This is a genomic window from Streptomyces sp. NPDC107522 (assembly GCF_055657525.1).
The window spans coordinates 1-57,671 of sequence record NZ_JBVKAU010000005.1; the positions used below are offsets into that span (position 1 = coordinate 1).

Genomic DNA, 57,671 nt, shown 5'->3' on the forward strand with positions numbered 1-57,671 from the left:
AAGAAGCTCACCGGCAAGAGCTCCAACTACCCGCTGCTCAACCGTGCGATCCAGGGCCAGTCAGCGCCCGGCTCCATCTTCAAGGTCGTCCCCACGGCCGCCGCGGTCAACGCCGGCTACTCCTTCGACGGCCCCTACGAATGCTCCAGCTCCTACTCGATCGGCGGCCAGGTCTTCAAGAACTTCGAGTCCAAGGGGTACGGCCCGATCAGCCTGGGGCGTGCGCTTGAGGTCTCCTGCGACACCGTCTTCTACCGCCTCTCCCACGAGGAGTGGAAGCGCGACGGCGGCACCAAGCCGAAGAAGAACGCGCACGACTGGTTCTACAAGACGGCCCACCAGTTCGGCCTCGGTGCGGAGACCGGCATCGACCTGCCCAACGAGGTCACCGGCCGCATTCCGGACCGCCAGTGGAAGCAGGCCTACTGGAAGGCCAACAAGGACGCCTGGTGCAAGTACGGCAAGAAGGACGGCAGTTACGCCGAGAAGATCGCCTACGAGAACTGTCTCGAAGGCAACCGGCTGCGTGCCGGTGACTCGGTGAACTACTCCATCGGACAGGGTGACACCCTGGTCACCCCCATCCAGATGGCGACCATCTACGCGGCGATCTCCAACGGCGGCACGCTGTACGACCCGACCGTCGGCAAGGCCGTCGTCAGCGCCGACGGCAAGAACGTCCAGGAGATCAAGCCCAAGTCGCACGGCAGGCTGCCCATAAGCAAGCAGACGCTGGCCGCGATGGACGACGCCCTCGCCGGCGTCGCCACCCGGGGTACCGCCGCCTGGCGGTTCGCGGATGTCGGCTGGCCCCAGGACAAGATCCCGATGCACGCCAAGACCGGTACCGCGGAGGTCTACGGCAAGCAGACGACCTCGTGGTTCGCCACGTACACCAAGGACTACGCGGTCGTCATGACGATCTCCCAGGGTGGTACGGGTTCCGGCGCCTCGGGTCCGGCCGTGCGCAACATCTACGACGCGCTGTACGGCGTCTCCGACGACGGCACGATCAACAAGAAGAACGCGCTGCTGCCGAAGCCGCAGAAGAGCCTGCCGAAGGTCCGCACGGACGGCACCATCGCCTCGCCGAAGGTCGGAAAGGACCCGGCGAAGGAGCAGCGGGCCACGCAGGAGGGCGAGAAGGCGCCGGACGAGCAGCAGCTCGCCGGGACGGTCTCGACGCCCACGCCGGAGAACCGGGACACCCGGCGCAGGCGACGCAGGAACCGCAGTCGGGGAAGCCGGAGGATGCTCACATGACCGGCGCCAACAGCTTCCAGGTCTCCGGGTACGGGCCCGAACGGGCGGGCTGGACCCGCCTGTTCGCCCGCGACTCGCTCGCCCGCAGGCTCGACTGGCCGATACTGCTGGCGGCGTTGGCCCTGTCGCTGCTCGGCACGCTCCTCGTCTACTCGGCGACCCGCAACCGCACCGAGCTCAACCAGGACGACCCGTACTACTTCCTGATCCGGCATCTGCTCAATACCGGCATCGGCTTCGCCCTGATGATCGGCACGGTCTGGCTCGGCCACCGCGCGCTGCGCACGGCCGTGCCGATCCTGTACGGCGTCTCGGTCTTCCTGATCCTGCTGGTGCTCACCCCGCTCGGCTCCACCATCAACGGCGCCCACTCCTGGATCAAGCTCCCCGGCGGCTTCTCACTGCAGCCCTCCGAGTTCGTGAAGGTCACGATCATCCTGGGCATGGCGATGCTGCTGGCGACGAGAGTGGACGCGGGGGACAAGCAGTACCCCGACCATCGCACGGTCGTGCAGGCCCTGGGCCTGGCCGCCGTGCCGATGCTGATCGTGATGCTCATGCCCGACCTCGGCTCGGTCATGGTGATGGTGGTGATCGTGCTGGGCGTGCTGCTCGCGTCCGGTGCCTCCAACCGGTGGGTCTTCGGGCTGATCGGCACGGGGACGATCGGCGCGATCGCGGTCTGGCAGCTCGGCGTCCTGGACGACTACCAGATCGCCCGCTTCGCCGCCTTCGCCAACCCCGAACTCGACCCGGCGGGCGTCGGCTACAACACCAACCAGGCGCGGATCGCGATCGGTTCGGGCGGGCTGACGGGCGCGGGGCTGTTCCACGGCTCGCAGACGACCGGCCAGTTCGTGCCGGAGCAGCAGACCGACTTCGTCTTCACGGTGGCGGGCGAGGAACTGGGCTTCATCGGCGGCGGGCTGATCATCCTGCTCCTCGGCGTGATCCTGTGGCGGGCCTGCCGGATCGCGCGGGAGACGACCGAGCTGTACGGGACGATCGTCGCGGCGGGGATCGTGGCGTGGTTCGCCTTCCAGTCGTTCGAGAACATCGGGATGACGCTGGGCATCATGCCGGTGACCGGTCTGCCGCTGCCGTTCGTGTCGTACGGAGGGTCGTCGATGTTCGCGGTGTGGGTGGCGGTCGGGTTGCTGCAGTCGATCAGGGTGCAGCGTCCCATGTCCGCATAGGAGTTGCCCTGTCGTCGTTGTCCGTCTTCCCGGTGTTCATGAGGGGGCGAGCCCTGTCGTCCCGTCGTGACTCGCACTAGATTCGGTTCATGGCGGACACGAAGCGCGAAATCGAGCGGAAGTACGAATCCGACGACAGCGGCCTGCCCGACCTGACCGGCGTCGCCGGGGTAGCGGCCGTCATCGACAAGGGTGTCGCGCAGCTGGACGCCACCTACTACGACACCGTGGACGAGCGACTCGCCGCGTCGTCGGTCACCCTGCGGCGCAGGACCGGAGGCTCCGACGCGGGCTGGCATCTGAAGTTCCCCGTCGCCCCGGGCGTACGGGACGAGATCCAGGCACCGCTGTCCGACACCCTGCCCCGCACACTCGCCGGCCTCGTCCGCTCCCGGGTGCGGGGCGCCGAGCTGGTACCGGTGGTCCGGCTGCGCTCCGACCGTGACGTACGCGACCTCGTCGACGCCGACGGCCGGCTGCTGGCCGAGGTCAGCGTGGACGCCGTACGGGCCGAACGCCTCAGCGGCACCGGCGGCAGCGCACAGTGGACCGAGATCGAGGTGGAGCTGGCCGACGGAACCGACCCGGCGTTCCTCGACAAGGTCGAGAAGCGGCTGAAGAAGGCGGGCGTACGGCCCTCGTCGTCGGCCTCGAAGCTGCAGCGGGCCCTGGCGGAGACGGCGCCGAAGAAGAAACGGGGCAAGAAGGCGCGGGCGGACCGGGCGCCGGTCACCGTCACCGCCGGCGATCATGTGCTCGCCTACCTCCGGGCCCAGCGGGACGCCGTCGTCGAGCTCGACCCGGCCGTGCGGCGGGACGTGTACGACTCCGTGCACAGCATGCGCGTCGCCACCCGCCGGATGCGCAGCGCCTTCCGGTCCTACGGCAGGGTCCTGGACCGGGCCGTGACCGACCCGATTGGCGAGGAGCTGAAGTGGCTGGCCGGGGAGCTGGGCGTCGACCGGGACCAGGAGGTGCTGACCGAGCGGCTGACGGCCGCCCTCGACGAGCTGCCGCGGACCTTGCTGTCCGGGCCCGTCCGCACCCGGCTGCGCACCTGGTCGCACGCCCGCAGCGGAGGATCGCGACGGCGGCTGATCGGCGTGCTGGACGGCAAAAGGTATCTGCAGCTGCTGGAGAGCCTCGACGCGCTGCTCACCGACCCGCCTCTGCTCCAGGCGGCGGGCGGGAAGCCGGAGAAGGTGATCGGGAAGGCCGTACGGAAGGACTTCTCGGCCGTGTCCGGGCTGGTCGAGCAGGCGCTGGTACTGGGGCCCGGGCCCGAACGGGACCTCGCGCTGCACGAGGCCCGGAAGAAGGCCAAGCGGACACGGTACTCGGCGGAGTCGGCGGTTCCAGCTCTGGGCGACCCGGCCGCCGGGCTGGTGAAGTCGATGAAGAGCCTGCAGAACCTGCTCGGCGACCACCAGGACAGCGTGATGACCCGGGAGGCGCTGCGGGAGCTGGCACGGCAGGCGCACGGGGCGGGGGAGCCCTCGTTCACCTACGGGCTGCTGTACGGGCGTGAGGAGTGGCGCGCGGCCGAGGACGAGGCCGGTCTTCCGGGGCTCTGGCGGCAGATCAAGGACGGGGCGGGCCTCTGGGCGTACGGAGGACCCTCGCGGCCGCGTTAGGCTGGATGGTCACCCCTGTCATTTCAGTCAGCTCACGAAGGTTCGCGACATGCCTGCCGAAGCCGCTGCGGCCGCTGAGTCTGTGTTTCCGCAGCTCGAAGCTCTGCTCCCGCATGTGCAGAAGCCGATCCAGTACGTCGGCGGAGAGCTCAACTCCACGGTCAAGCCGTGGGAGTCCTGCGACGTCCGCTGGGCGCTCATGTACCCCGACGCGTACGAGGTCGGACTGCCCAACCAGGGCGTCATGATCCTTTACGAGGTCCTGAACGAGCAGGAGGGCGTCCTCGCCGAGCGCACGTACAGCGTGTGGCCGGACCTGGAGGCGCTGATGCGGGAGCACGACGTCCCGCAGTTCACGGTGGACAGCCACCGCCCGGTGAAGGCGTTCGACGTGCTCGGGCTGTCCTTCTCCACCGAGCTCGGCTACACGAACATGCTCACCGCCCTGGACCTGGCCGGCATCCCGCTGGAGTCCAAGGACCGGACCCTCGACGACCCGATCGTCCTGGCCGGCGGCCACGCGGCCTTCAATCCCGAGCCGATCGCCGACTTCATCGACGCGGCGATCATCGGCGACGGCGAGCAGGCCGTGCTGGACATGACGGAGATCATCCGCAAGTGGAAGGCGGAGGGGCAGCCGGGCGGCCGCGAGGAGGTCCTGTTCCGCCTCGCGAAGACGGGCTCGGTGTACATCCCGGCGTTCTACGACGTCGAGTACCTCCCCGACGGCCGTATCGCCCGTGTCGTACCGAACAAGTCGGGCGTCCCGTGGCGTGTGTCCAAGCACACGGTCATGGACCTCGACGAGTGGCCGTACCCCAAGCAGCCGCTGGTCCCCCTCGCGGAGACGGTCCACGAGCGCATGTCCGTCGAGATCTTCCGCGGCTGCACGCGCGGCTGCCGCTTCTGCCAGGCCGGCATGATCACCCGCCCGGTCCGGGAGCGCTCGATCACCGGCATCGGCGACATGGTCGACAAGGGCCTGAAGGCGACCGGCTTCGAAGAGGTCGGCCTTCTCTCCCTTTCCTCGGCGGACCACTCGGAGATCGGTGACATCGCCAAGGGCCTGGCCGACCGCTACGAGGAGGACAAGATCGGCCTGTCCCTCCCCTCCACCCGCGTCGACGCCTTCAACATCGACCTGGCGAACGAGCTGACCCGCAACGGCCGCCGCTCCGGCCTGACCTTCGCCCCCGAGGGCGGCTCGGAGCGCATCCGCAAGGTCATCAACAAGATGGTCTCCGAGGACGACCTGATCCGCACGGTCGCCACCGCCTACGGCAACGGCTGGCGCCAGGTGAAGCTGTACTTCATGTGCGGCCTGCCGACCGAGACCGACGACGACGTCCTGCAGATCGCCGACATGGCGACCAAGGTCATCGCCAAGGGCCGCGAGGTCTCCCGCTCCAACGACATCCGCTGCACGGTCTCGATCGGCGGCTTCGTCCCCAAGCCCCACACCCCCTTCCAGTGGGCCCCGCAGCTGAGCGCGGAGGAGACGGACGCCCGCCTGGAGAAGCTCCGCGACAAGATCCGCGGCGACAAGAAGTACGGCCGCTCCATCGGCTTCCGCTACCACGACGGCAAGCCCGGCATCGTCGAGGGACTGCTCTCCCGCGGCGACCGCCGCATCGGCGCCGTCATCCGCGCGGTCTACGACGACGGCGGCCGCTTCGACGGCTGGCGCGAGCACTTCTCGTACGACCGCTGGATGAGCTGCGCCGACAAGGCGCTGGCCCCGTTCGGCGTGGACGTCGACTGGTACACGACCCGCGAGCGCACCTACGAGGAGGTCCTCCCCTGGGACCACCTCGACTCCGGCCTCGACAAGGACTGGCTCTGGGAGGACTGGCAGGACGCCCTCGACGAGACCGAGGTCGAGGACTGCCGGTGGACGCCGTGCTTCGACTGCGGGGTGTGCCCGCAGATGGACACCCACATCCAGATCGGCCCGACCGGCAAGAAGCTGCTGCCTCTGACGGTCAAGAACGCGGCGCCGGCGCCCAGCGGGCACTCGCACTGAGGTGGGCGGGCGCTCGATCGGGTGGTTGAGGCGCTGGCGGGAGCGAGTGAGGACGAGGTGGCGGCTGCGCTTGCAGCAGCCGGTGCTTCGATAGCTCGCAGAAGAGGCGTCTCCCGCGCCCGTACCGAAGGCTGCTCTCCCGACGGCGAGGGCCGAGAAGCCGCGTGTGCCGGACGGCATGCGGCGGCTACGGTGGGCGAATGTCTGTTCAACACAGCAGTGAGGTCGAGCGGGTCGCGGCTGCCTGGCGGAAGGTGACCGGCTGGCTCGCCAAGCATGCGCCCGTCTCCCACGCTTCTCTCCTTGCGCCTGCGACGGAGGAGGAGATCGCCGCGGCCGACTCCCGCCTGAGGCATGCCGTCGGGTTCGGGCTGCCCACGGAATTGGCGGCGCTGTGGCGGCTGTGCGGCGGTGTGGAGCACCAGTACATCGAGGCCAATGAGGAAGCGGGTGAGGTCGGTTCGGGGGCGTTCCTGCCGGGCGGGGTTCTGCTCGGTCCGGAGGATGCGCTCCGGCCGCGGCTGCCGGAGGTCGGGCGCGGCGATATGTGGGGCTCCGCGGTGGTGCCTTGGCTGACCGGCGACGAGGCAGGACCCGAGTCGGGGCTCTACGTGGGCGAGGACGGCGTCGGCTCCTGGTCGCTGCCGGACAATCTCGCGTGCGACAAGCCCGCGTATCCGTCGATCGCCGCCTATCTCGAGGCCGTTCACCGCACGCTCACCGAGGGGCCGGCCGACGCCATGGGCCCCGATGTGCCCGGTCTGGTGTGGGGCTGTCTGATCTGGGACGACCCCGAGGCTCCTCTGCTGGACGATGCGTCGGAGCACTGGCACCCCGTCCACTGAGCGCGCCGCTGCCCGGGACCCGCCTGGCTGACGGGCCCCGGGCAGGCGCGCGGTGGCTACGGCTTCTTCATCTCGCAGACGAGCGTCGCCGCACCGGTGTTGCAGCCCTTGAACCACGAAACGCCCGGGTCGATGGCGAACGCGTCGCCGTCGATGACCCGCATCTGCGCCAGGAACTCATTGCCGTACTTGTTCATCGCACCCTGGTTGACGTACCCCGACATCGAGGAACGGCCGCACTTCTCGCTGAACGTCGGCGCGTCGTAGCGCGTGTCGTCCAGGAGGTGCTCACTGCCGTCGTCGGCCTTCGCCGCCACGGTCTGGATGCACTCGCCGCCGCCGGCGGTGCCGGCCGGGTTCAAGCCGCCGGCGGTAGCGGGCAGGCCGACGGTCTCGTACGTCGAGGCGAACGGAACCTCGTCGCAGTTCACCTTGTCCGGATTGGGCAGAGGGACCTGGGGGCGGAACTCCGGATGCAGGAACGTCTTCGGATGCGGCACGAACCCCTTGGTCGGAACGTACCCGTCGGTCCTGGTGCCGCCGTAGTAGCCGCAGACGCGGTTTCGGATCTTCTTCTTCGTCCAGGTGGAGTTCACCCGGCCGTTGTCCGCGTCAGGTCGGTAGTGCAGCGGCTTGCCGACGGTCCCCAGGCCCTTGACCGCGGACTTGTTCTGCACCATCCACAGGTGAGCCGCGGCGGCCGGGTAACGGGCGGCGTCCATCTGGTACTTGGGGACGTACTGCGTCAGCACACATCCCGGCGCGCCGTAGGAATCGACCTTGTCGCACCGCACATCGATGCCGGGTGAGCGCGCACTGCCGCCGTCGATCTCGTCGTCCTTGCCCTCGACCGGGACGTATTCGCTCTCCGGGTTGAAGATGAACCAGACCGGCAGCTTCCTGGACAGGCCGGCGTCGGAGGGGCCCACGCCGTTGGTGGAGCCGTCCCACTTGTGCGAGGCGGTACCGGTGGCCATGTGGGAGTCGACCGGTGTGCTGTTGCCGCCGCCCTTCCAGCTGAGGTCGCCGTAGAAGTCGAAGTTCCGCACGTCCCGGCTGTCGGTGGCACCTTCGCAGGCGCCGCTGAAGCACATCGAGTCCATGTGGGCGATGGGGTTGCCGTCGCCGAACAGTACCGACCTGTCGTGCCCGGGGAAGTCGTTGAAGACCGGGTTCAGCTGGATCCAGGTCTTGATCGTCCCGTCGTGCCGGTCGGTCTTGACCTGGAAGGCGATCTCGAAGCGTGCGTGGCGCTCTTCGGTCTTGACGCCGTTGAGGTAGTACTCCTTCGTGTAGTTCAGGTCGTAGAAGACACAGGCCTCGTTGCGGGTGATCAGCGACTTCTGGGCCTCCCCGAACAGCGACGGCTGGCACCAGGAGCCGGTGACGATCGGATCGGGGTAGGACGGGGCCCGCAGCTTGCGCTGCTGGGCCAGTTCCTTCGCGGCCTTGCGGGTTCCCGCCAGCGACCGCTGGTCCTTGGCCTTGATGGTGACCGTCTCGTGGCCCTTGCGCAGGGTGCGCGAGGCGCTGCCCTGCTTCCAGTCGGCAATGCGCTGCGGCTCGTTGAGGTATGCCGCGACGTCGGAGGTCAGATCCGGCTGCGGCAGCTTGATGTCTATCTTCTGGGCGCGGTTGTAGTTCCGGTTCCCGGCGGTGAACCCGTAGTCCTTGATCGGGCCCACATTGCCCGCCCGGTCCACGGTGCGCGTCTGCGTCACGTGGTTGCCGTCGGCGGCCGGGGTCGCGGTGTAGGAGGCTTCGGGTGCTGGGGCCCTGGTCGCCGTCGTGGTGGTACGGACCGATGCCCAGCCGTAGTTGTCGGCGTCGTCCTCGTACGGGTCGAAGCGGTACTGCACCTCGTAGGGGGACGCGTCGCCGGTCGTGACGTCGAAGCGGCCCTGGATTCCGGCTCCGCCGCCGCCCCAGTTCTCCGGGTAGGTCGCGGAGACGATCTGCTTCGGCTCCAGGGGGGCCGTGGTGTCGACCACGAACTGGGTCCAGGGAGACCAGTTCAGGTTGTAGTGGGTGCCGTCGTAGGAGTTGGTGCGGAACTTGTAGGTCTTGCCGTCCTGGAGCTGTCCGGCCGGCACGGTGACACTGGCCGGCTTCCCGGAGGGGACGAAGTCCGAGACCAGCAGGCCCTCACCGGTTGGCGTGGTGATCGGGGTGTTGGTGGCGGCGTCGTAGACCTGGAAGGTGCCGTTGACGGTGTCGCCGTCGGCGTCGGTGAAGGTGTCCCGCAGCGTGGGCGTGGTGGTGTTGACCGCCCACACGCCCGCGTACGACCTGAACGGCGCGCCGGCCTGACGGTCGGCGCCGTCGGAGGGCCGGTAGTTGTAGGTCACGGTCAGCTTCGGCTGATTGGCCGTGTTGTTGCCGGAGTTGACGCGCTTCCAGCCGCGGGTGTCGTCGTTGGCGGCCCGCAGACCCATGTAGCCGCGGGTGGCCTTGGCCGAGGCCCAGGTCTGCACGAGGGCGTCGACGTCGGCGTTGATCCAGCCGTCGGGCTGGGTGCCGGTGCAGTCGGGGTTGCCGCGGGTCTGGGTGGAGGAGTGGTACTGCTGGTTCCAGGTGGGCTGGCTGGTCCAGCGCGAGGACGTACCGGCCGCGGTGGTGTCCCAGACGGTCCACGACTGGTTGGCGCAGTCGGTGTTGCCGGAGTGGAAGTTCCACAGCGCCAGGTTCGTGTCGACGATCAACGCGTCCTGGATCGGTGTGGTGTTCCAGTGGATGAAGGACCGGGCGGTGCGGGGCGTACCGTCGGCGTTCTTGGTGCCGGGGTTGCCGAAGTCCAGCTCCGTGTCGGTGGACAGGTCCGTGGTCTCGCCCTGCTGCACGTAGGTGTCGAACGTGGCGGCCAGAGCCGAGGTCGAGGGGTCGACGGTGACCGGGTACCGCGTCCTCGGGTCGCTGAGGAACTTCGCGCTGGGGGTGACGACCAGGTCGATACGGCCGCTGCCCTTGTCGACGACCTTCATGGCGACGCGGGACTTGCGGGTGTGCTCGCCGGACGTCTCGTCGACGGTCGCGTCCCACATGACCGGTGCGGGCATCGTGGCCCGCACCGCGCCCGTCCTGGCGTCGGCGAAGGCGACGGACCCGTCGTCGTTGGCCTTGGCCTTCAGGCCCTTGGCCTTGACCGGGAGTGTGTAGGAGTAGGCGCCGTCCGGTCGCCGGCCGATCTCGACGAACTGCTCGAACCCGGTGCGGGTGGCCTCGACGATCAGGTCCGCGCCGGGCACCGCCTCCGGGTAGCGGGCGGTGGTGCCGTCGAGTTCGGGTTCCGGCAGGCCGCCCTTCCATTGCAGCGTCACCCTCTGGTCACCGGAGCCGAGCGTTACCAGATCCCGTGCCGCGGCCTTCTTGGCGGTGGCGAGCGAACCGGGGATGGTGCCGCCCTTTCCGGCCAGGCGCAGGCCATGGGGGTGTGCCTTCGCCTGCACCGAGCCGTCGGCGGACTTCGTCAGGGTGGCGTCGACGGTACGCCACTTGCCACCCCGCCAGACCCGCTCGGGGCCGGGCGTCATCGTGGCGGTGAGCGTTCCGTCGGGGTTGGCGACGGTGATCGAGTCGGGGGTGGTCTCGTCGGTGACGACCACCTTCTTGCCGGTCTTCCGCGCCTCCAGGATCGCCCATGCCTTCGATCCCTTGGCGTGGGCGGCGGCCCATGCCATATCGCCCTTGAGCAGCTCGGCCTCGGACGGCTGTATGGCCTCGGTGGAGGCAGGCGGGTCCGCGGGGGCGGGGGCGGGGGCCGCCGCAGCCTGGCCGGTGAGAGCGATGCCGGCTTCGGTGGTCAGTAACAGCACGGTGGCTACGGCGAGTTGCGAGAGGCGTCTGCGTCTGCCTCTGCGTCCTGATGTGGGCGGTTGTGCCTGGGTCTGCACGGTGTGAGTCCGGTCCTTCCCGTGTATGAAATGAACTCCTGTTCGAAAGCGCACGGTGTAGGACCCTAGGAAGGGGGATGCCCGTCCTGTACGGGGATTTCGAGCCAGTCTTGATCGTGGCGAGGCGGTGGCGGTCGGAATCGCTGAAAGCACTGCGCATCCCGAACGCAAACGTAAGTTGAATCACACGGATGTACTGACGGTGAACCAGCAGACCTCTCTGCGTGTCTGGCTCTCCCGGATGACCTTGGTCTGCCTCGAGCTGAAGGCTGCGGTCCGGTCTGGTGACGGTGGGCGTCGGATCGGTTCGGCGGCTGACTTCGGTGGCTGGGTCGTGGAGCAATCGGTGGCGGAGTCAGCCGAACCGTTCACCTTCGTGATCGGTATGGACGGTGTGCTTCGGCCGGCGCCGCGGCGAAGCGAGCCGGTGGCCTGTGCTGGCGGAGGCATGGTCCTGAGCGCCGGCGGAATCAGCTTCATGCGCGAGGCGGACCGGTGGACCGTCAGCGAGGTCAGCAACCGGTCCACCGGGTACTGCCCAGACGTCACCTCCTGGGCGGCGGTCGCGCGCGCAAACATCGTCTGCGTCTTCTGCGGCAGCGATCTGCCGGAGACGTGCAACGTGGATCCCACCGCATGACGGCCAAAGGTCACAGCCACTCGCTGATGGCAGCGACCAGCACGGTCGCCTCGTAGCGGACGGCGAGCTTGTCGTGGCGCGTGGCGACAGCCCGGTGCCTTCTGAGGCGGTTGATCCCGCACCCGACCGCATGGCGCTCGCGGTAGTCGACTGGGTCGAAATGCGGCGGCCGGCCGCCGCGACAGCCGAGCTTCCGACGGTTGCAGGTCTGTTCGGCCTGGTCCGGGATGATGCAGCGGATCCCGCGGCGGCGCAGGTAGGCGCGGTCCTTGCGGGAGGCGTACGCCTTGTCAGCCCGCACCCGGTCGGGACCGACGCGTGGCCGGCCCGACGCGAACCCTCTGCAGCACCGGTTCGAACTGCGGCGAGTCTCCACGCTGCCCCGCCGTCACCACGATCGACATGGGCTTCTGATCCTGCTCGACGGCCAGATGCAGCTTGCTGGTGAACCCGCCGCGCGACCGTCCCAGCCCGTGATCACGAGGCTCGGTGAACACGCCCCCCGGCGGCTCCTTCTGCAGATCGCCCTGCTTACGAGCCCCAGCCGCAGGCTGATGGGCGCGACAGACCGTGGAGGCGAGGCTCAGGTCCCATACGACCGCACCCTCCGCATCGGCCAAGGACGGGAGCCGGGTCAGGATCCGGTGCCAGGCATCGTTCCGCTGCCACCGGCGGAACAGGTCGTAGACCTGCCCCACGGCCCGTACTCGACGGGCACGTCCTGCCACGGAACACCGTCCGGACCCGAAACCGTATGCCGTCGAGACCAGACGGGCGGCGCCCCGTGTGCGGTGGTCACACCTGCCTGCGTCGGGGGACGTGCCAACCACGACCGGCAGGAAGCTGCTGCCTCTGACGGTCAAGAACGCGCGCCGGCGCCCAGCGGGCACTCGCACGAGCCCCCATTCCTGACCGGGAAGGGGGCTCGTCGGCGTTCGATCGTGCGTGAGTCCATGACTCCGCAGGGCGAATAGGGCCGGTGCCTCAAGGGTCAACCGTGTCCTCGGGGGGTACCCGAATCACGTCGATGTCCGTGATTCCCCGTGGTGGGAGGCAGCGATGAGGGGCCAGGACGGCCCGCAGGAAGCCGTTGTCAGGGCTCTTGAGACTCTCGGAATGGGTGCTTGCCTGGCGGACGAGCAGGGTTTGATCATCGCCGTCAACACGCGGGGCGAGCAACTCCTGGCCCGTCCCGCTGCCGATCTGGTCGGCCGAGACGCCCACGAGCTGCTGCACCGCACCAGCTGCGGGGAACTGATGCCGAGGGCGCAGTGCCGCATACGGGACAGCATCCTCGGCGGTGGCACGCAGCAGGGAGAGGAGGAGTGGGTTGAGCGCGGCGACGGCACCCTGTTGCCGGTGGGATGGCTCGCCACTCCTTGTGACATCGGTGTCCGCTCGTCGGCCACGCTCATCCTCTTCCACTCCGCCGGGCGCCGAAAAAGGCCCGTTCAGCAATCACCGGCCGACCGACGGCTCTCCGAACTGGAACGGCTTGCTCTGCTCGCCGAGACGACCACGCTGCTCACGTCGACCCTGGACATCCACGCGGGGCTACGCCACCTGATCGGTCTCGTGGTGCCGCGCATCGCCGACTGGGCGGTCATCGACCTGATCGGCGAGCGGGATGAAGTAGGGCGCTTCGCGGTCGCCCATGCCGAGGGCGGCACCGTGGTGTTCCGGGAGGACCTCCAGGGGCCCATGCCGCCGGTGCTGCAGGAGTCTCTGCTGCCCTTGTCCCGCGCCCTGCGTGGCGTCGCGTCCTCTTTCGCCGGCCCCGAGACCTATCAGGGCCCACCCGACTCCGGGATTGCCGTGGAGCAGCGGCGCTTGTTCGAGGCGACCGGCATGCACTCGGCCGTCGTGGTGCCCCTGCGCAGCCCGCACGAGGTGATGGGTGCCCTCACTCTGGGCCGTTCCGACCAGCCCGAACGGTTTACCGCGATGGACATCGCCCTGCTGGAGGACATCGCCCGACGCGCCGGTCTGGCCCTGGAGAACGCCCGCCTCTACCAGCGTCAGCGCGAGGTCGCCGAGACCATGCAGCGCTATCTGTTGCCGAAGCTCCCGCGCTCACCCGGCCGCAGCATGGCCGTCCGCTACCTGCCCGCGCCGGACGCCTCCCACGTGGGCGGCGACTGGTACGACGCGTTCACCTTGCCGGACGGCGCCACCGCGCTCGCCGTGGGGGACGTCGTCGGTCACGACCTGGAGGCTGCGGCCGGCATGGCGCAGCTGCGCAACATGCTCAGGGCGTACGCCGTGTCCCAGCAGGAGCCGCCGAGCAAGATCGTGGAGTGGCTCGACCAGGCGACGCTGGGCATAGCCGAGGTCTCCATGGCCACGCTGGTCTTCGCCCGCATGACGGAGAACGCCGGCCGCTGCGAGCTGTCCTGGACGAATGCCGGTCACCCTCCTCCCCTGCTGGTCACCCACGAGGGCGTGGCCCGCTATCTGACCGAGGGTCAGGGAACCCTCCTGGGCGTCACGCCCGAGCAGGTCCGCCCCGATGCGACGGTGGAACTGCCGCCCGGGGCTACCCTGATCCTCTACACCGACGGCCTGATCGAGTCCCGGGCCCGCAGCCTGGACGAGGGCATGGACCGACTGAGTCGGCATGCCGCAGTCCTGGCCCACAACCCCTTGGAGACCTTCACCGACGAGTTGTTGGCACGTGCGCGCCCACCGGACAACGACGACGACGTGGCCCTGCTGGCCGTGCGGCACCTGCCGGGCTGGTCTTCTTGACGCAGACGCTCCCGCAAGAGGGACGATGCAGCGGTTGCTCCACTGCGCTCCCTCAGAGCGGTGTCAGTGGTTCCGCGCGATTGCGGGCAGCTCCATTGCCACAGATGGACACGGCCCTACAAATCGGGCCGACCGGGAAGAAGCTCTGAAGTGAGCGAGGCGCTCGATCGGGTGGTTGAGGCTCTGTTCCGGCGGTGTCCGAGATGGAGTGGGTCCGAGGTGGTCCGGCATCTGTGTGCGGACCGAGACCGTGTGCAAGTCAAAGGCACTCGTCGGGGCCCTCGGGCGGCACGGCCTCCTCGAACCACGTGCTGTACGGGGCGGCACCGTGCGGGGTGCGGTCCTCATGGCCGACGAACTGCCACCCAGGCGCGAGCCGTTCGCCCTTGGCGGGGCAGGGTTGGGCCACGAGGATCAGCCGTACGGATCGCACGGTCACGTGGCGGGTCTTCCATCCGGGCATTTCCGAGAGGACTCTGGGGCCGGCGATCTGAGCGCCATTTCGTGTCAGCGCCGTGAAGGCACTCGTCACCGGCAGTTCGCCGACGCGTCGGGGCAGCCCCACGTGGCCGGAGCCGACCACCCTGCCGTGGCCGTCGACGGAGAGTGTGGTGGTCCAGCCGAAGGTGGGCAGCCCGTCGATCACCGGGTCGGCGGTGACCCTCTGTCTCCCATCCGCGGTCGGGGCTGTGGTGAGGGTGGCGTCGCTCTGCCCCAACGCCTGCAGGACGGGGAGTGCGGCGGCTTTCGCCTGGCTTTCGTCGATCAGCCGCGTGCTCTTGCTCGTGCCGTTACCGCCGGCCCAGGCGCCCCACTGGTCCTTCTGTACGGTGAGCCGGCCCCGTGGGGGGTTGGACCAGAAGTCCCCCTGATCTTGCATCCCCGTCACGCCGAGGGCGCGGGCGAGGCGGGCCACCTGCGCCTCGGTGACCTTGCGGTCGGCGCGGTACACGGGGGCGGTCTGCGGGCCTTGCGGCAACGGCTTCTTCACGTGGTAGACGACCCGGACGGGCCGCGGCGAGGATGTACCCGGCCCCGGCTCCCCGGCGCCCGCCTTGCGCGTGTCCCGCGTGGCCGACGCGCTGCCTCCGGACCCACCGGCCGTGCTGGTGCCGCCGCCGTCGGACGTCCGGACCAGCCCGTAGGCCGCGCCGGACAGGAGCAGCAGTTTCGCCACGGCGGCAGAGACGACCACTCGTGGGGAGCGCCGCCCGACTCGCTCGTCCAGCGCGCCGGGTCCCACTTGTGGGACCTGGTTCGCCGGAACCGACTCGTCGTCCGCGCTCATCGTGTCGCTCCCGTCCCTGAGACACGCCCCTTGAGTGCGGCATCCCACGGGTTCCGTGGAGCGGGCGTCAAGTCGACGGACAAAGCACTCGTCGTGCGTGACCGAACCGACGGGCCGTGCCGCTACTGCGGCTGCGACGACTTCACCGCGGCGCCGGGCTCTTTCCCCTCTGGGATCTCCTTGTCGTCCGAGCCCATGACCTTGCGGTGGCCGGGAGTGACGCCTGCCGTCGGCGGCGCTCAGTGGGTCACCGGCCAGTTGAGTTCGGTGCGCAGGTCACGCGGGTCCATGTCCGGGGAGGGCTGGGTGACGTACGTCCCCGGTAGTGCGTCGTCTGTGCCACGCGTGACCCGTGGTAGAGGCCGAAGGCAGGGCTCACAACGGCGACTCGCTGCGCATCCAGGGTGGCACTGGCCTCGCTGTCGGATCCACGAGTGTTCATGGCGTTCCCATCCAGGTGAACTCATCGCCTGCCTGGCGACCGGCAGATCAGCCCTGATGCCAGGTGGGCTGGACGGATGAAAGCGGTCTGCTCCATCAGGGGTGCCGCGAGCGGCTGTTGAACACGGGGAGGAGCCGCTCCTCGATCATCTTCGCGTCGGCGCCCGGCCGGCTTGGAGACGAGGAGTGGCCCGATGTCGGATCGGAAGGTTTCCCGGAGACGATCGAACCGGCGGCGCACCAGGTGGGCCGCGGTCTGCGGGGGCCTCGCCCTGTCGCTGACCGTGGGCCTCCAGGACGCGGCGGCCGCATCCGACCGACCCGTACCTCCGCGACCGCCGGGGAGGCTCCTCGCCGCCCCGGCGGCGTTCCTCGGGGGGCTCGTTCACCCGGAGGCGTCGCCGTCCGGTGCCAACGACTGGAGCTGCCGGCCCGCGCGTGAGCATCCGCGCCCGGTCGTACTGGTGCACGCGACCTGGACGAACGCCTCTTCGAACTGGAGCATGCTCGCTCCGTGGCTGAAGCGGCAGGGCTACTGCGTCTTCGCTCCGAACTACGGCGGGACGCCGGGCAGCCCGTTCAAGGCCAACGGCCCTGTCCCGGACTCCGCGCGGCAGGTCGCCCGTTACGTCGACCGCGTACTGAAGGCCACCGGTGCCCGCCAGGTCGACCTCGTCGGGCATTCCCAGGGCGGCGGTCCGACGCCCCGCTGGTATCTGCGGTTCGAGGGCGGCACGGATCCCGCGCATCCCAAACGGAACAAGGTGCACAGCCTCATCGGCCTGGCGCCGTCCAACCACGGTGTCACCGCCTCCGGCCTCGGCACGCTGACCACCGAACTGGGTCTCAACCCGACCCTGTCCGCCCTTGTCGGCCAGGCGTACGCGGATCAGATGGTCGGCTCCGAGGTGAACCGGAAGCTGGACCGCGGCGGGGACACGCAGCCGGGGGTCGACTACACCGTCATCGCCACCCGGTTCGACGAGGTCGCCACCCCGTACCAGAACCAGTTCCTGACCGCGGGACCGGGCGCGACCGTCCGGAACATCCTGATCCAGGAGGTCTGCCCGACTGACTTCTCCGAACACGTGTCACTCTCGTACGACACCAACGCCGCCCAACTCGTGAGCAACGCCCTCGATCCCGCTCACGCACGGCCCGTCCGCTGCGGCGTTTCCCTGCCGGCGCTCGGCGGCTGAGACCGCTCGCAGGAGAACTGCATCCGACCAGGCCGTTGCGGCGTCTACGACGGTATGGATCTCGAAAAAGCGCCGCCGCGGCGCCAGGAACCCGATGGGTGCCTGGTCGTTGCGATCCGCATTCCGGTGCGGATCGTCGTACTCCTGCTGGTCGTGCCGGTGCGGATGGCGTGGGACGCGCTCGTGGTCGCCGGGCGGTTTCTGAACGACACGGTGTTGCGGCCGGTCGGACGGGCGTTGCTGTGGCTCGGGCGGGCGGTGTTCGTGTGGCCGTTCGTGGCGCTGTGGCGGTACGTCGTCGTGCCGGTCGCGAAGGCGCTCGCCTGGCTGGGGAACGTCCTCGTCGTCCTACCCGCGGTATGGATGTACCGATATGTGCTCACTCCGGTGGGGCACGCGTGCGCGTGGGCGGCGCGAGGGATCGGGGCCGGACTGGTGTGGCTCTACGCGCGCGTGCTCACGCCGGTCGGCCATGCGGTGATGTGGGTGCTCAGGGGGCTGGGTGCCGTACTCGCCGCGATCGGGGTCGGCGTGTTCGGCGTCGTGGCGTGGCTGGCGCGATATCTCCTCGTCGTTCCCGCCCTGTGGGCGTACGAGTGGATCCTCGCGCCGGTCGGCCGGGCGATCGCCTGGTGCGCCAGGGGCCTCGTGTGGGTCGTGAGCACGGTCGTCACCGGGATCGGGATCGCCCTGTACTGGACCGCCCGTGTGCTGTTCGTGCTGCCCGCGCTGGGCCTGTACCGGTGGGTCCTCGCGCCCGTCGGCCGTGTGCTCGCCGTCATCGGCAGGGAGATCCGGGACGCGCTCGGGCACGCGTGGCGGGTCGCCGGGCGGATCTCGCTCGCCGTCGGCCGGTTCCTCGTGAACCTCTTCCGATGGATCTTCGTCGAGCCGGTGCGCTGGGTGTACCGGACGGTCCTCACGCCGGTCGGGCACGTCGTCCGCGACGCGGTCCTGCGGCCCGTCGCCGAGGCCGCCCGCAGCGTGGGGAGGGCCACCCGGCAGGCGCTCACCGCGGCCCGGGAGTCCGTACGGCAGGCGCGCGCCGACTTCCGGCGGATGCTGTTCGGGGAGCCGAGGCAGCGGGAAGCAGTGGACCGGCGGGAACCTCGCGGCCGTGAGACACGTACTCTTGGTAGCAGTACGACCGCTCTCACGAAGGACTGAACGACACTGGGCAAGCGACAGCCCGAAGGCCCGCCGCCCGCACCCGCGGTGCAGCGCATCCGACTGCGCTACACCAAGCGCGGCCGCCTCCGGTTCACCAGCCACCGTGACTTCCAGCGCGCCTTCGAGCGTGCGCTGCGCCGTGCCGAGGTGCCGATGGCGTACTCGGCGGGGTTCACGCCGCATCCGAAGGTGTCGTACGCCAATGCCGCACCCACCGGCACGGGCAGTGAGGCGGAGTATCTGGAGATCGCGCTCACCGAAGCGCGTGATCCGGAGCAGCTGAGAGTGCTCCTCGACGAGTCGCTGCCCGCCGGGCTCGACGTCATCGAGGCGGTCGAGGCCCGGACCTCCGGGCTCGCCGACCGGCTCACGGCGTCCGTCTGGGAGCTGCGGCTCGACGGCGTGGACCCGGCCGACGCCGAGCGCGCGGTGGCCGCTTTCAACGCCGCCGAAGTCGTCGAGGTCCAGCGCATGACCAAGAACGGCCTGCGCACCTTCGACGCCCGCCCCGCGGTCGTCGACCTGCAGAGCACCAACGGAACAGAAACGCACAGTTCGGCGGCTGATAGGCCGACCGACCAGCCCTGTGCGATACTGCGGCTGGTTGTTCGGCACGTGACGCCTGCCGTACGACCCGACGACGTCCTGTCCGGTCTCCGCGCCGTGGCCGACCTGGCGCCGCCGGTCCCCGCAGCGGTGACCAGGCTGGCGCAGGGGCTGTTCGATGAAGAGACCGGCACGGTGACCGACCCGCTCGCGCCCGACCGCGAGGCAGCGACGGCCCCAACCGAGGCCGAGACCGCTGCCGCCGCGGCGGCGCCGGCGTAAGGAAGGTTCCGCGTAGGGACGGACGTCGAAGCGCCGCCCTCGTACTCGGGAGCCACCTGGGTCGGGCAGCGCACCGACCAGAAGACTTTCGCCAGGCCGTACGCATTCGGCGTACGGAACCGGCGAGACAGGACACAGAGAGCTCCCGTGCGGCGCCCGCGCCCCGGACGGCGGCAGTCGCGCATCGCGCGTGCCGCGGACGTCACCGGCACATCGCCGGACCAGGCGCGGCGCCCGGGAGCCTGACGGGAGAAACGCCCGCATGCTCGAGCCGACCGAACCCACTCAGGGTTCCGAAGAACTCAACACACCCAGCGACACCCTGCCGCCGCGCCGGCGGCGCCGTGCCGCGTCCCGCCCCGCGGGCCCGCCGGTGGCTACCGCCGAGGCGCAGCCCACCGAGGTGGTCGAGCCGGCCATACCGGCTGCCGAGCCCGCCGATGTCGCGGCGCTGAGCGATGACGCCGCGAAGGCCGAGGAGAGCGTCGAGGCCGACGTGACTCTTGAGGCTGCGGAGGCGGAGGAGAGCGAAGAGACCCAAGAGGCGGCGGAGGCTGCTGAGGAGGCTGCATCCGCCGGTCGTCCGCGTCGCCGTGTGGTCCGCCGGGCAGCCGCGCCTACCGGGTCGCCTGCGGCTGCCGAGGCCGCCGAGACAGTGGTGCCCGCCGCTGCCGCCACGCCCGTCGCGGAGGAGAAGACCGCGGCCGCTGCCGAAGCGCCCGCCGCTGTGAGCGCGGAGGTCACCGAGGAGGCTGCGCCCGCGCGCCCGCGTCGGCGTGCCGTGCGCCGGGCCTCGGCACCTGCCGGTGCTCCGGCGCCGGCGGAGGCCGCCGAGAGCGTCGTCTCCGGTGCTGCCGCCGAGGAAGCCGCCGCCGAGGTGACCGCCGCGCCTGCCGAGGCCGCCACCGACGAGGTAGCCGCTCCCGCTGAGGAGGCCGCTCCGCGTCGTACTCGTCGTCGCGCCACGCGGCGTGTGTCCGCGCCCACCGGTGCTCCGGCCGATGCCGAGGCCGCCGAGGCGCCCGTGAGTGCCGAGGTCTCTGCTGAGGCGGAGGAGCCGCAGGAGGCCGCCGCGTCCGCCGTGTCCGACGAGGCTGCCGCTCCCGCTGAGGAGGAGGCCGCTCCGCGTCGTACGCGTCGTCGTGCCACACGGCGTGTGGCCGCGCCCGCCGCCCCCGACGAGGCGCCCGCGGCCGCTGCCGAGGCTCCCGCCGAGGTGCCGCTGACCGCGGAGACCCCCGTGACCCCCGGCATCGACACGGAGACCGCCGCCGTCACCGGTGTCGGCGCGCCCGCCGAGGCACCCGCCGACGAGGCCCGCACCCCGGTCGCCCCCGCCGCCGAGACCGGCGAGGAAGCGGCCCCCCGCCGTCGCCGCCGTGTGGTGCGACGCGCCGCCACCGGGTTCGCCGAGCCCGCCCGGACCTCCGCCGCCGAGGCGCCCGACGCTCCGCGGCCGGCGCGGCCCGCCGTGGCCGTGTTCCAGGCGCCCGTGTTCACCGAGCCGCAGTTCCAGACGCCCCAGCGGGCCGCCGCCGAGGCGGCCGCGGAGGCGGAGACCGAGGACGTCGAGGAGTTCCCGGAGGAGCAGCCCGGCACGTCGCGGCGCCGTCGCCGGCGCCGGGGCGGTGCCTTCGGCGAGGAGGCCGAGGCCCAGGGCGTCGAGGCCGCCGCCGAGGACGAGACCGAGGAAGCCGAAGAGGCCGCCGAGGACATCGCCGAGGGCGAGGAGGCCGACGAGGCCGAGGAGACCGGATCGCGTCGCCGTCGTCGGCGCGGTGGCCGCCGCCGTCGTCGTGGCGAGGCCCCCGACAGCGAGACCGAGAGCGGCGACGCCGAGGAGCTCGCCGCCGCGCAGGCCGCACAGGACGCCGAGGACACCGCCGAGCAGGAGGAAGAGGACGCCGAGGACGCCCGCGACGAGGGCGGCGTCTCCACCTCCAGCAGCCGTCGCCGCCGTCGCCGCCGCCGTCGCGCCGGTGACACCGGCGTCGACACCGAGCCCGGCGAGGGCGACCCCGAGCGCACCGTCGTCAAGGTTCGCGAGCCCCGTCCGAAGGCCGAGCCGTCCGACGAGGTGCAGTCCATCAAGGGCTCCACGCGCCTGGAGGCCAAGAAGCAGCGCCGCCGGGAAGGCCGTGAGCAGGGCCGCCGTCGCGTCCCGATCATCACCGAGGCCGAGTTCCTGGCCCGGCGCGAGGCCGTCGAGCGCGTCATGGTCGTCCGTCAGCACGGCGACCGCACCCAGATCGGCGTGCTCGAGGACAACGTGCTCGTCGAGCACTACGTCAACAAGGAGCAGTCGACCTCGTACGTCGGCAACGTCTACCTGGGCAAGGTCCAGAACGTGCTGCCGTCGATGGAGGCCGCCTTCATCGACATCGGCAAGGGCCGCAACGCCGTGCTCTACGCCGGTGAGGTCAACTTCGAGGCGCTGGGCATGGCCAACGGGCCGCGCCGCATCGAGTCCGCCCTCAAGTCCGGCCAGTCCGTCCTCGTGCAGGTCACCAAGGACCCGATCGGACACAAGGGCGCGCGTCTGACCAGCCAGGTCTCCCTCCCGGGCCGCTACCTCGTGTACGTCCCCGAGGGCTCCATGACCGGCATCAGCCGCAAGCTGCCCGACACCGAGCGGGCCCGGCTGAAGACCATCCTCAAGAAGATCGTCCCCGAGGACGCGGGCGTCATCGTGCGTACCGCCGCCGAGGGCGCGAGCGAGGACGAGCTGCGCCGGGACGTCGAGCGGCTGCAGGCGCAGTGGGAGGAGATCCAGAAGAAGTCCAAGAACGGCAACGCGCCGACGCTGCTGTACGGCGAGCCGGACATGACCGTCCGGGTCGTCCGGGACATCTTCAACGAGGACTTCTCCAAGGTCATCGTCAGCGGTGACGAGGCCTGGGAGACCGTCCACGGGTACGTCTCCCATGTCGCGCCCGACCTGGCCGAGCGGCTGCAGAAGTGGACCAGTGAGGTCGACGTCTTCGCCACGTACCGGATCGACGAGCAGCTCGCCAAGGCCCTCGACCGCAAGGTCTGGCTGCCCAGCGGCGGTTCGCTGGTGATCGACCGGACCGAGGCGATGGTCGTCATCGACGTCAACACCGGCAAGTTCACCGGTCAGGGCGGCAACCTCGAGGAGACCGTCACCAGGAACAACCTGGAGGCGGCCGAGGAGATCGTCCGCCAGCTGCGGCTGCGCGACCTCGGCGGCATCATCGTCATCGACTTCATCGACATGGTCCTGGAGTCCAACCGGGACCTGGTGCTGCGGCGCCTGCTGGAGTGCCTGGGCCGCGACCGTACGAAGCACCAGGTGGCGGAGGTGACCTCGCTCGGCCTGGTCCAGATGACCCGCAAGCGGGTCGGCCAGGGCCTGCTGGAGTCCTTCTCCGAGACCTGCGTCCACTGCAACGGGCGCGGTGTCATCGTGCACATGGAGCAGCCGACGGCCGTCGGTGGCGGCGGCAAGCGCAAGAAGCGCGCGCGTGCCGGTGCCGGTCCCGAGCAGGTGCACGAGGCCACGGTCGCCGCCGAGGCGGTCGAGACGGCCGAGGAGGAGGCGGAGACCGAGGCCGAGGTCGCCGCCGAGGCCGCCGTGCCCGCCGCGCTCCCCGAGCCCGCCTTCGCGCCGGACGAGGAGCTGTACAGCAGCGTCGCCGAGGCTGAGGCCGCGGTCGCACGGGGCGGTCGTTCGCGGCGCCGTGGTGGCCGGCGGGTGTCGGCTCCGGCGGGTGCGCCGAAGCCCGACGGTGTGAAGCCCGAGGTCGCCCCGACGGTCCCCACGGCTCAGGACGTCACCGTCGCCGAGGAGGTCGCGCGTCCGGTGCAGCCGGAGCCGGCCGCCGAGGCGAAGGCCGAGCCGGCCGCCGTGGAGGACGCGGTCGTCGAGGCGCCGGTCGCCGACCGGGCCCCGGCAGCCGAGGAGGCCGCGCCGAAGGGACGTACGCGTCGTCGTGCGACCCGTAAGGTGACCGCTCCGGCCGGGTCGCCGACGGGGGCCGAGGCCGCCGTGGTGACGGTCGCCGAGACCGCCGCGAAGGCGCCCGAGCAGGAGGCCGCGGCAGCACAGGTCCCGGCCGCGGCCGAGCGGGCCGAGGGCGCCGAGGCTGTCACCGAGCCGGTCGCGGAGAGCGCCCCTCCGGCCCGTCCGCGGCGCCGGGCCGTGCGCAAGGCCACCGCGCCGACCGCGTCCGAGGAGGCGGCCGTCGTGGTCGTCCCGGCGGCGGAGGCGCAGGCGGAACCCACCGCCGAGGCCCCGGCCGCGGAGGCTCCGGTCGCCGAGGAGGGCGCCGAGGAGGCGGCTCCGGCCAAGAAGACGGCCCGTAAGACGGCCAAGAAGGCCACGGCGAAGAAGGCCGCCACCAAGAAGACCGCGGCCAAGAAGACGGCCGCCAAGAAGGCGACGGCCAAGAAGGCGGCGAAGACCGCCAAGACGGCCGCGGCCAAGGCGACGGCGAAGAAGACCACGGTCTCCGCCGCCACCGACGAGAGCTGACCGGCGAGAGCCGAGCAGTGAGGGGTGCGGCCGGTCCACGTGACCGGCCGCACACCCGTGGGACCCGGCCCGGTTTGACCCCCTCGGCCACGGCCCCGTAACCTTGACCGTCGGCGTGTCCGTGGATATAGGCACGCCACATCCCCGTAAACCTCTTCCTCCGGAGCACACGGTGTTCCTGGAGAGGCTGCCCGCGTGCCGGACGGCTGGACTGCGGGGGTGCCGTTCCCGAGCGAGAGAGTGAGATCCGCGTGTACGCCATCGTGCGCAGCGGTGGTCGCCAGCACAAGGTTGCTGTCGGCGACATCGTTGAGGTTGACAAGATTTCCACCGCCAAGGTTGGCGACACGGTCGAGCTCTCGACCCTGCTCGTTGTCGACGGCGACGCTGTGACCAGTGACCCGTGGGTGCTGGCCGGCATCAAGGTCCAGGCCGAGGTCGTGGACCACCACAAGGGCCAGAAGATCGACATTCTGCGCTACAAGAACAAGACCGGCTACCGCCGTCGTCAGGGCCACCGCCAGCAGTACACGGCGATCAAGGTCACTGAGATCCCCGCGGCTGCGAAGTAAGGGACTGAGGAGAGATGGCACACAAGAAGGGCGCATCGTCCACCCGTAACGGTCGTGACTCCAACGCTCAGCGCCTCGGCGTGAAGCGCTTCGGCGGTCAGGTCGTCAACGCGGGCGAGATCCTGGTCCGTCAGCGCGGCACCCACTTCCACCCGGGCGCCGGCGTCGGCCGCGGCGGCGACGACACGCTGTTCGCGCTGCAGGCCGGTGCGGTGGAGTTCGGCACCAGCCGTGGCCGCAAGGTCGTGAACATCGTTCCGGTCGCCTGAGTCAGCTGACTTAACGGCTTCGACCGAACATTTCGCGAGGCGGACCTCACTTCCCCGAGGGGAAGGCGGGTCCGCCTTTCGCGTGTTATGTAGTAGACAATCCCGTACTTCTGGAGGCACCCACCATGACCACCTTCGTGGACCGCGTCGAGCTGCACGTCGCCGCGGGTAACGGAGGCCACGGCTGTGCCTCCGTCCACCGTGAGAAGTTCAAGCCGCTCGGCGGGCCCGACGGCGGCAACGGCGGGCGCGGCGGGGACGTGATCCTCACCGTCGACCAGTCGATCACGACCCTGCTCGACTACCACCACTCCCCGCACCGCAAGGCCACCAACGGCAAGCCCGGCGAGGGCGGCAACCGGTCGGGCAAGGACGGGCAGGACCTGGTCCTTCCCGTGCCGGACGGCACCGTCGTCCTCGACAAGGCCGGCAACGTCCTCGCCGACCTGGTCGGGCACGGCACGTCGTACGTCGCCGCGCAGGGCGGCCGGGGCGGGCTCGGCAACGCCGCGCTGGCGTCGGCGCGACGCAAGGCGCCGGGGTTCGCGCTGCTCGGTGAGCCGGGGGACCTCCAGGACATCGTCCTGGAGCTGAAGACGGTCGCCGACGTGGCGCTGGTCGGGTACCCGAGCGCCGGCAAGTCCTCGCTGATCTCCGTGCTGAGCGCCGCCAAGCCGAAGATCGCGGACTATCCCTTCACCACCCTCGTGCCCAACCTCGGTGTGGTGACCGCCGGTTCGACCGTGTACACCATCGCCGACGTCCCCGGGCTCATCCCGGGCGCCAGTCAGGGCAAGGGCCTCGGCCTTGAGTTCCTGCGGCACGTCGAGCGGTGCAGCGTGCTCGTGCACGTGCTGGACACCGCGACGCTGGAGTCCGACCGGGACCCCGCCTCCGACCTTGACGTCATCGAGGCGGAGCTGCGGGAGTACGGCGGGCTGGACAACCGGCCGCGGATCGTCGTCCTGAACAAGATCGACGTACCGGACGGCAAGGACCTCGCCGAGATGGTGCGGCCGGATCTGGAGGCCCGTGGCTACCGGGTCTTCGAGGTGTCCGCCGTTGCGCACACCGGGCTGAAGGAGCTGTCGTTCGCGCTGGCCGACCTGGTCGCCAAGGCGCGGGCCGCGAAGCCGAAGGAAGAGGCGACGCGGATCGTGATCCGGCCGAAGGCCGTCGACGACGCGGGCTTCACCGTGACGCGCGAGGAGATCGGCGGCGAGCCGCTGTTCCGGGTGCGCGGCGAGAAGCCCGAGCGCTGGGTGCGGCAGACCGACTTCAACAACGACGAGGCCGTCGGCTACCTCGCCGACCGGCTGAACCGGCTCGGTGTGGAAGAGGAGTTGATGAAGGCGGGGGCCCGGTCGGGCGACGGTGTCGCCATCGGACCCGAGGACAACGCCGTCGTCTTCGACTGGGAGCCGACCGTGACGGCCGGGGCGGAGATGCTGGGCCGACGGGGTGAGGACCACCGTTTCGAGGCGCCGCGGCCCGCTACGCAGCGGCGGCGGGACAAGCAGGCCGAGCGGGACGAGTCCCTCCGGGAGTTCGACGACTTCGAGCCGTTCTGAGGCGAGGCCTGAGGAAGCGCCCGGCGTCGTCGTGGCCGTTGTCCGGGGGCTGCCGCCCCCAGACCCCCGCTTCGGCCCTGAACGGGCCTCGTCCTCAAACGTTGGACGGGCTGGAATGGTGAACGTCGGGAAAATTCGCGTCGTATCTCAGGGCAACCCCTTCGCCTCACGGTGAGTCGTACTGGGCGCGTGGATGAGGATCTTGGTCCTCTCTGCGGTCAATTGCCCATCGGATTCCCGGAGTCGACGTGGTCGAGGCTGTTTCGCGCAGGATGCGGCGGACCGTGGTGGTCGCCATCGCCCTGGTCGCCGCGAGTGTCGGCGTGGTTCCGAACGGACACGCGGCGGGCGCCGCGGCCGGTGTGCGGCAGGACTTCAACGGTGACGGCTACGGCGACCTCGCCGTGGCCGCTTCCCACGCCACCGTGAACGGCAAGGCCGACGCCGGATACGTGGCCGTACTGTACGGGTCGGCGCGTGGGCTGACCGGCGCGGCCAAGAAGGTGTACACGCAGGCCTCCGCCGGGATTCCCGGCACCGTCGAGGCCGGTGACCGCTTCGGCTCGCACCTCGTCGTCGCCGACCTGGACGGCGACGGGTACAGCGACCTGCAGGTGTCGGCCGACGGGGAGCAGTGGGAGCAGGGCGGCATCGCCCGGCAGGGCAGCCGGACCGTGCTGTGGGGCGGCCCCGGCGGTTTCACCTCGGGGAAGGTACGGCCCGCCGTCGGCGACAGCCGGTACCAGAGCGGCTACGGAACCGTCACCGGCGACTTCAACGGCGACGGCCGTCAGGACCTGCTCGACAACGGCCGCGTGGAGTACGGGCCCTTCGGACGCGATGGTGTGCCCGCCGCCCAGGCGGGGGCGGAGCTGGTCGACGGCGACATCCAGCTGGTCCACGTCGCGGCCGGTGATGTGGACGGCGACGGCATCACCGACGTGGTCACCGTCGCCCAGTCGTACGACGCGGACGACGAGGGCGACCGCGGCGAACACCTGAACTTCCTGCGCGGCAGCCGCGACGGCCTGCAGCCGCTCGTCGTCCTCAAGGACGCACAGGGCGAGAGGATCAGAGCCGGTTACTCCCTGGCCCTAGGCGACGTCAACGGCGATCACCGTGCGGACATCGTCATGGGCGGCGGACGGCTCAGGTTCCTGTACGGCACGGCGAACGGCCCCGCCGGCACGGTCGCTCCCCGGACCATCACCCAGGACACCCCGGGAGTTCCCGGCACCGACGAGCCCGAGGACTTCCTCGGCTACGACCTCTCGGTCGGCGACGTCGACGGCGACGGCTACGGCGACGTCCTGGCCGGTGATCCGTACGAGGATCTCGGCACGGTGCAGCAGGCCGGCGCCTTCGTCGTCGTACCCGGCGGACCGGACGGGCCCACCGGGGCCGGCAGCAGACTCTTCAGCCAGAACAGCGCCGACGTTCCCGGTACGGCCGAGAAGGGCGACCGCTTCGGCGAGCGGACCGCCCTCGTCGACGGCAACGGCGACGGCCGGGCCGAGCCCGTCGTGGCCGCGGTGGCCGAGGACGCGTACGCCGGTGCCGTCTGGGTCTTCCGGGCCGGCTCCACCGGCGTCACGGCCAAGGGCTCCTTCTCCTTCGGCGCACGCACGCTCGGCACGGTCGCGAGCGGCGCCAGGCTCGGTGAGCGGTTCCCCCGCTGACCCCTCGGCACCCCCTCCACGCGTTCCCTTCCCACGTCAGGAAATCGATGGCCTCGCATTCCCTTCCCCGGCGCCGCGGGCGGCTCGTCCTCGCCACCGGCATCGCCCTGGTCACCGGTGCCGTCCTGGTCCCCGCCGTCAACGCCGCCACTCCCGAGGCGACGACCCTCACCACGACCGCGACCACGCCCAGCACCAAGCGTCTGCACGACGACTTCAACGGCGACGGCTACCCCGACCTGGCGATCGGCGCCCCCGGCACCGCGCTGGGCAGCACGCCGAAGGCCGGCGCGGTCAGCGTGCTGTACGGCTCTTCCAGCGGGCTGTCGACCTCGCGCAAGCAGGTGCTGACCTGGTCGGGCCGGGGTACGAGCGTGCCGCAGACCGGATACGGCAGCGCCCTGCAGAGCGCGGATCTCGACCGGGACGGCTACGCCGACCTGGTGTCGACGGTGGACCGGACCCCCGCGCAGAACGGCCCGAACTACGACGGGCTCTTCCTCGTCGTCAACTGGGGCGGGCCCAAGGGCCTTTCCGCCACCCCCACCCCGCTCGGCGGCATACCGGAGACGAGCTACCCCGGCCTCACCTACGGCCTCGGCGACGTCGACGGGGACCGGAACCCCGACGTGGTGCTGATGGCCGACGTGAACGGCGACCCCGACTCGCCGGGAGACGGCACCGTGCTGCGCGGACCCTTCAGCCGCGGCGGTGACGCGGCGGGCGCCGGGCGGTTCACCGTCGACCCCGAGGGCATGTCCTTCTTCGACGGCATCGCCGTCGGGGACGTGACCGGCGACGGCATCGCCGACCTCGCCGTCAGCTCCACGTTCGTCGACGAGCCCGACTCCCGTGCCGTCGACCTGCTCGTCGGCGGCCCGGACGGCTTCACCCTCAAGGGCGCCCTGAAGGACTCCCAGGGCCGGGTCATCGGCGGCGAGGACATCGAGATCGGCGACCTCAACAGGGACGGCTACGCGGACATCGTCGTCGGCCACACCGAGGACACCTACGACAGCGACGTGGACCTGCCCACCAAGGGCGGCGCGCTGGGCATCGTCTACGGCGGTCCGAACGGCTTCTCCACCACCCTCAAGCCGGTGTGGATCAACCAGGACACCCCCGGAGTGCCGGGCGTCGGCGAGTACCACGACGGCATGGGCTCGGGCCTGTCGATCGGCGACACCAACGGCGACGGCTACCTGGACCTGGCGACCGGGCTGCCCGGCGAGGACTTCGACGGCCTCACCGACGCCGGCACCGTCCTGGTGCTGCGCGGCAGCGCGGGCGGCCTGACCACGACCGGCGCCAAGTCCCTGAGCCAGAACACCAGCGGGGTGCCCGGCAGCGCCGAGAAGCTGGATCGTTTCGGCGCCGACACCGCCCTCGTCGACGCCAACGGCGACAAGAGGGACGGCCTCGTCGTCGGCGACCGGGCGGAGAACGCGGGCAACGGGGCCGCATGGGTCTTCTCGGCCACGTCGAGCGGCATCACCGCGAGCGGCTCCTTCACGTTCGGCGCCACCACCATGGGCCTGCCCGCGACCGGGGCCGACTTCGGAGCCTCGCTGGCCGATTGACATCCCCCCACGGACATCCCCCCACGACCAGAGGAGAGCAGCATGAACAGGCGCAAAGCAACGTGGCGTACGGGACTCGCCGTCGCCTTGGCGGTGACCGGAGCCGCCGCCCTGCCGGTCGCCCAGGCCTCGGGAGACACGCCGGCCGCCACCGCGAAGCTCCAGGACGACTTCAACGGTGACGGTTACTCCGACCTCGCGGTCGCGGCGCCCGAGGCGACCGTCGGCGGCAAGACGAAGGCCGGATACGTCGCCGTGCTGTACGGGTCGGCGAACGGGCTCCAGACCTCGTCCAAGCAGGTCATCAGCCAGAACACGACCGGCGTCACCGACTCCGCCGAGACCGGCGACCTGTTCGGCAGCGCGGTGAGCAGCGCCGATCTCGACCAGGACGGGTACGCGGACCTGATCGTCGGCGTCACCGGTGAGGACTCGGTCGAGGGAGGCGCCGAAACCGGGCTCGTGCAGGTCGTCTGGGGCGGCGCGAACGGGCTGTCGGGCGGGGCGCCGCTGGCGTACGGGCACAACACCTATGACCGCCTCAGCGCCCGCGGCGAGCTCACGGTCGGTGACGTGAACGGCGACGGGGCGACGGACCTGGTCGTCGTGGAGGGCCTCACCCGGCTGCGGGTCGTGAAGGGCCCCTTCGGGCGGGACGGTTCGGCGGCAGGCGGGGAGCAGAGCGTCCGCGACGACTCCGACCCGCGCTTCCTCGACCTGGCCGCCGGTGACGTGAACGGCGACGGCATCGACGACGTCGTCGGGACCATGCACGACGGCGACGAGGGTGACGCCCGCCGCATCACCTACTGGCAGGGCACGCCGGACGGGCTCGGGGAGAAGAAGGTGCTCCTCGACAGCAGGGGCTGGCGGGTGCAGGGCGGCGAGTCCCTCGACCTCGGCGATGTGAACGGGGACGGCTACGAGGACATCGTGGTCGGCCGCTACGACGGCGCCGACAGCGACCTGACGACCCCGATACCCAAGGGCGGCCGGGTCGCCTTCGTGCCGGGTTCCGCGAACGGGCCGGTCGGCACCGAGGCGATGTACGTGAACCAGGACAGCGCCGGTGTTCCGGGAGCCGCGGAGCAGGGCGACCGCTTCGGCGCGGACGTGTCGGTCGCGGACGTCAACGGCGACGGCTACGAGGACGTCGCGGCCGGCGTGCCGTTCGAGGACTTCGGCGGGCTGACCAACGCCGGCGGCGTCGTCGTCCTGCGCGGCAGCGCCGCCGGTCTGTCCGGCACCGGCGCCACGGGGGTCAACCAGGACACCACCGGCGTACCGGGCACGGCCGAGAGCAACGACGTCTTCGGCGCCACCACCCGTCTTGTCGACGGCAACGGCGACGGCCGAGCCGAACTCGTCGTCGGCGCACCGGGGGAGAACGCGAACGCCGGGTCGGTGTGGGTGTTCAGGTCGACTTCGTCCGGCATCACCCCGGCCGGTTCGTACACCTTCGGCGCCGGGACCCTCGGCACGGTCGCCGCGAACGCGAAGCTGGGGTACGGATTCAACTACTGATCAACCGCTGATCAAGCATCAGACCCGTTGTGGCAAAGACGCGTTCTTGCGCCGCAACGGGTCTTCTGTTGTCTCCCTATTTGTCATGCACGCGAGGTATGCCGTTCATCGGGTGTACCGCCCTGAAGCATGAGCATCCGAAGTGTCCAAGAGGCCAGTGAGGTAAGGGAGTTCGCCGATGACCGGAGTGTCCGGACCCGTATCCCCCGACCGCCGCCGCTTTCTGACCGCGGGCGCCGCGGTCCTCGGCGCCGCGGCCTCCGCCCAGCTGTGGCTGCCGACCGCCGCCCGGGCCGCCGAAACCCCGCTGCCCGACGGCGTGTTCAGCCTCGGCGTCGCCTCCGGCGACCCGCTGCCGGACGGCATCGTGCTGTGGACGCGGCTCGCCCCCGACCCGCTGAACGGCGGCGGTATGCCGGACGGCGTCGTCTCGGTCGAGTGGGAGATCGCCGAGGACGAACGGTGCAGAAAGGTCGTGCGGCGCGGCGTCGCCCAGGCCCGGCCCGAGCTGGGCCACAGCGTGCACGTCGACGTACGGCGGCTGCGCCCGGGCCGGACATACTGGTACCGCTTCCGCGCCGGCGGCCAGCTCTCGCCCATCGGCCGCACCCGCACCGCACCCCACCCGCACAGCTCCGGCGGGCAGCTGCGCATGGCGCTGGCCTCCTGCCAGAACTGGCAGCACGGCTACTTCACGCCGTACGCCGACATGCTGGCCCAGGACCCCGACTTCGTCCTGTTCGTCGGCGACTACATCTACGAGTCCAGGCCCTCGGCGACGGCATTGCGCCGTCACGAGGGCACCGACGAGCCGTACACCCTGGTCCAGTACCGCAACCGGTACGCCCAGTACCGCACCGACCCGGACCTCGCCGCGATGCACGCGAACGCGCCCTGGGTGGTCACCTTCGACGACCACGAGGTCGACAACGACTTCGCCGGCGAGATCCCGCAGGACCCCGACAAGCAGCCCCACGACGCCTTCGTGGCCCGCCTCAGCGCGGCCTACCAGGCGTACTACGAGCACATGCCGGTCCGGGCGAGCGCCATCCCGAACGGCCCGCACATCCAGATGTACCGCCGCCTGGAGTTCGGCCGCTTGGCCCGGCTCAGCGTGCTGGACACCCGGCAGTACCGCAGCGACCAGGCGACCAGCCAGGAAGGCGCCCAGGACCCCTCGCTCACCATGCTCGGTGCCGAGCAGAAGCAGTGGCTGATCGACGGGCTGCGCCACTCGCCGGCCCGCTGGAACATGATCGGCTCGCAGATCATGATGGCCGAGACCGACCTCAAGGTCGGCGAGGGCAAGCTCTGGTACTACGACGCCTGGGACGGCTACCAGGTGGAACGCAACGCCCTGATGCAGGAGCTGAAGGAGGTCCGCAACCCGGTCGTGTTCACCGGCGACCGCCACCTCACGATGATCAGCGATCTCAAGGAGGACTACGCCGACCCGGACTCCGACGTCGTCGGCGCCGAGTTCGTGGGGACGTCCATCTCCAGCAACGGCGACCAGGACCAGGCCGCCTTCCACCGGGAGTGGGACCCGCGCCTGCCGGACAACCCGCACTGGAAGCTGCTCGACGCCCACCGCGGCTACCACCTCTTCGACATCCGCCGCGACGGCATCGACGCGCAGGTGCGCATAGTGGACACGGTCCGCCAGCAGACGGCTACGCCCAGCACGCTGGCACGGCTGAGGGTCGAGGCGGGACGGCCGGGTGTCGAGGTCGTGTAACTCGCGTCACCTCTGATGAACGGCCTGGGACTCATGGACGTCCCAGGCCGTTCTCAGTGCACTCTCAGCAACCCCTCTTACCGTCCTCTTGCCATGGAGACGGACTGTACGAGAGCTGAACTCCCGGGCAACGACGGCGTGATCACCCCGCTGCCGCCCGGGACCCGCCTGCTGCACATCGGCCCGCACAAGACGGGCACGACCTCGATCCAGGGCGCGCTGTTCGAGGCGAGGGACGAGATGGCCCGGCACGGCGTCGCATGGCCGGCCACCACCCGGCACCCCATGGAGGCGGTCCTGGCCGCCTGCGCCCGCACCGGGATGATGGGCGACGCCGAGCCGACCGAGCGGCACTGGCAGCGGCTGCTGGAACAGGTGCGCGCCACCGGCCGGCGCACCTCGGTGATCAGCAGCGAGTTCTTCGCCGACGCCCCCGACGACGACACCGTCCGGCGGATCGTCGAGCAGCTCGGCGGCGACCGCGTGCACGTCCTGGTCACCCTGCGCCCGCTGGCGAGGATCATGCCCTCGCAGTGGCAGCAGTACGTGCAGAACGGCCTGCGCATGGGCTACGAGGACTGGCTGGAGCACATGCTCAGGAAGCCGCCGTACGACAAGCCGAACCCCAGCTTCTGGCACCGGCACCGGCATGACCGGCTGGTCGAGCGCTGGGCCGGGGTGGTCGGTCCCGGGCGGGTCACCGTCGTCGTGGTCGACGACCGGGACCGGGAGGGGCTGATGCGCACCTTCGAGGCGCTGCTCGGACTGCCGGCGCGTCTTCTGCGTCCCGTTCCGGACGCGGCGAATCGCTCGCTCACCCTCGCCGAGACCGAAATGCTGCGGAATCTTAATAAGGAATTCCGCGCCAATGAACTCCCCGAGGAGCTCTATTCGCAACTTGTCCGGAACGGTGCCGTGATGCATATGAAGAACACGTGCACTCCCGGTCCCGGCGACGTGAAGATCGGCACTCCGAGGTGGGCCGTCGAGGCCGCCGCGGAGATCGGTGCGGAGATGGCGGAGCGTATCGACGGGATGGGCGTGCGCATCCTGGGCGATATGAGTCTTTTGTCTTCCGTGTGCAAGCCTGCGACCCGGACCCACGCCGAGCCGCGCATCGCCCCCGAGGCCGCGGCTCAGGCGCTGTACGGAGCGCTCGCGGCGGCAGCTGCCGCGCCGGTGCGGCACACCGCGGCCGCCAAGTCGCGTACGGTTCACCAGACGTCGTCCAAGGAACTTGTGCGGGTACTCGGCCATCGCTGTCTCAAGCGGCTACGGCTTCGCTGAACCTGTGCCGTTACTCACAGCAATTACCAGGAACCTTCGGAGGAGCCCCCGACAATGACCATGCGTACAAGGTGAATGACAGGTTGCGCGCACATATGCAGGCGGGGACGCTCACCTTGCACTGCGGTTACCCCAAGTGGGACCATTTCCAAGTTCCCAGTCGCCACAAGGTAGGTCACCTGTGTCCCAGCACATAGCCAAGCCCCGTACCACCGCAGTGATCCTGGCCGGCGGTACCGGTCAGCGCGTGGGTCTGTCGATCCCCAAGCAGCTGCTGAAGATCGCCGGCAAGGCAGTCATCGAGCACACCCTGACCACCTTCGAGAAGGCCGACTCGATCGACGACGTCATCGTGCTGATGGCGCCCGGGTACGTGCCGGACATCGAGAAGATCGTCGCCAAGGCCGGGTTCACGAAGGTAAAGAAGATCATCGAGGGCGGCTCGACCCGTAACGAGACCACCGAGCGCGCCATCGCCGCCCTCGGCGAGGGCCTGGCCGAGGGCGAGGACCTCAACGTCCTGTTCCACGACGCCGTACGCCCCCTGCTGTCGCAGCGCGTCATCGACGACTGCGTCGTGGCGCTGGAGCGCTACCAGGCCGTCGACGTCGCCATCCCGTCCGCGGACACCATCATCGTGACCCGCACCCACGGCGAGGACGGCGAGTTCATCACCGAGATCCCGGACCGCTCCCGCCTGCGCCGCGGCCAGACCCCGCAGGCCTTCAAGCTGTCCACGATCAAGCGGGCCTACCAGGTCGCCGCCGGTGACCCCAACTTCCAGGCCACGGACGACTGCTCCGTCGTGCTCAAGTACCTGCCGGACGTGCCGATCCACGTCGTCGCGGGTGACGAGTACAACATGAAGGTCACCCAGCCCGTCGACGTCTTCATCGCCGACAAGCTCTTCCAGCTGGCCTCCACCGCCGCTCCCGAGCAGGTCAGCGAGGAGGCGTACCGCCAGCTCCTGACCGGCAAGACGATCGTCGTCTTCGGCGGCTCCTACGGCATCGGCAAGGACATCGCCGAACTCGCCGAGTCCTACGGCGCCACGGTGTACGCGCTCGGCCGCTCCACCACCGGTACGCACGTCGAGAACCCGGAGGAGGTCGACGACGCGCTGTCCAAGGCGTACGCCGAGACCGGGCGCATCGACTACGTCGTCAACACCGCGGGCGTGCTGCGCATCGGCAAGCTCGCCGAGACCGACAACGCCACCATCGAGGAGGCGCTGAAGGTCAACTACCTCGCCCCGGTGCAGATCGCGCGCTCCTCGTACAAGTACCTCGCCGAGACCAAGGGCCAGTTGCTGCTGTACACCTCCAGCAGCTACACCCGCGGCCGCGCCGAGTACAGCCTCTACTCCTCGACCAAGGCCGCCATGGTGAACCTCACCCAGGCCCTGTCCGACGAGTGGGCCGGCGACGGCATCCGCGTCAACTGCATCAACCCGGAGCGCACCGCCACGCCGATGCGCACCAAGGCCTTCGGTCAGGAGCCCGCGGGCAGCCTGCTCTCCTCCGAGGCCGTGGCCCGCACCTCGCTCGACGTGCTGCTGTCCGAGCTGACCGGTCATGTCATCGACGTCCGCCAGCAGGACCCGACGGCGGCCGCAGGCAAGGCGTCCGGCTTCGAGCAGGCGCTGGCCAGTGTTCTGGACCGCCAGGACGGCATGGCATAATCACGAGTCAATAGCCTTATGGAATTCAGGCCTCTGCGATTCTTCGTTCAAGAAGAATTCACAGGGGCCTGAGTCCTTCCCCCTCCAGACCGGCCCCTCCCCCCCAGAGCAGGTTCTCCGTGATATCCACCGCTATACGCGTCGCCCGGGTGGGCAGCGCGGCCGAGCTGGCCGCGGCGGCCTTCATGATGCTGGGCTTCCCGGCACTCATGCTGGCCGCGCTCGTCCCGAGCGTTCCCGCCTTCGCGGCCGCGGCCGCCGTGACGTACCTGGCGGACCACTATCTGCACCGCAAGGGCAGCTACCTGGTCAACCGCCTGAGCAAGGTGCGCGCCGGCCTGTCGATCCGGTTCCTGATCAGACAGCTCCTGCTGATCCTGCTGCTGGCCCGGCTCGGCCTCGCGGACGACCTGATCTACTACGGCGCGATCGCCTGCTTCATCGCCTTCTACGGCCTCCAGGCCCCGCACGGCGCGCTGGTCACCCTGATCCGCAACCGCCGCCGCATGCCGGTCGCCACCCGCAACGTCGACCTCGCCTCGCGCATCCGCATCCCGGACGCCCCGCCGCGCGGGCTGCTGCACCGCTCCGCCGAGAAGATGCTGCACCTCGACCTCGCCGCTGTCGCGGGCATCCTCGTCTCGGCCGCGCTGGAGTCGGCCGTGGCCGGTTTCGTCGGCATCGGTGTCACGGTGGGCCTGGGCTGCCTGTATGTACTGGCGCTCGTCCCGTACGTCCGCGGCGCGAAGATCCCGCCGAACGCGGAGACCGTCCTGGCCGCCGTCGACGACTGGCTGCGCGAGTACCGGCCGGAGACGGTGCTGTACTTCTCCGGCTCCAAGGACTCCGCCTACCAGGTCAACATGTGGCTGGAGACCATGGAGCAGCTGGACTCCAAGCCGCTGATCATCCTGCGTGAGCGGGTCATCCTGAACAACCTGGCGCCCACCACGGTCCCCGTCATCTGCGTGCCCGGAGGGGTGCACCTGATGAATCTGGACCTGTCCAACGTGCGCGTCGCGCTGTACGCGGCGAACGTCGGCAAGAACATCCACCTGCTGCGCGTCCCCACCATGAAGCACGTCTTCATCGGCCACGGCGACAGCGACAAGCTGGCCAGCGTCAACCCGTACAGCAAGGTCTACGACGAGGTGTGGACCGCCGGCCGCGCGGGCCGCGACCGCTACGCCATAGCCGACGTCGGCGTGCGCGACGAGGACATCGTCGAGGTCGGTCGCCCGCAGCTGGCACCGATCCAGGGCTGGAACGGCGTCCCCGAGGGCCGGGTCCCGACCGTGCTGTACGCGCCGACCTGGGAGGGCTGGGACGGCAACCCGGGCAACACCTCCATCGTGCTGGCCGGCGAGAACATCGTGACGAAGCTGGTGAAGGCCGACCCGCCGGTCCGCGTCCTGTACAAGCCGCACCCCTTCACCGGCACTGTCAGCAAGGAGGCCGGCGCCGCGCACAAGCGGATCACCGCCCTGGTCGAGCAGGCCGCCGCCGAGCGCGCCACCGACCCGCGCTTCACGGCCGACACCGCCGCGCAGGCCGCCGCCAAGGCCGAGCTCGCCCGTATCGAGGCCCGCCTCGCCGAGCTGTCCGGCAAGAGCAAGGGCGGCAAGGCCGGCAGTGCGGGCGACGAGGCCGAGGCCAGCCGCGACGGCCTGGTCGACCTCGCCAAGCACGAGGAGATCGCCCGGCTGCGCGCCGAGTGGAACGACGCCTACTGGCGTTCCTTCCCCAGCCACGAGCACCGCGTCATCACGGGCGCCGAGCCGCGCCTGTACGACTGCTTCAACGTCTCCGACGCGATGGTCTCCGACATCTCCAGCGTGGTCTCCGACTTCATCGCGAGCGGCAAGCCCTACGCCGTCACCGACTCCGCCGAGCTGGGTGTGGAGGAGTTCAAGCGCCAGAACACGGCCGTGCGCGCCGCGACCATCCTGTCCAACAGCGCGGCCGAGCTCGGCCAGCTGCTGGACGCCGTGCGCGACCCGTCCGCCGACCCGCTGGCCGAGGACCGGGGGGAGCTCAAGCGGTACCTGCTCGGCCCGGACGAGCCGACCTCCATCGAGCAGTTCAACACCGCGGTGGCGAACCTCGCGATCAAGGCCGAGACGCGCAATGTCGGCCAGGAGTCACGGACGGCGGCCGTACCCGAGCAGCGGGTGTCGGTGGCCGAGGACGATGTGACGGCCTGACCCGCGACCCCGAAGGCGCGGTCCCCGAGGAGCAACTCCTCGGGGACCGCGCCTTTTTTGGAGTTGGCCGTATCGCTTCTGGCGAGCCTCTTACGTTTCCCGAATAGCGTGACTGCATGTCAGGTTCACGCTGTGATCTGACTCACCAAAGCACGCCTGTGAGGCAACCGCTTGCAACGCCCAGCCGTCTACCAGGTAGCGAATGAGGCGATACGGGGGAAATATCCCGTTGACAAGGGGGAAACGTGACCGTCACGCAGCCTGATGTGACTGTGATCATCGGGGCGTACGAAGCGATGCCGTACCTGGTCGAGTGCCTGGCGTCCGTCGAGGCACAGACCATCGACCCGGAGCGCATCGAGGTCATCGCCGTCGACGACGGTTCGACGGACGGCACGGGGGAGTGCCTGGAGGAGTTCGCGGCCCGCGTGCCGATGCCGGTGACCGTGATCCGGCAGCAGAACTCCGGGGGCCCCAGCGGCCCGCGCAACGTCGGTCTGGGCAAGGCGACCGGGCGTTACGTCTTCTTCCTGGACGCCGACGACCGGCTGGGCCCCGAGGCCCTGGAGCGCATGGTCGCGATGGCCGACAAGAACGGCACCGACGTCGTCCTCGGCCGGGTCGAGGGCGTCAACCGCACCGCGCCCAAGTCGATGTGGGGCAAGACGCTGGACCGGACCGACGTCTTCTCCTCCAACATCAAGTTCACGCTGAGCGCGCAGAAGCTCTTCCGCCGGGAGTTGCTGACCCGGCACGACATGCGCTTCGACGAGTCCCTGTGGACCGGCGAGGACGCGCTGTTCACGATGGAGGCCTATCTGCGGGCGAACGGCGTCTCCGTGATCGCCGACTACACCTGCTACTACCTGGTGGGCCGCGACGACGGCAAGCACGTGACGAAGAGCGGCGGTTACACCCTGCGCTTCGACTCCGCGCGCGCCCTGATGAACCTGATCGCCGAGCACGTACCCGCGGGCGACCGGCGCGACCTGCTCATGATCCGCCCCTTCCTGATCACCCTGCTGCCGCAGTTCGGCCCCAAGTACGCCAAGGACAGCGATAAGGTCAGGCAGCACAAGCTCGAACTGGCGAGGCCCCTCATGGACGCCTACTGGACGCCGGGCATCGCCCGCCGCCTCAAGGTCGAGGAACGCCTGCGGCTGCACCTGGTCGCCGAGCAGCGCCCCGACCTCCTGCTGCCGGTCGTGGAGTTCGTCAAGGCCAAGAAGCAGGCGGCGGCCCTCCTGGAGAAGAAGGGCCGCCGTGTCTACCTCGCCTACCCGTACTTCCGGGACGTGGCGGCGGGGATACCCGACTCGGTGTACCTCGCCGAACCCCGCGAGGCCCGCGCCTTCCCCGGGTACCGGGAGGGCGGCAAAGACTCGTTCCTGCGGCGGGCGGTGCGCAAGGCGCGCCGGATGCTGAAGGCCTCCGGCGGGCCTACGCCGGGCGGGCGGGCTGCTGCGGCGTGACGGACCGCCGCTGGTCGGGGACCTCCGCGGCCCGCTGCGCAGCGGCTGCCGGATGCAGCTCAGCCGCCAGCCGCTCCTCCATCCGCTCCCGGTGCTCCACGGCGGCCGAACACAGCGCCCGTACGGCCCCGTTGAAGCGCTCCTGCGACGTCGGCTCGTCCGGCCCCAGCAGGTGGCGCTTCAACTCCGCCCGCGCCTCGACCAGTTCGTCCTTCTCGGGGTTCCGCACCGCGTCCAGCAGCTCCGGCACTCCGGCCGCGTCCGGCGTCAGCACGGTCGCCGCGCGCACGGTCGGGAAGGCCTTGCGGAACACGTCCTCCGCCAGGCCGCTGGTGTTCGCCACGGCATACGGCTTCCCGCTCGCCAGGAAGTCGCTGATCACGCTCGACACATCGCTGATGAGCAGGTCCGCCTGGTTGAAGCAGGCGTACAGCGCGGGCCGGACATCCGTGACGACCTGGTGCTCCCACTCCGGCAGCGACGCCCAGTACGCCTCCTCCCAGGCCGCCGTCGCCCGCCCCACCGCCTCCGCCCGCCCCGGCTCCGGGGCCGACTGGAACAGCATCCGCTCCAGCTGATCGGCGGCCGCCCGGACGGTCGTCGTGGTGAGGCGGTCCAACTCCTGCGTCCGCAGGGCGAGTTCCCCGGTGTCGCGCGGCCGCTCGCCCGTCCGCTCCCGGTTCGCCGCCCTGATCAGCTCACGGATGCGCAGATCGGCCGCGCCCGCCCGCGGATCCACCGACCCCGTCAGCGGATGCGGCTTGTACAGCAGCCGTACGCCGGGGTCCGCGAGCAGCGCCCGTACGAGGTTCTCGCCGGCCTCGATGACGGAGGTGTTGCCGGGATTGCCGTCCCAGCCCTCCCAGGTCGGCGCGTACAGGACGGTGGTGTACGCACCCGTCGGCGGGCCCGCGTACGGGCGTACGGCCTCCAGCTGCGGCCGCCCGATCTCCACCACGTCCTTGTCCTCGACCCCGACCTCGGCCTGCGCATACCGCTCACGCGCCGCCGGACCGGCCACCCACACCTCGTCGTAGGCCTTCGCGTACGGGTTGCAGGACGACAGCTTGTCGCTCTCGCCGTGGTTGACGAAGGTGTGCTTGAGCGTGGGGATGCGCAGGACCTGGGAGGTCTTGCCGGAGTTCGAGGGGTGGATGAGGACCTGGAGCGTGGACTGCTCCAGGTGCATCAGCGTCGAGACCTTCGGCAGGCACAGGATCGGGACGTCGGTCGGCGCGATCTTCTGCACCATGAACCGCTCGCGCAGCACGATCAGCGGACGCCCGTCCAGCTTCGCGAGCGGCTCCAGCCACATGTTCGCCTGGTACGCCGAGGACGCGCCGCCGGAGAAGTACAGGCCGACCGTCGGCCGGTACTCGGCCAGCCACGCGTCGAGCCACTTCAGCACCTCCTGCTCGCCGGCCGGGCGACGGCTCGGCAGCAGCCGTACGACAAGGTCGTTCAGGCCCAGCAGGGCGAGCCCGAGGGACAGGGCGATGCCGAGGGCCGCGCAGCGGGGGTCGTCGGTGGCCGCCGTGGTCAGCAGGCCCGCCGTGGCCGGGAGGCCGAAGGCCGGCAGGCGGTCGGCGGGGCGGCGCAGCAGGACGGGCGGGGCGGGGGACAGGCGCAGCGCGGAGGCGTCGATGTTGCGGGTGACCACCGGCAGGGTGCGGGTGCGGCGGACCAGCACCGAGACCGCCTGGATCGCGCAGTGCAGGGCGTAGAAGGCGAGCAGGCCCGCGACGAGCGGGGTGTACAGCGTCTCCCGGTGCTGCTCGCCGAGCCGCAGCAGCGCCACGACCAGCAGCAGGTCACGCAGCACATGGCGCACGGTGATGTCCGCGTGCGACTTGGCGAACACCGACAGCATGCCCCGGTGCCAGCGGTACAGCACGCCCTCGACGGCCAGGGACACGGCCGTCGCGGCGAGCAGCAGCGGGACGTGCGGGCTCAGCGCACCCACGGCCTGGCCGCAGAAGGCTGCGACCAGGAGAGCCGTGACGAGGGCTCTCGCCGGGATGCGGGACAGGGGTGTGGGCAACTGCGGTCACTCCAAGGTCGCGGCGGGACGTTGTGCGTCCGGGTTAACGCGCGGCTGCCTCCAGACGACACGCACGTGTCCTGAGGGCATGGAGTGACCGCAGGCGGGGCCTTGCGCCCCGCTACCGCTTTGCCGCTACTGCCGTCCCGACTGCAGCGCCCGGCGGAGCGGGCGGCCCACCACACGGCGCGCGCGCCGGTACACGGACGCCGCCGGGAGCGCCGTGCCCGACTTGGTGGCGCGGGCCAGTTCGCGTCTCAACCGGTCGTTGTCCGCGCCGAGTTCCGTGATACGGCTCTGCAGCCAGCCGAACCGGGTGGTGAGGGAGGCGAGATCGGCGTCGTTCCAGGGGCGGATGCCCGCCGGGAAGGACAGCGACCGCATGCGCTGCTCGAAGGCCTGGCCACCGTCGCCGTGCGTGAACGTGTTCTCCAGGCCGTTCCTGTCCAGGAACGCCGTGAACCGCTCGAACCGCTCCTGGTGACCGCTCATCAGCGCACCGAAGTCGGCCTCCTCGTACAGCGACGCCGGGTCCAGGTCCTCGGGCAGCTTGTCGATCCGGCGGTGCGGGATGCCGAAGTAGCGGCACAGCTCCAGCGTCCGCGAGTCACCGCACAGCACGGTCGCCGGGGTGCCCGCGAGCAGGGCCGCGATGTTGCCGTGGATGCGGGAGCCGAAGGAGAAGTCGAAGGTGCGCAGGTCGTCGATCCAGGTGACCGGGTCGACGTAGACGCGGACCTTGTCCTCCCGGTACATCGGGTGGTCGGGATGCGTCGGCATCGCCGTGACCAGCGCGTTCGGGTCGGACAGGTCCCGCCAGTGCAACTGCCGTGCGTCGCTGAGGTTCTGGCCGATGAAGCGCAGGTGGGGATAGCGGGCGTGGGCGGCGGCGATGACGCGGTCCAAGCCCTGGGACTTCACCGCGCTGTGCGAGCCGTTGACCGCGATACGGGAGCCGGCGGTGAGGGCGGGCTCCCGCTTGGTGACGGTGAGGTCCTTGCCGTACAGGAACAGCGACGGGCAGCCGATGACCTCGACGTCCCGGAACCCCAGGTCCCTGACGTACTTCTCGGTGAACTCGCCCCGGACCCCGATCGAGGCGCTGCGGTCGAGCACCGCGGAGACGAACTCGCGCACCGCGGGCTCGATGCCCTTCAGCCGCCCCGCGTTGTAGCCGAGCCCGGCCTGCGCGCCGACCCCCACGACGACCACCGGGATCTTCAACTTGGTGATCAGCCGCGTCAACCGCTTCAGCTGTGCCTCGAACGACGGCCGGAACGCGTTGGCGAGCGGCACGACGAAGGCGTCGTACTCCTCGTTGATCCGGCCCGCCGCCGAGACATCGGTGCGGATGCCGTTCGAGACGACCTCGGTGTGCGGTGTCTCGAGGATCTTGTGGGTGGCGTCGCTGAAGATCAGGTTGCCGGAGTTGGTGGCGATGACGTCCCGGTGGAGCGCCTCCTCGACGGAGACGACGTCGTAGGGGCTCTTTCCCGAGCGGAGGAGGATGCGCTTCACGCGGGCGGCAGGATGAGCATGGTGTGACACAGCGTTCAAATTATGTTTGCGTGGCCTTTGTTTTCTATAGGCAACCAACACAACCTTTTTGCCGTATGCGAAGCGTGAGCAAACTGCTACGCCCTGCCCGTCCGGAGGCTGGAATGCCCGCGCGCCGCCCGAGCCGCTTCGCGTAGATTGCCGGACAGGGGAACCGGACGCGCGCGAGGGGAAAGAACACAGGTGGCAGGGGCAAGGCAGGCCGTGGGTGAGGCCCGCAGGATCGTCGTCAAAGTGGGGTCCTCGTCGCTGACCACCGCGTCGGGCGGCCTGGACGCCGACCGGGTGGACGCGCTCGTCGACGTCCTCGCCAAGAGCCGCAGTGGCGGGGAGAAGGAGATCGTCCTCGTCTCCTCGGGCGCCATCGCGGCCGGTCTCGCGCCGCTGGGCCTGCGCCGGCGCCCCAAGGACCTGGCCCGCCAGCAGGCCGCCGCGAGCGTCGGCCAGGGTCTGCTCGTCGCCCGCTACACGGCCTCGTTCGCCCGCTACGGCGTCCGTGTCGGGCAGGTGCTGCTGACCAGCGACGACATGAGCCGCCGCGCCCACCACCGCAACGCCTCGCGCACCCTCGACAAGCTCCTCGCGATGGGCGCGTTCCCCATCGTCAACGAGAACGACACCGTCGCCACGGACGAGATCCGCTTCGGCGACAACGACCGGCTCGCCGCGCTGGTGGCGCATCTGGTGCGGGCCGACCTGCTGGTGCTGCTGTCCGACGTGGACGGCGTGTACGACGGCGACCCGAGCAAGCCCGGGACCTCGCGGATAGCGGAGGTGCGGGGGCCGTCCGACCTGGCGGGGATCGAGATCGGCAGCGCGGGCAAGGCCGGCGTCGGCACCGGCGGCATGGTCACCAAGGTCGAGGCGGCCCGGATCGCGGCCGCCGCCGGTATCCCGGTCGTCCTCACCAGCGCGATCCACGCCGCCGAGGCCCTCTCCGGCGGCGACACCGGCACCTACTTCCACGCCACCGGCAAGCGCTCCGCCGACCGGCTGCTGTGGCTGCAGCACGCCTCCACCCCGCAGGGCTCGCTGACGCTGGACGACGGCGCCGTACGTGCGGTCGTCGAACGCCGCAAGTCCCTGCTGCCGGCCGGAATCGCCGCCGTCGAGGGCGAGTTCAGCGCCGGCGACCCGGTCGAGCTGCGCGACAGCCGGGGTCACGCGGTCGCACGCGGCCTCGTCAACTTCGACGCCAAGGAGATCCCGCAGCTGCTCGGGCGGTCGACGCGGGAGCTGGCTCGGGAGCTGGGGGCGGAGTACGAGCGGGAGGTCGTGCATCGGGACGACCTGGTGATTCTGCATCCGTGAGTGTCGGCTGGGGTCCGCCTCCGCATTCGTGACTGCCGAGCGCGGGCCGTCTCGCTTCCGGTCGAAAACAGGGGGACGCCCCGCTGTAGAAGTCACCCCGAGGTGGACGTTCCGCGCTGCATTGCCCCGGGGGGCAATCCCCGGACCCCCGGCCGAAAACAGGGGGAACGCCCCGCTGCAGAAGTCACCCCGAGGTGGACGTTCCGCGCTGCATTGCCCCGGGGGACAACCCCCGGACCCCCGGCCGAAAGCAGGGGGAACGCCCCGCTGCAGAAGTCACCCCGAGGTGGACGTTCCGCGCTGCATTGCCCCGGGGGACAACCCCCGGACCCCCGGCCGAAAACAGGGGGAACGCCCCGCTGCAGAAGTCACCCCGAGGTGGACGTTCCGCAAAACCGCCCCGCGATCCCTTGCGGCCTGCTCAACTTTGTCTCAGGGACACATTCCGCACTGCTCGACTCTTGCGTGAAGGAGGCCGTCGTGAGACGAGTGCGCCCTGGGGCGGCGGCGTCCCGCACGGTCGGTGAGGCGGCGCGCGCCTTGACGAGCGTCGCGGCCGGCGACCGGTACGAGGAGCCCGAGGACCTGCCCCGCCTGTGGCACGTCACCCTCAGCGTCTCCGGTCAGGAGGCCCCGCTGAAGGACGTACGGCGCGGCCTGGAACAGCTCGCCCACGACCACCCCTTTCTGCTGACCAGCAGATACGCCAACGACCACGCCGAGATCCGCTACTGGGAAGAGGCCCGCGACCTGCACGACGCGGCCGCCGTCGCCCTGCGCCTGTGGGGCGAGCACCGGCAGACCGCCAAGCTGCCGCCCTGGGAGATCGTCGGCTTGGAGGTCATCGACCGCGAGACGTATCACCAGCGGATCGCGGAGGGATACGGGCCGCTGCCTGCGACCCCGGTGGGCGTCCACCCCTTTTGAGCGTCTTGAGCGGCCTGTGCGCTTGTCTCGGGGTTTGGGATGCGCAATGAACCGGGCCGCGTCGCGCACTAACCTTTTCTCATGACCACGCTCTCTCCGTACGACTCCATGACCCCGGTCACCCAGGCCGCCTACCGCGCCAAGGCCGCCGCCGCCGACCTCGCCCCGTTGCCGCGGGCCGAGAAGGACGACGCGCTGCTCGCCATCGCGGACGCCCTGGAGGTCCGTACGAGCGAGATCGTCGAGGCCAACGCCAAGGACATCGCCAAGGCCCGCGAGGCCGGCACCAGCGAGGCGATCATCGACCGGCTGACGCTGACGCCGGAGCGCGTGCGGGCCATCGCCGCCGACGTGCGGGACGTCGTCGCGCTGCCCGACCCGGTCGGCGAGGTCGTCCGCGGTTCCACGCTGCCCAACGGCATCGACCTGCGCCAGGTCCGCGTCCCGCTGGGCGTCGTCGGGATCATCTACGAGGCCCGGCCGAACGTCACCGTGGACGCCGCCGCCCTCTGCCTGAAGTCCGGCAACGCCGTGCTGCTGCGCGGCTCGGCCTCGGCGTACGAGTCCAACACCGCCCTCGTCCGGGTGATCCGTGACGCCGTGGGCGGGGCCGGGCTGCCCGCCGACGCCGTGCAGCTGGTGCCCGGAGAGAGCCGCGAGAGCGTGCGCGAGCTGATGCGCGCCCGCGGCCTGGTCGACGTGCTGATCCCGCGCGGCGGCGCCTCGCTGATCCAGACCGTTGTGTCGGAGTCGATCGTCCCCGTCATCGAGACCGGCACCGGCAACTGCCATGTCTACGTCGACGCCCACGCCGACCTCGACATGGCCATCGACATCCTGATCAACTCCAAGGCCCAGCGCGTCAGCGTCTGCAACGCCGCCGAGACCCTCCTCGTCCACCAGGACATCGCCCCCGAGTTCCTGCCGCGCGCCCTGGACGCCCTCGCGGAGGCCGGCGTGACCGTGCACGCGGACGAGAGGGTCCTGGCGTACGCCAAGGACTCCAAGGCGACCGTCGTCGAGGCCACGGCGGAGGACTGGGAGACCGAGTACCTGTCGTACGACATCGCCGCCGCGGTCGTGGACTCGCTGGACAAGGCCGTCGAGCACATCCGGCTGTGGACCTCCGGCCACACCGAGGCCATCGTCACCACCTCGCAGCAGGCCGCCCGCCGCTTCACCCAGCTGGTCGACTCCACGACGGTCGCGGTGAACGCCTCCACGCGCTTCACGGACGGCGGCCAGTTCGGCTTCGGCGCGGAGATCGGCATCTCCACGCAGAAGCTGCACGCCCGCGGGCCGATGGGCCTGCCGGAGCTGACCAGCACGAAGTACATCGTCACCGGCGACGGGCACGTACGCCGCTGACGTTCTCGCCGCGCGGGGGCGCGTCGGAGGGCTGGGCGGCGCAGAGCGCGCGGCCAGGGCATATGCGCCCGACACACGCCCCCGGGCCGCTCCCGTGCAGCACGACAGGCGTCTCACAAGGCGGATGAATTTCCCTGCCGTCTGCCCAAATTGACCCCCCAGGACTACTCTGGAGCCGTGCCGGAGGACGTGGGGGGCACGCCGTTCCCTGACGGCTGGGAGCCCGACGACGACCACGACCGCGGGGTGTCGGACGAAGAGTTCGCCTCCGTGGTCTTCGACGAGGCCTTCGTACAGGCGGCCGTGGTGCACGAGCCGACCGCCGTCGAACGCCTCCTCGCCGCCGCCCAGGCGAGAGCAGAGGCCTCCGAGGCGGAAGCGCGCCGCGCACACGGCCGGGGCGAGCGGTACGACGACGGGTACGGCCCCGACGACCACACCGGTTTCGGCCATGATCCGGAGTTCGACGATCTGGACGACACGGACATCCTCGAGGGCCGTTACGGCGCCCCGGGGATGTACGGCAAGCAGGTCCGCTGGCACCGTCCCGTCGCCTGGGTGCTCGCGCTCGTGATGGGCATCGGCATGGTCGCGCTGGCCTTCACCGCGGTCTACCGCGGCGCCTCCTCCGGCAGCCGGGACCAGGTCCCGCCACCCGCGTCCACCGGGCTGGAACAAGGCAGCGGAGCGGCTCCCTCCGCCTCCGCCGACTACTCGCCGCCGGCCGTCTCGGCCACCCCGCGCACGCCCTGAACGGACCTGATCAGGGGCCTGAGCATGGCCGAGAGCTGCCCGACCGACCTGGTGAGAACCTGTCAGAACTTGTCGTGTACCAGGGCGTTTACCTGAGCTCCCCGCGACCTACTCTGAAGATATGGGAGGGCCTGGCGACCCACCCGAGGGGGCACCCGAGAGCGGCCCCGGAGGTGGCGAGGACGAGTACCGATCCGTCGTCTTCGACGAGTCGTTCGTCCGTGCTGCCCGCCTTCAGGAGTTCTCCGCGCAGGAACGCCTGGCCGACCACGCGCCCGCTGTGCGCCGCCGCCCACCACTGCGCCGGGGGCTGTCCCGGCAGGCGCTGATCCTCGTCCTTTTGATCGCCGTGGCCTTCGGTACGGCGATCTATATGGGTGTACGGCATCCCTACCAGAACCCCGCCGCTTCCGGACCGCCCGCCGAGCCCCTGCGGATGACCGTCATCCCGCTTGCCCCGGAGGGCAGGGTGCCCGGGACGACCGACACCGACCATCTGTACGCGCAGAGCCCCGCCGCGCAGTTCCGCATCGGAGCGGAGGGCATACCGCTGCCGGCCGCGCGGCGTACCGCGCACTTCTCGGACAGTCAGGTGACGAGTGCGCTGAGCATCGCCAAGGACTACATCGTGCGGTCCGCGCTGTATCCCGAGGTGCTCACCGGTAGCCAGGTCCGGCCGGTGCGGGTGCTGCTCGACCCCGATCAACTGGACCAGTTCGACCAGAGCTTCAGGCTGCCGGCCGCGGACGGGCGGCATGCGCCGACCGGGTGGCTGGTTCGCTTCGACCCCGCGCAGGCCGAGCTGGCCGATCGCCGGATCCGGGTGCAGGGCACGCTGCAGGCCGCCGAGACGGACTCCTCCACCCTCGAGGTCACCGCGGACCACACGTTCGTGTACGCCCTGCGGGCCGCCCACGCGGAGAAGACCGCCGAGGCGTCGCTGTTCACCGTCCGGCGTGAGCTGCACTTCCGGTTCGACCGGGAGGATCTGCGGCTGCACCAGACGCAGCTGGTGGTGTCCTACGTCCAGGCCGGGCCGCTGTCCTGCGCCGAGGACTCGACGAACCGGCTGCATCCGCTGCTGGCGGGGCAGACGGCCAAGGAGGGCGGACCGGCCGGGACCGACCCCTACGCCACGGGCGGGGCGACGGCGCTGTGCGGGTCGCTGGCCGCTGGGTCTCAGCCGAAGGTGTGAGCCGGTGGGTTTTCGCCCCCGCCGCCCTACCCGTCCCGTCCCTGGGGGCTGCGCCCCCAGACCCCCGCTTCGGCCCTGAAGGGGTCTTGTCCTCAAACGCCGGACGGGCTGAAAAACCTAGGGGCGGCGGGGGCGAGGAACGTACGCCGGACGCAGCCCAGACGTCAGCTCTTGTCCCCACCGTCACCCGGCGTGTCGTCGTCCCGGCGCGGCTCCTCCCTGGGGGCCGTACCCGTGAAGCCGCCGAAACCGCGCCGTACCCGGCCGCCCAGGTCGCCCGCGCCGCCGGCGATGTCCGTGACCAGCTTCATCAGGGGGTCCTTGGAGGACTTCACGTGGTTGGCGTAATGGGACGCCGACTCGCGGAAGGAGTCGGTGACCGAGGTGTCCTTGTCCTCGGTGCGGCGCGGGTAGTGGCCGTCCATGATCCGCTGGTGGTCGCGGGACTCGGCCCACTTCTTCAGCTCGGCTGCGCGGACCGTGGTGAAGGGGTGGGAGCGGGGCAGGACGTTCAGGATCTTCAGGACCGAGTCGCGCAGGTCGCCACCCGCCTCGTACTCCTCGGCCTGCTTCAGGAACGCGTCCACGTTCATCTGGTGCAGATGGTGCCCGCCCGCCAGCTTCATCAGGCCGCGCATCGAGGCCTGAATGTCCTGGCCGACGAGCAGCCCGGCCCGGTCGGCGGAGAGCTCCGACTTGCGGAACCACTCCCGCAGCGCCGTCACGATCGCCATGATCGCGAGGTTGCCCAGCGGGATCCAGGCTACCCGGACGGCGAGGCTGGTGAGGAAGAGGAGGATCGTGCGGTACACCGAGTGGCCGGAGAGGGCGTGGCCCACCTCGTGGCCGATCACCGCCCGCATCTCCTCCTCGTCGAGCAGTTCCACCAGGCCCGTCGTGACCACGATGATCGGCTCGTCCAGGCCGATGCACATCGCGTTCGGCACCGGGTCCTGGTTGACGTACATCGGCGGGACCTTCTCCAGGTCCAGGATGTAACAGGCGTCCCGCAGCATGTCGTTGAGGTGCGCGAACTGCTCGTCCGACACCCGCACGGAGTCCGACAGGAACAGCAGCCGCAGGCTGCGCTCGGGCAGCAGGCCGCTGAGGGCCTTGAAGACCGTGTCGAAGCCGCTGAGCTTGCGCAGGGCCACCAGGGCCGAGCGGTCCGCCGGGTGTTCGTACGCACGCGAGGAGATCCCCGGGAAACGCCTGCGCTGCCTGCTCGGTACGTTCTCGTGCCCGTTGTGCTCGTGGCCGTCGGACATGTCTTCCCCCATGTGCGTGTGGATGGCCCTGTGTGCGTGTATGGCCGCTGCGGCCCCTTTGCGGAGCCTTGTTCCGTCCTTTGCGCCCCCGAAGCAGAGCCCAGCCTAGGCGGAGTTACCGTGGACGGGCACTACAGCGAAGGAGTTCCGCGCCATGGAGCACAACCCCGCAGCCGCCTGGCTCACCGAAGCCGCGAGTGCGGCCGAGCAGCAGGGGGCGGGGAATCTGCTCCGGGTCGTACTGATCGTGATGGTCGTGGGCTGTGTGCTGACCGCGTGGTTCCTGTTGCGGGGCTACAGGCGGAAGGACGAGTGAGCCCCCGGGAAGGTTCCCCGCGCGCCGTCGGCGTCCTTCCCAACGGTGGAGTCGGCGTGAGCGCCGTCATGGCGCCCGCTTACGATGAGCCGACATCTTTATCCCGCCCACACCCGATAGGTCACGCCGAAGATGAGCCTCCACAGCGCAGCTGCCCAGTTCGTCACTCTCGCCGCCGAGGGCGAGGAGCACGGGGGCAACCACGACAGCATCAGCCCGCTGGCCACCGGAGGTGGCGCATTTCTCATCCTGCTGCTTCTGCTGTGGGTGACCACGCGCTTCAACCGCGACCGCTGAGCCCGACCAGGCCCCTCCCGGTCCGCCCGGGCAGCTGTCGGCCGGAGCCTTCAGGTGGGGCCGGTAGGGTCTGCACGCATGGGAGAGCAGGACATGCCTACCGGCCCCGGAAACGGCCCGTCGCACCACGGCAAGCGCCGCCTCGGTGTCATGGGCGGAACGTTTGACCCGATCCACCACGGCCACCTCGTCGCGGCCAGCGAGGTCGCCGCGCAGTTCCACCTCGACGAGGTCGTGTTCGTGCCGACCGGCCAGCCGTGGCAGAAGAGCCACCGGCACGTCTCCCCGGCCGAGGACCGCTATCTGATGACGGTCATCGCCACCGCCGAGAACCCGCAGTTCTCCGTCAGCCGCATCGACATCGACCGCGGCGGCCCGACGTACACCGTGGACACCCTGCGCGACCTGCGCGCCCTCAACCCCGACACGGACCTCTTCTTCATCACCGGCGCCGACGCCCTGGGCCAGATCCTGACCTGGCGGGACTCCGAAGAGCTGTTCTCCCTCGCGCACTTCATCGGGGTCACGCGGCCCGGGCACCACCTCGACGACGCCGGGCTCCCCGAGGGCGGCGTGTCGCTCGTCGAGGTGCCCGCTCTGGCCATCTCGTCCACCGATTGCCGCGCGAGAGTCGCAAAGGGCGACCCCATCTGGTATCTGGTGCCGGACGGAGTCGTGCGCTACATCGACAAGCGCGAGCTGTACCGCGGCGAGTGAGGCGAGTGAGCCGAGAGGGGCGACGGTGAACGACCGATACGACGCGGGGGCCGCAGGGCAGGGCGCCGACCAGTACGAACTCGTCGGCTACGACGAGTACGGGCGGCCGGTGTACCGGCAGATCCCGCCGCCGCAGCCACCCCAGCAGCACTACGACCCCTACGCCCAGCAGGGCTACGGCTACGACCCGTACGCGACCGGCCGGCAGCAGCCGGTCCCGCCGTACGACCCCTACGCCACCGGCGACACCGGTCAGCAGCCGCCCACGCCCTCCTACGACGCGTACGGCACCGGCACGCACCAGCAGCACGCCGGGGCGCACTCGCCGCCGTACGACCCGTACGGCCGTACCGCCACCAGTGGTCACCAGCCCCGGGTCGCCGGGCAGACCGCCTACATCCCGCACCAGGCAGGCCCGGTCGAGGAACCTCTGACGCAGGACCAGGGGAACCGGGATTACCACACCGAGCAGTTCGCCTTCGTCGAGGAGCCCGACTCGGACTCCGAGGACGTCATCGACTGGCTGAAGTTCACCGAGAACCGCACGGAGCGCCGCGAGGAGGCCAGGCGACGGGCACGCGCGCGTGTGATCGCCCTCGCGGTCGTCCTGGCGCTCGTCGCGGTCGGCGGCGTCGGCTACCTCTGGTACGTCGGGAAGCTGCCCGGCCTGTCGTCGTCGGACGAGAAGACCGGCACCGCGACGGCCGTGGGCGCCCAGAAGCGTGACGTGATCGTCGTCCATCTGCACAACACCAAGAAGGGCGGCACCTCCACGGCGCTACTCGTCGACAACACCACCACCAAGCAGGGCACGACCGTCCTGCTGCCCAACTCCCTCGCCCTGACGGGCGACGACGGCAGCACCACCACCCTCGCGAAGTCGGTCGACGACGACGGCTCCTCCGGGACGCGCGACGCGATCGACACCGTCCTCGGCACCGAGATCCAGGGCACCTGGCGCCTGGACACCCCCTATCTGCAGAACCTCGTCGACCTGGTCGGCAACATCGAGGTCGACACCAACGCGAACGTGCCCGACCCGGACGCCAAGTCCAAGGGCGCCGCGCCCCTCGTGCGCAAGGGCAAGGCCCAGACCCTCAGCGGCAAGACGGCCGTCGCCTACGCCACCTACCAGGCCTCCGGCGAGGCCCAGAACGCCCAGCTGGAGCGGTTCGGGCAGGTCATGCAGGCCGTACTGCGCAAGCTGACCTCGGACACGCAGGGCGCGACCGTCACCATCCAGACGCTCGGCATGATCATCGAGCCGCCGCTGACCGACAAGGACCTCGGCGCGTTCCTGGCGCGGCTCGCCGACCTCGCCAAGGGCGGCGACTACAAGACGGCCCTGCTGCCCGTCCAGACCGACGGCACGCTCAGCGCACAGGCGAGCGCCAGTGTCGTCAAGGACGTCCTCGGCGGCACCGCCAAGAGCCCCGACAAGGATGCCGCCGTGCGTGTGTCCATCCGCAACGCCAGCGGCGTCAAGGACAACACCGAGAAGGCCCGCGTGGTGCTGCTGAACGGCGGCTTCACCTTCCTGGAGGGCGGTACGGCGTCCACCGCGGCCACGTCCAAGGTCGTCTACGCCGACGCCGCCGACAAGGAGAACGCCACCGAGGTCGCCAAGACCCTGGGCCTGCCCGCCGGCGCGGTCGGCAAGGGCGAGGTGTCCGCGAACGCGGATGTCTCGGTGGTGCTGGGCCGGGACTACGAGCCGTCGTCCTCATGACCGCAATGACCGCAGAAAACACATAACCGCAGGCCACCCCATGTGAGCCGGTAATCACGTGGGGTGCTGTCGGCGGTCCGTGAGACCCTTGGTAGCAACTGACCGCCGACCGAAAGCCTTGTAGTGACCGCTACCGACCGTTCCCTCGAGCTCGTCAACACCGCCGCCCAGGCGGCCGCCGACAAGCTCGCGCACGACATCATCGCCTACGACGTCAGCGACGTACTGTCGATCACGGACGCCTTCCTGCTGGCCTCCGCACCCAACGACCGCCAGGTCAAGTCGATCGTCGACGAGATCGAGGAGCGGCTCCTGAAGGAGCTCGGCGCCAAGCCGGTGCGCCGTGAGGGCGACCGCGAGGCCCGCTGGGTGCTGCTCGACTACGTCGACATCGTCGTGCACGTCCAGCACAGCGAGGAGCGTGTCTTCTACGCCCTGGAGCGGCTGTGGAAGGACTGCCCCGAGCTCGAGCTGCCCGACGACGCCAAGGCCACCCGCGGCAAGGCCGCGGAGCACGCCAAGCTGCAGGCCGCCGAGGAGGCGGCCGAGCTGGGCGGTGAGTGGCGATGAGCACCACCGGCGACGTGCTGGCGGGCAAGGCCGGCCGGGGCCGCCGCATCATCCTGTGGCGGCACGGCCAGACCTCGTGGAACGTGGAGCGCCGCTTCCAGGGCTCCACGGACGTCGCCCTCACCGAGGCCGGCGTCTCCCAGGCCCGCCGCGCCGCCCGGCTGCTCGTCAACCTCAAGCCCGACGCGATCATCGCCTCCGACCTCCAGCGCGCCGCGCACACGGCCGCCGAGCTGGCCGCGCTGACCAACCTGGAGGTGACGCACGACGAAGGCCTGCGCGAGACCTACGCGGGCGTCTGGCAGGGGCTGACGCACGAGGAGATCATCGACCGGTACGGCGAGGAGTACGCGGCGTGGAAGCGCGGTGAGCCGGTGCGCCGTGGTGGCGGCGAACTGGAGACCGAGGTCGCCGACCGCGCCGCGCCCGTGGTGCTCCGGCATGCCGAGAAGCTCCCCGACGACGGCACGCTCGTCGTGGTCAGCCACGGCGGCACGATCCGCACGACCATCGGCCGCCTGCTGGGCCTGGAGGCCCGGTACTGGGAGACCCTCGGCGGGCTCTCCAACTGCTGCTGGTCCGTCCTGGGCGAGGGCGCCCGCGGCTGGCGTCTGCTCGAGCACAACGCCGGCACGCTGCCGGAGCCGGTGCTCGGCGACGACGACTGACGCCCGGGGTCCCGGTCGGGGCGACCCGGGACCCGGATTTCACTTTCTGGCAGGTCGCAGGCTAAAGTTCTTCTTGTTCGCCCCGCCGAGCGGGAAGAACAAAGCAAGGGGCTATAGCTCAGTTGGTAGAGCGCCTGCATGGCATGCAGGAGGTCAGGAGTTCAATTCTCCTTAGCTCCACAGCGAGACAACAAGATCCCGCCGATCGCTTCGATCGGCGGGATCTTCTGGTATCCGCGGCGGGTGCTCGGATCAACAGCCGGGCCTCCACGTCCGGTTCGCGCGCGGCACCGGCCCGCGCCGAACTGTTCCGGTTCGGCTTGAGTCACTTGGGCCCGCCAGGCGTATACCTCTCATGAGGCGCTTTGGGGTGCGTGTTCGGACGGTTCGTACGGCCGCGGAGGCTGCTGTGTCCGGACTGGTACTGAGGCGTCGCTGACCGTATTGGTCCGGCCGTGGCAGAATCAAACGGCCGGAAGGGGGCGCGGCCCGACGGGAGGGAGTAGCGATGCCTGCGAGCATCCTCGAAGAGGTCGGTCACCTCTTCGGCGCAGCGTTGACACGGGATACGATCACCCGCCTCAGCTGCCCTTCCTGCGGCTCCGTCCACGTCGCCCAGCTCCTTGGCGACAACGGCGGAATTTCCTACGTGTGCACGGCCTGCGGCCACAGCTGGAGCTGATCGATGGGTGCACACAGGCGAAAGTGCGACTGGTGCGGCAGCGGAACGCCGATCGTCCGTGACATGGAACCGGTGAACCCCGACTACCAGTACTGGTGCGAGGAATGCGCCCGGGCGCTGATCATAAAAGGCGACCCCATCGAGACCTACCGGGAACTCGAGGGCGAACCGATCTACGGCCGCCTCCTCGAGGAACACTGCACACTCAAGCGCTTCTATTCCTTCGTCACGGCTTGATCGCGGCCGGGGCTGCCGAGGGTGGCTCCGGCGATCAGGAGAAAAAGACAGCCCGCCGATCCGTAGAGGGCGGAGCACAGCAACTCGACGCCGTTTTGATGCAGTTCGTGCCGCCCCGGGCCGTGCGGCACCCACCACAGGGCGTACGAGGAGAAGACCAGCAGCGCGCCCAGGGCCGCGGCCCGGCAGGCGTGCGTGGCGAGGAGCAGGACGACCGGCACGCACCACACCCAGTGGTGCGACCAGGACACCGGGCTGATGAGCAGTCCGGTCACCGCGCACCCGGTCACCGCCCGGGCCCGCCGCCCGCGCAACTCCGCCGCCACGGCCACGCCCAGCCCTGCCACGGCCACCACGGCCGCCGTGACGACCCAGACGGCCCCGGGGGCGGGCGTGTGCAGCAGCCGCGCGAGAACGCCGCGCAGGGCCTGGTTCGCGGTGTCCTCGGCGTGCCCGACGCGTCCCGTCGCGAACACCATGCGGGTCCAGAAACGCCAGGAGTCGTACGGCAGTACGGCTGCTGCGAGGAGAGTCGCCCCGGCGAACCAGGCGGCCGCCACGCGCGCGTGGCGCAGCCAGGGGCCGCCGGAGCCCTGTCGGTGCCGGGCCGCGGCACCGGTGGCGAGCAGGAACAGCGCGAACAGCGCCGGCGTCAGCTTCACGGCCGCCGCGAGCCCGATGCCGACGCCGGCCGAGCGGTCTCCCGGGCGCCGTGACAGATCCCACAGCACCAGGACGGCGAGCAGCAGGTTGATCTGCCCGTACCGCAGCGTCGTCCACACCGGCTCGCACCACACGGCCACCGCCGCGACCCACCACACGCTCTCCACGCGCGCGTGCCCGACCAGACGCAGGGACAGCCGTACGAACACCACGAACAGTGCGAGGTTCCCGGCCGTACCCAGAGCGCGCATCGTCACCGTGTCGAAGAGCGTCAGCGGAGTGAACAGCAGGGCTGCGAGCGGCGGGTAGGTGGTCGGCAGCCGGGCGGCCGTCGTCCGCAGCGCGTACAGGTCACCTCCCGCACGTACGGTCGCGCTCTCGGCCCGGTACACCATCAGGTCGATCATCGAGACGTGCGCGGCCCGTTGCGCGAGCCAGAACGCGGCGAAGGAGACCAGGCAGGCGCCCAGAGCGACCGGCGCTCGGCAGCGGACTCCGGGGGACGCGATCACGGTCACGGAACCCGACATTAATGGGCGTATCGGCGCGGAGTGGAAACGATTTGGTGCTGCACCGGGTCGACCGGTAATGTTGGCGTCGCCGCCGGGGAAACCGGGCGACACCAGCAAATACGCGGCTCGGCCGCGTGGCCGCGAGGGGCTATAGCTCAGTTGGTAGAGCGCCTGCATGGCATGCAGGAGGTCAGGAGTTCAATTCTCCTTAGCTCCACAGAAGTCGAAGGCGGATCATCCGGAAGGATGGTCCGCCTTCGGCGTGTGTGCGGACTTCCTGTGTGAGGACTTCGCGCGCGTGGTGACACGAACGGCGGGCCGCCCCCCTCGGGCGGCCCGCTGTTCGCGTGTCAGCGGCCCAGCGCGCGTCTGCCGCGGCCCTGGGAGAGGACCGGGAGGTTGCGGGACGAGGTCTTGTCCCGGGGTGTTTCCTCCTCGATGCGCAGGGCGAGCGCGGGGCAGCGGCGTACCGCGCGAAGGGCCTTCGCCTCGGCGTAGCGCGGGACTTGCGCCTGGGCGACCGTCGGGAAGCCGTCGGCGCCGAGTTCGAAGACCTCCGGGAGGATGTCCGCGCACAGGCCGTGGCCGCGGCACAGCGTCCAGTCGACGTAGATCTTCTGGCGGCTGGGGCCGTTCTCCTCCGCCTCGCCGCCGCCCGGGATGCCCGAAGGTGCCCTGCCGCCCTCGAAGAGCGGCAGAACGCCCTCCACGGGCCGACCGCAGCCGTTGCCGAGGACGTGCGCCGCGAGGTCGTCGGTGAACGCCTTGATGGTCGACTCCAGGAACATCGCGGAGCCGTCCGGGTGCGAGCAGGCGCCGCGCCGCTTGACGTTCTTCGCGACCTGCTTGAGCGCCTCCAGGGCGGCGGGGCCACCGCCGTTGAGGATGTCCTCCATGCCGCGCGCGGCGGCCGGCAGACCGAGGTAGCAGGGCCCGCACTGACCCGCGCTCTCCTCGGCCAGCCACTGGGCGACGCGGAGCGACTCGCCGAGCGGGCAGGTCTCCTGAGTGATCGGCAGAATCGCGCCGGCGCCGAGCGAACCGCCCACCGCGTCCAGGGAGTTGCGCGAGACGATGGCCTCGTTGACCGTGGCCGCGTCGATCCACTTGCCGTGGTATCCGCCGGTCAGCACGCCCTGCGGGACGGGCGGGGCACCGGCGAGCTGGAGGACGTAGCGCAGCGGTACGCCCGTGGGAACCTCGATCACCATCGGGCGGGCGACGGCGCCGGAGACCGTGAGCATCACGGTGCCCGGCTCGTCGTACAGGCCGGTGTTGCCGTAGCGCTCCGGGCCGATGCGGGCGGCGATGGCCAGCTGGGCGAAGGTCTCGGCGTTGGAGAGCAGGGTGGGTGCGCCGCCGACGCCGTTCTGGGAGGCGCTGACCTTGCGGCCGGGCGGGATCGCCGGGCCGCCGTCGATCGAGCGGATCAGGGAGGCGGCGGCGCCGGTGACCATGCGGACCGGGTTGCGCTGCACCCACGCGCGTAGCGCGGAGCGGCGGCTGTTGCTCAGGCCGCGCTCGGCGAGGGCGGCCTCCATGGAGCGCTGGGTCGACTCCCGGGTGACCCCGATGACGAGCGTGCGGGCACCAAGGGCCTCGGCGCACAGCAGCGCGCCGTCC

General features: G+C 70.4%; 43 protein-coding genes and 2 tRNA genes (1 of these 45 running past the window's edge). 36 read left to right on the forward strand and 9 right to left on the reverse strand.

Annotation, left to right across the window (positions count from 1 at the left end; translation table 11 throughout):
- From ACZ7L6_RS17195 to ACZ7L6_RS17215, 5 genes are all read left to right on the forward strand, one after another.
- Window positions 1-1,263 (forward strand): penicillin-binding transpeptidase domain-containing protein (locus ACZ7L6_RS17195; RefSeq protein WP_471924617.1); only part of this gene is annotated, 1,263 nt, incomplete at its 5' end.
- Window positions 1,260-2,459 carry a rod shape-determining protein RodA gene (gene rodA / locus ACZ7L6_RS17200; protein ID WP_471924619.1) on the forward strand — a complete coding sequence of 400 codons (1,200 nt, stop codon included), beginning with the start codon at window positions 1,260-1,262 and terminating at the stop codon, window positions 2,457-2,459. The genes ACZ7L6_RS17195 and rodA, both read left to right, overlap by 4 nt.
- A gap of 89 nt (window positions 2,460-2,548) precedes the next feature.
- Entirely contained in the window at window positions 2,549-4,093 is a 1,545-nt protein-coding gene (locus tag ACZ7L6_RS17205; protein ID WP_471924621.1) for a CYTH and CHAD domain-containing protein, read from the forward strand.
- Between the two features lie 49 nt (window positions 4,094-4,142).
- Entirely contained in the window at window positions 4,143-6,116 is a 1,974-nt protein-coding gene (locus ACZ7L6_RS17210; protein ID WP_471924623.1) for a TIGR03960 family B12-binding radical SAM protein, read from the forward strand.
- Between the two features lie 200 nt (window positions 6,117-6,316).
- A complete protein-coding gene (locus ACZ7L6_RS17215; RefSeq protein WP_471924625.1) occupies window positions 6,317-6,961 on the forward strand; it encodes an SMI1/KNR4 family protein in 645 nt (214 codons plus the stop codon).
- 56 nt (window positions 6,962-7,017) lie between these two features.
- Here the strand turns inward: ACZ7L6_RS17215 and ACZ7L6_RS17220 are convergent, their stop codons facing one another.
- Entirely contained in the window at window positions 7,018-10,773 is a 3,756-nt protein-coding gene (locus tag ACZ7L6_RS17220) for a DNRLRE domain-containing protein (RefSeq protein ID WP_471924627.1), read from the reverse strand.
- 319 nt (window positions 10,774-11,092) lie between these two features.
- Here ACZ7L6_RS17220 and ACZ7L6_RS17225 point away from each other — a divergent pair, with 319 nt between their 5' ends.
- Window positions 11,093-11,491 (forward strand): hypothetical protein, encoded by a 399-nt coding sequence (locus tag ACZ7L6_RS17225; protein WP_471925649.1) that lies wholly within the window; start codon window positions 11,093-11,095, stop codon window positions 11,489-11,491.
- Between the two features lie 10 nt (window positions 11,492-11,501).
- On the opposite strand, the gene ACZ7L6_RS17230 is transcribed toward ACZ7L6_RS17225, so the two are convergent.
- The gene (locus tag ACZ7L6_RS17230; protein ID WP_471924629.1) at window positions 11,502-11,792 is read right to left on the reverse strand and encodes a hypothetical protein; all 291 of its coding nucleotides are present in this window, start codon (window positions 11,790-11,792) and stop codon (window positions 11,502-11,504) included.
- The gene (locus tag ACZ7L6_RS17235) at window positions 11,782-12,189 is read right to left on the reverse strand and encodes a transposase family protein (RefSeq protein WP_471924631.1); all 408 of its coding nucleotides are present in this window, start codon (window positions 12,187-12,189) and stop codon (window positions 11,782-11,784) included. Before ACZ7L6_RS17235 ends, ACZ7L6_RS17230 begins: the two co-directional genes overlap by 11 nt.
- A 361-nt stretch (window positions 12,190-12,550) precedes the next feature.
- On the opposite strand from ACZ7L6_RS17235, the gene ACZ7L6_RS17240 reads away from it, so the two are divergent.
- The gene (locus ACZ7L6_RS17240) at window positions 12,551-14,239 is read left to right on the forward strand and encodes a PP2C family protein-serine/threonine phosphatase (protein ID WP_471924633.1); all 1,689 of its coding nucleotides are present in this window, start codon (window positions 12,551-12,553) and stop codon (window positions 14,237-14,239) included.
- A gap of 259 nt (window positions 14,240-14,498) precedes the next feature.
- On the opposite strand, the gene ACZ7L6_RS17245 is transcribed toward ACZ7L6_RS17240, so the two are convergent.
- Entirely contained in the window at window positions 14,499-15,527 is a 1,029-nt protein-coding gene (locus ACZ7L6_RS17245) for a hypothetical protein (RefSeq protein ID WP_471924635.1), read from the reverse strand.
- A 635-nt stretch (window positions 15,528-16,162) separates the two neighbouring features.
- On the opposite strand from ACZ7L6_RS17245, the gene ACZ7L6_RS17250 reads away from it, so the two are divergent.
- The 15 genes from ACZ7L6_RS17250 to ACZ7L6_RS17320 all read left to right on the forward strand — a co-directional run bounded on the left by ACZ7L6_RS17250 (window position 16,163) and on the right by ACZ7L6_RS17320 (window position 39,237).
- Entirely contained in the window at window positions 16,163-17,167 is a 1,005-nt protein-coding gene (locus ACZ7L6_RS17250) for an esterase/lipase family protein (RefSeq protein ID WP_471924637.1), read from the forward strand.
- Window positions 17,168-17,221: 54 nt separating this feature from the next.
- The gene (locus ACZ7L6_RS17255) at window positions 17,222-18,334 is read left to right on the forward strand and encodes a hypothetical protein (RefSeq protein WP_471924639.1); all 1,113 of its coding nucleotides are present in this window, start codon (window positions 17,222-17,224) and stop codon (window positions 18,332-18,334) included.
- A gap of 48 nt (window positions 18,335-18,382) precedes the next feature.
- Complete coding sequence (locus tag ACZ7L6_RS17260; protein ID WP_471924641.1) at window positions 18,383-19,165, forward strand: TIGR03936 family radical SAM-associated protein; 783 nt, start codon at window positions 18,383-18,385, stop codon at window positions 19,163-19,165.
- A gap of 262 nt (window positions 19,166-19,427) precedes the next feature.
- Window positions 19,428-23,660, forward strand: coding sequence for an Rne/Rng family ribonuclease (locus ACZ7L6_RS17265; protein WP_471924643.1), 4,233 nt, complete (start codon window positions 19,428-19,430; stop codon window positions 23,658-23,660).
- 251 nt (window positions 23,661-23,911) lie between these two features.
- Entirely contained in the window at window positions 23,912-24,232 is a 321-nt protein-coding gene (gene rplU, locus ACZ7L6_RS17270) for a 50S ribosomal protein L21 (protein ID WP_004931419.1), read from the forward strand.
- Between the two features lie 14 nt (window positions 24,233-24,246).
- On the forward strand, window positions 24,247-24,501 hold the full coding sequence (gene rpmA / locus ACZ7L6_RS17275; RefSeq protein ID WP_030051735.1) for a 50S ribosomal protein L27: 255 nt from the start codon (window positions 24,247-24,249) through the stop codon (window positions 24,499-24,501).
- A 125-nt stretch (window positions 24,502-24,626) separates the two neighbouring features.
- Window positions 24,627-26,072 (forward strand): GTPase ObgE, encoded by a 1,446-nt coding sequence (gene obgE, locus ACZ7L6_RS17280; RefSeq protein ID WP_471924646.1) that lies wholly within the window; start codon window positions 24,627-24,629, stop codon window positions 26,070-26,072.
- A gap of 248 nt (window positions 26,073-26,320) precedes the next feature.
- The gene (locus ACZ7L6_RS17285) at window positions 26,321-27,751 is read left to right on the forward strand and encodes an FG-GAP repeat domain-containing protein (protein ID WP_471924648.1); all 1,431 of its coding nucleotides are present in this window, start codon (window positions 26,321-26,323) and stop codon (window positions 27,749-27,751) included.
- A 47-nt stretch (window positions 27,752-27,798) separates the two neighbouring features.
- Window positions 27,799-29,331 (forward strand): integrin alpha, encoded by a 1,533-nt coding sequence (locus tag ACZ7L6_RS17290; RefSeq protein WP_471924650.1) that lies wholly within the window; start codon window positions 27,799-27,801, stop codon window positions 29,329-29,331.
- Window positions 29,332-29,373: 42 nt separating this feature from the next.
- Window positions 29,374-30,855: an FG-GAP-like repeat-containing protein gene (locus ACZ7L6_RS17295; protein ID WP_471924652.1), complete on the forward strand. Its 1,482-nt coding sequence runs from the start codon at window positions 29,374-29,376 to the stop codon at window positions 30,853-30,855.
- A gap of 178 nt (window positions 30,856-31,033) precedes the next feature.
- A complete protein-coding gene (locus ACZ7L6_RS17300; RefSeq protein ID WP_471924654.1) occupies window positions 31,034-32,593 on the forward strand; it encodes an alkaline phosphatase D family protein in 1,560 nt (519 codons plus the stop codon).
- Between the two features lie 93 nt (window positions 32,594-32,686).
- Entirely contained in the window at window positions 32,687-33,880 is a 1,194-nt protein-coding gene (locus ACZ7L6_RS17305) for a hypothetical protein (RefSeq protein WP_471924656.1), read from the forward strand.
- 181 nt (window positions 33,881-34,061) lie between these two features.
- Window positions 34,062-35,561: a D-ribitol-5-phosphate cytidylyltransferase gene (locus ACZ7L6_RS17310; RefSeq protein ID WP_471924658.1), complete on the forward strand. Its 1,500-nt coding sequence runs from the start codon at window positions 34,062-34,064 to the stop codon at window positions 35,559-35,561.
- 149 nt (window positions 35,562-35,710) lie between these two features.
- Window positions 35,711-37,765, forward strand: a complete 2,055-nt coding sequence (locus ACZ7L6_RS17315; RefSeq protein ID WP_471925651.1) for a hypothetical protein — start codon at window positions 35,711-35,713, stop codon at window positions 37,763-37,765.
- A gap of 245 nt (window positions 37,766-38,010) precedes the next feature.
- On the forward strand, window positions 38,011-39,237 hold the full coding sequence (locus ACZ7L6_RS17320) for a glycosyltransferase family 2 protein (protein ID WP_471924660.1): 1,227 nt from the start codon (window positions 38,011-38,013) through the stop codon (window positions 39,235-39,237).
- On the opposite strand, the gene ACZ7L6_RS17325 is transcribed toward ACZ7L6_RS17320, so the two are convergent.
- Window positions 39,206-41,278, reverse strand: coding sequence for a hypothetical protein (locus ACZ7L6_RS17325; RefSeq protein ID WP_471924662.1), 2,073 nt, complete (start codon window positions 41,276-41,278; stop codon window positions 39,206-39,208). The genes ACZ7L6_RS17320 and ACZ7L6_RS17325 overlap by 32 nt on opposite strands.
- Before the next feature lie 135 nt (window positions 41,279-41,413).
- Entirely contained in the window at window positions 41,414-42,796 is a 1,383-nt protein-coding gene (locus ACZ7L6_RS17330; protein WP_471924664.1) for a polysaccharide pyruvyl transferase family protein, read from the reverse strand.
- A 243-nt stretch (window positions 42,797-43,039) separates the two neighbouring features.
- Between ACZ7L6_RS17330 and proB the strand changes: the two genes are divergently transcribed.
- From proB to ACZ7L6_RS17355, 5 genes are all read left to right on the forward strand, one after another.
- Window positions 43,040-44,146, forward strand: a complete 1,107-nt coding sequence (proB, locus tag ACZ7L6_RS17335; RefSeq protein WP_471925653.1) for a glutamate 5-kinase — start codon at window positions 43,040-43,042, stop codon at window positions 44,144-44,146.
- Between the two features lie 489 nt (window positions 44,147-44,635).
- Window positions 44,636-45,073 carry a hypothetical protein gene (locus ACZ7L6_RS17340; protein WP_433054438.1) on the forward strand — a complete coding sequence of 146 codons (438 nt, stop codon included), beginning with the start codon at window positions 44,636-44,638 and terminating at the stop codon, window positions 45,071-45,073.
- Window positions 45,074-45,154: 81 nt separating this feature from the next.
- Window positions 45,155-46,441: a glutamate-5-semialdehyde dehydrogenase gene (locus ACZ7L6_RS17345; RefSeq protein WP_471924666.1), complete on the forward strand. Its 1,287-nt coding sequence runs from the start codon at window positions 45,155-45,157 to the stop codon at window positions 46,439-46,441.
- 177 nt (window positions 46,442-46,618) lie between these two features.
- Window positions 46,619-47,194, forward strand: a complete 576-nt coding sequence (locus ACZ7L6_RS17350; RefSeq protein ID WP_471924668.1) for an SCO2584 family spore wall biosynthesis protein — start codon at window positions 46,619-46,621, stop codon at window positions 47,192-47,194.
- A 121-nt stretch (window positions 47,195-47,315) separates the two neighbouring features.
- The gene (locus ACZ7L6_RS17355) at window positions 47,316-48,389 is read left to right on the forward strand and encodes an SCO2583 family membrane protein (protein WP_471924669.1); all 1,074 of its coding nucleotides are present in this window, start codon (window positions 47,316-47,318) and stop codon (window positions 48,387-48,389) included.
- Window positions 48,390-48,553: 164 nt separating this feature from the next.
- Here ACZ7L6_RS17355 and ACZ7L6_RS17360 read toward each other — a convergent pair whose 3' ends face one another.
- Window positions 48,554-49,669 carry a M48 family metallopeptidase gene (locus ACZ7L6_RS17360; protein WP_471924670.1) on the reverse strand — a complete coding sequence of 372 codons (1,116 nt, stop codon included), beginning with the start codon at window positions 49,667-49,669 and terminating at the stop codon, window positions 48,554-48,556.
- A gap of 142 nt (window positions 49,670-49,811) precedes the next feature.
- Between ACZ7L6_RS17360 and ACZ7L6_RS17365 the strand changes: the two genes are divergently transcribed.
- From ACZ7L6_RS17365 to ACZ7L6_RS17400, 8 genes are all read left to right on the forward strand, one after another.
- Complete coding sequence (locus ACZ7L6_RS17365) at window positions 49,812-49,973, forward strand: hypothetical protein (protein WP_093909385.1); 162 nt, start codon at window positions 49,812-49,814, stop codon at window positions 49,971-49,973.
- 132 nt (window positions 49,974-50,105) lie between these two features.
- Window positions 50,106-50,270 (forward strand): hypothetical protein, encoded by a 165-nt coding sequence (locus ACZ7L6_RS17370; protein ID WP_471924671.1) that lies wholly within the window; start codon window positions 50,106-50,108, stop codon window positions 50,268-50,270.
- Between the two features lie 78 nt (window positions 50,271-50,348).
- Window positions 50,349-50,987 (forward strand): nicotinate-nucleotide adenylyltransferase, encoded by a 639-nt coding sequence (nadD, locus tag ACZ7L6_RS17375; protein ID WP_471924672.1) that lies wholly within the window; start codon window positions 50,349-50,351, stop codon window positions 50,985-50,987.
- 25 nt (window positions 50,988-51,012) lie between these two features.
- Window positions 51,013-52,716 (forward strand): LCP family protein, encoded by a 1,704-nt coding sequence (locus ACZ7L6_RS17380; protein ID WP_471924674.1) that lies wholly within the window; start codon window positions 51,013-51,015, stop codon window positions 52,714-52,716.
- A gap of 123 nt (window positions 52,717-52,839) precedes the next feature.
- Window positions 52,840-53,286 (forward strand): ribosome silencing factor, encoded by a 447-nt coding sequence (rsfS, locus tag ACZ7L6_RS17385; protein ID WP_433039964.1) that lies wholly within the window; start codon window positions 52,840-52,842, stop codon window positions 53,284-53,286.
- Complete coding sequence (locus tag ACZ7L6_RS17390) at window positions 53,283-53,954, forward strand: histidine phosphatase family protein (protein WP_471924676.1); 672 nt, start codon at window positions 53,283-53,285, stop codon at window positions 53,952-53,954. Before rsfS ends, ACZ7L6_RS17390 begins: the two co-directional genes overlap by 4 nt.
- Window positions 53,955-54,061: 107 nt before the next feature.
- Window positions 54,062-54,134 (forward strand) — tRNA-Ala (locus tag ACZ7L6_RS17395).
- 505 nt (window positions 54,135-54,639) lie between these two features.
- Window positions 54,640-54,873, forward strand: a complete 234-nt coding sequence (locus ACZ7L6_RS17400; RefSeq protein ID WP_003976229.1) for a hypothetical protein — start codon at window positions 54,640-54,642, stop codon at window positions 54,871-54,873.
- On the opposite strand, the gene ACZ7L6_RS17405 is transcribed toward ACZ7L6_RS17400, so the two are convergent.
- Window positions 54,852-56,054: a glycosyltransferase 87 family protein gene (locus ACZ7L6_RS17405; protein ID WP_471924678.1), complete on the reverse strand. Its 1,203-nt coding sequence runs from the start codon at window positions 56,052-56,054 to the stop codon at window positions 54,852-54,854. The two genes, ACZ7L6_RS17400 and ACZ7L6_RS17405, sit on opposite strands and share 22 nt — an antisense overlap.
- A gap of 138 nt (window positions 56,055-56,192) precedes the next feature.
- Between ACZ7L6_RS17405 and ACZ7L6_RS17410 the strand changes: the two genes are divergently transcribed.
- Window positions 56,193-56,265: transfer RNA gene (locus tag ACZ7L6_RS17410), tRNA-Ala, on the forward strand.
- 133 nt (window positions 56,266-56,398) lie between these two features.
- Here ACZ7L6_RS17410 and ACZ7L6_RS17415 read toward each other — a convergent pair.
- Window positions 56,399-57,671, reverse strand: the 3' portion of a protein-coding gene (locus tag ACZ7L6_RS17415) for an NADH-ubiquinone oxidoreductase-F iron-sulfur binding region domain-containing protein (RefSeq protein WP_471924680.1). Its footprint extends 341 nt past the window's final position; only the last 1,273 of its 1,614 coding nucleotides appear in the window; the start codon falls outside the window, past its right edge — the gene reads right to left on this strand; the stop codon is at window positions 56,399-56,401.

What these genes read in the sequence shown, in the direction of transcription:
- ACZ7L6_RS17215 (WP_471924625.1), top strand. Translation starts at nt 6,317, where the DNA reads ATGTCTGTTCAACACAGCAGTGAGGTCGAGCGGGTCGCGGCTGCCTGG.
- ACZ7L6_RS17345 (WP_471924666.1), top strand. Translation starts at nt 45,155, where the DNA reads ATGACCACGCTCTCTCCGTACGACTCCATGACCCCGGTCACCCAGGCC.
- ACZ7L6_RS17360 (WP_471924670.1), bottom strand. Translation starts at nt 49,669, where the DNA reads ATGGGGGAAGACATGTCCGACGGCCACGAGCACAACGGGCACGAGAAC.
- ACZ7L6_RS17225 (WP_471925649.1), top strand. Translation starts at nt 11,093, where the DNA reads ATGACCTTGGTCTGCCTCGAGCTGAAGGCTGCGGTCCGGTCTGGTGAC.
- ACZ7L6_RS17205 (WP_471924621.1), top strand. Translation starts at nt 2,549, where the DNA reads ATGGCGGACACGAAGCGCGAAATCGAGCGGAAGTACGAATCCGACGAC.
- ACZ7L6_RS17305 (WP_471924656.1), top strand. Translation starts at nt 32,687, where the DNA reads ATGGAGACGGACTGTACGAGAGCTGAACTCCCGGGCAACGACGGCGTG.
- ACZ7L6_RS17300 (WP_471924654.1), top strand. Translation starts at nt 31,034, where the DNA reads ATGACCGGAGTGTCCGGACCCGTATCCCCCGACCGCCGCCGCTTTCTG.
- ACZ7L6_RS17390 (WP_471924676.1), top strand. Translation starts at nt 53,283, where the DNA reads ATGAGCACCACCGGCGACGTGCTGGCGGGCAAGGCCGGCCGGGGCCGC.
- ACZ7L6_RS17290 (WP_471924650.1), top strand. Translation starts at nt 27,799, where the DNA reads ATGGCCTCGCATTCCCTTCCCCGGCGCCGCGGGCGGCTCGTCCTCGCC.
- ACZ7L6_RS17400 (WP_003976229.1), top strand. Translation starts at nt 54,640, where the DNA reads ATGGGTGCACACAGGCGAAAGTGCGACTGGTGCGGCAGCGGAACGCCG.
- ACZ7L6_RS17370 (WP_471924671.1), top strand. Translation starts at nt 50,106, where the DNA reads ATGAGCCTCCACAGCGCAGCTGCCCAGTTCGTCACTCTCGCCGCCGAG.
- ACZ7L6_RS17240 (WP_471924633.1), top strand. Translation starts at nt 12,551, where the DNA reads ATGAGGGGCCAGGACGGCCCGCAGGAAGCCGTTGTCAGGGCTCTTGAG.
- rodA (WP_471924619.1), top strand. Translation starts at nt 1,260, where the DNA reads ATGACCGGCGCCAACAGCTTCCAGGTCTCCGGGTACGGGCCCGAACGG.
- ACZ7L6_RS17265 (WP_471924643.1), top strand. Translation starts at nt 19,428, where the DNA reads ATGCTCGAGCCGACCGAACCCACTCAGGGTTCCGAAGAACTCAACACA.
- obgE (WP_471924646.1), top strand. Translation starts at nt 24,627, where the DNA reads ATGACCACCTTCGTGGACCGCGTCGAGCTGCACGTCGCCGCGGGTAAC.
- nadD (WP_471924672.1), top strand. Translation starts at nt 50,349, where the DNA reads ATGGGAGAGCAGGACATGCCTACCGGCCCCGGAAACGGCCCGTCGCAC.
- rpmA (WP_030051735.1), top strand. Translation starts at nt 24,247, where the DNA reads ATGGCACACAAGAAGGGCGCATCGTCCACCCGTAACGGTCGTGACTCC.
- ACZ7L6_RS17245 (WP_471924635.1), bottom strand. Translation starts at nt 15,527, where the DNA reads ATGAGCGCGGACGACGAGTCGGTTCCGGCGAACCAGGTCCCACAAGTG.
- ACZ7L6_RS17210 (WP_471924623.1), top strand. Translation starts at nt 4,143, where the DNA reads ATGCCTGCCGAAGCCGCTGCGGCCGCTGAGTCTGTGTTTCCGCAGCTC.
- ACZ7L6_RS17355 (WP_471924669.1), top strand. Translation starts at nt 47,316, where the DNA reads ATGGGAGGGCCTGGCGACCCACCCGAGGGGGCACCCGAGAGCGGCCCC.
- ACZ7L6_RS17365 (WP_093909385.1), top strand. Translation starts at nt 49,812, where the DNA reads ATGGAGCACAACCCCGCAGCCGCCTGGCTCACCGAAGCCGCGAGTGCG.
- ACZ7L6_RS17250 (WP_471924637.1), top strand. Translation starts at nt 16,163, where the DNA reads ATGTCGGATCGGAAGGTTTCCCGGAGACGATCGAACCGGCGGCGCACC.
- ACZ7L6_RS17295 (WP_471924652.1), top strand. Translation starts at nt 29,374, where the DNA reads ATGAACAGGCGCAAAGCAACGTGGCGTACGGGACTCGCCGTCGCCTTG.
- ACZ7L6_RS17255 (WP_471924639.1), top strand. Translation starts at nt 17,222, where the DNA reads ATGGATCTCGAAAAAGCGCCGCCGCGGCGCCAGGAACCCGATGGGTGC.